Source organism: Natronomonas salina (assembly GCF_013391105.1).
Taxonomy (GTDB): Archaea; Halobacteriota; Halobacteria; order Halobacteriales; family Haloarculaceae; genus Natronomonas; species Natronomonas salina.
The window spans coordinates 1,923,901-1,978,336 of sequence record NZ_CP058335.1 but is presented as its reverse complement, the minus strand read 5'-3'; the positions used below and the strand labels follow the sequence as shown (position 1 = coordinate 1,978,336).

The 54,436-nt window shown below is 70.0% G+C and carries 58 protein-coding genes (1 of these 58 cut by a window edge); 29 read left to right on the top strand and 29 right to left on the bottom strand.

The window, feature by feature from the left end:
* The 6 genes from HWV07_RS10420 to HWV07_RS10395 form a co-directional block, all read left to right on the top strand.
* Positions 1–564: the end of a hypothetical protein gene (locus HWV07_RS10420; protein ID WP_178334238.1), read on the top strand. The gene continues 1,374 nt to the left of window position 1, outside the view; only the last 564 of its 1,938 coding nucleotides appear in the window; the start codon falls outside the window, past its left edge; it ends in the stop codon at positions 562–564.
* A 218-nt stretch (positions 565–782) separates the two neighbouring features.
* Positions 783–1,346, top strand: a complete 564-nt coding sequence (locus tag HWV07_RS10415; RefSeq protein ID WP_178334237.1) for a DUF7344 domain-containing protein — start codon at positions 783–785, stop codon at positions 1,344–1,346.
* A gap of 95 nt (positions 1,347–1,441) precedes the next feature.
* Positions 1,442–2,641: a DUF7343 domain-containing protein gene (locus HWV07_RS10410; RefSeq protein WP_178334236.1), complete on the top strand. Its 1,200-nt coding sequence runs from the start codon at positions 1,442–1,444 to the stop codon at positions 2,639–2,641.
* Positions 2,642–3,104: 463 nt separating this feature from the next.
* Positions 3,105–4,922 carry a glutamine--fructose-6-phosphate transaminase (isomerizing) gene (gene glmS / locus HWV07_RS10405; protein WP_178334235.1) on the top strand — a complete coding sequence of 606 codons (1,818 nt, stop codon included), beginning with the start codon at positions 3,105–3,107 and terminating at the stop codon, positions 4,920–4,922.
* 4 nt (positions 4,923–4,926) lie between these two features.
* Positions 4,927–6,624, top strand: a complete 1,698-nt coding sequence (locus tag HWV07_RS10400; protein WP_178334234.1) for an asparagine synthase-related protein — start codon at positions 4,927–4,929, stop codon at positions 6,622–6,624.
* Positions 6,625–6,791: 167 nt separating this feature from the next.
* A complete protein-coding gene (locus HWV07_RS10395; RefSeq protein WP_178334233.1) occupies positions 6,792–7,073 on the top strand; it encodes a DUF433 domain-containing protein in 282 nt (93 codons plus the stop codon).
* A 222-nt stretch (positions 7,074–7,295) separates the two neighbouring features.
* On the opposite strand, the gene HWV07_RS10390 is transcribed toward HWV07_RS10395, so the two are convergent.
* Positions 7,296–8,417 (bottom strand): sugar-transfer associated ATP-grasp domain-containing protein, encoded by a 1,122-nt coding sequence (locus HWV07_RS10390; protein WP_178334232.1) that lies wholly within the window; start codon positions 8,415–8,417, stop codon positions 7,296–7,298.
* A 139-nt stretch (positions 8,418–8,556) separates the two neighbouring features.
* Positions 8,557–10,626, bottom strand: coding sequence for a lipopolysaccharide biosynthesis protein (locus HWV07_RS10385; RefSeq protein ID WP_211694102.1), 2,070 nt, complete (start codon positions 10,624–10,626; stop codon positions 8,557–8,559).
* Positions 10,627–10,845: 219 nt separating this feature from the next.
* On the opposite strand from HWV07_RS10385, the gene HWV07_RS10380 reads away from it, so the two are divergent.
* The gene (locus tag HWV07_RS10380; protein ID WP_178334231.1) at positions 10,846–11,778 is read left to right on the top strand and encodes a polysaccharide deacetylase family protein; all 933 of its coding nucleotides are present in this window, start codon (positions 10,846–10,848) and stop codon (positions 11,776–11,778) included.
* The gene (locus HWV07_RS10375) at positions 11,775–12,881 is read left to right on the top strand and encodes a GNAT family N-acetyltransferase (protein ID WP_178334230.1); all 1,107 of its coding nucleotides are present in this window, start codon (positions 11,775–11,777) and stop codon (positions 12,879–12,881) included. The genes HWV07_RS10380 and HWV07_RS10375 overlap by 4 nt, the downstream gene beginning before the upstream one ends.
* 121 nt (positions 12,882–13,002) lie before the next feature.
* On the opposite strand, the gene HWV07_RS10370 is transcribed toward HWV07_RS10375, so the two are convergent.
* The gene (locus tag HWV07_RS10370) at positions 13,003–13,356 is read right to left on the bottom strand and encodes a hypothetical protein (protein ID WP_178334229.1); all 354 of its coding nucleotides are present in this window, start codon (positions 13,354–13,356) and stop codon (positions 13,003–13,005) included.
* Positions 13,357–13,829: 473 nt separating this feature from the next.
* Between HWV07_RS10370 and HWV07_RS10365 the strand changes: the two genes are divergently transcribed.
* Positions 13,830–14,381, top strand: a complete 552-nt coding sequence (locus tag HWV07_RS10365; RefSeq protein WP_178334228.1) for a hypothetical protein — start codon at positions 13,830–13,832, stop codon at positions 14,379–14,381.
* Positions 14,382–14,785: 404 nt separating this feature from the next.
* Positions 14,786–15,331: an SCP2 sterol-binding domain-containing protein gene (locus tag HWV07_RS10360; protein ID WP_178334227.1), complete on the top strand. Its 546-nt coding sequence runs from the start codon at positions 14,786–14,788 to the stop codon at positions 15,329–15,331.
* A gap of 112 nt (positions 15,332–15,443) precedes the next feature.
* Here HWV07_RS10360 and HWV07_RS10355 read toward each other — a convergent pair whose 3' ends face one another.
* The 3 genes from HWV07_RS10355 to HWV07_RS10345 all read right to left on the bottom strand — a co-directional run bounded on the left by HWV07_RS10355 (position 15,444) and on the right by HWV07_RS10345 (position 18,173).
* Positions 15,444–17,099 carry an AMP-binding protein gene (locus HWV07_RS10355; protein ID WP_178334226.1) on the bottom strand — a complete coding sequence of 552 codons (1,656 nt, stop codon included), beginning with the start codon at positions 17,097–17,099 and terminating at the stop codon, positions 15,444–15,446.
* A 55-nt stretch (positions 17,100–17,154) separates the two neighbouring features.
* On the bottom strand, positions 17,155–17,388 hold the full coding sequence (locus HWV07_RS10350) for a hypothetical protein (protein WP_178334225.1): 234 nt from the start codon (positions 17,386–17,388) through the stop codon (positions 17,155–17,157).
* A gap of 134 nt (positions 17,389–17,522) precedes the next feature.
* The gene (locus tag HWV07_RS10345) at positions 17,523–18,173 is read right to left on the bottom strand and encodes a helix-turn-helix domain-containing protein (RefSeq protein ID WP_178334224.1); all 651 of its coding nucleotides are present in this window, start codon (positions 18,171–18,173) and stop codon (positions 17,523–17,525) included.
* Positions 18,174–18,453: 280 nt separating this feature from the next.
* Here HWV07_RS10345 and HWV07_RS10340 point away from each other — a divergent pair, with 280 nt between their 5' ends.
* Both HWV07_RS10340 and HWV07_RS10335 read left to right on the top strand, forming a co-directional pair.
* Complete coding sequence (locus HWV07_RS10340) at positions 18,454–19,023, top strand: SCP2 sterol-binding domain-containing protein (protein WP_178334223.1); 570 nt, start codon at positions 18,454–18,456, stop codon at positions 19,021–19,023.
* Position 19,024: 1 nt separating this feature from the next.
* The gene (locus tag HWV07_RS10335) at positions 19,025–20,245 is read left to right on the top strand and encodes an acyl-CoA dehydrogenase family protein (protein ID WP_246279743.1); all 1,221 of its coding nucleotides are present in this window, start codon (positions 19,025–19,027) and stop codon (positions 20,243–20,245) included.
* 116 nt (positions 20,246–20,361) lie between these two features.
* Here the strand turns inward: HWV07_RS10335 and HWV07_RS10330 are convergent, their stop codons facing one another.
* From HWV07_RS10330 to HWV07_RS10310, 5 genes are all read right to left on the bottom strand, one after another.
* A complete protein-coding gene (locus tag HWV07_RS10330) occupies positions 20,362–21,438 on the bottom strand; it encodes a PGF-CTERM sorting domain-containing protein (protein ID WP_178334222.1) in 1,077 nt (358 codons plus the stop codon).
* A 124-nt stretch (positions 21,439–21,562) separates the two neighbouring features.
* Positions 21,563–22,330, bottom strand: a complete 768-nt coding sequence (locus HWV07_RS10325; protein ID WP_178334221.1) for an enoyl-CoA hydratase/isomerase family protein — start codon at positions 22,328–22,330, stop codon at positions 21,563–21,565.
* Positions 22,331–22,371: 41 nt separating this feature from the next.
* Positions 22,372–24,531 carry a peptidase associated/transthyretin-like domain-containing protein gene (locus HWV07_RS10320; protein WP_178334220.1) on the bottom strand — a complete coding sequence of 720 codons (2,160 nt, stop codon included), beginning with the start codon at positions 24,529–24,531 and terminating at the stop codon, positions 22,372–22,374.
* 42 nt (positions 24,532–24,573) lie between these two features.
* Positions 24,574–24,984 carry a hypothetical protein gene (locus HWV07_RS10315; RefSeq protein WP_178334219.1) on the bottom strand — a complete coding sequence of 137 codons (411 nt, stop codon included), beginning with the start codon at positions 24,982–24,984 and terminating at the stop codon, positions 24,574–24,576.
* The gene (locus tag HWV07_RS10310) at positions 24,985–25,701 is read right to left on the bottom strand and encodes a helix-hairpin-helix domain-containing protein (protein WP_178334218.1); all 717 of its coding nucleotides are present in this window, start codon (positions 25,699–25,701) and stop codon (positions 24,985–24,987) included.
* A gap of 80 nt (positions 25,702–25,781) precedes the next feature.
* Here HWV07_RS10310 and HWV07_RS10305 point away from each other — a divergent pair, with 80 nt between their 5' ends.
* Positions 25,782–26,060, top strand: a complete 279-nt coding sequence (locus tag HWV07_RS10305; RefSeq protein WP_178334217.1) for a hypothetical protein — start codon at positions 25,782–25,784, stop codon at positions 26,058–26,060.
* Between the two features lie 4 nt (positions 26,061–26,064).
* Here HWV07_RS10305 and HWV07_RS10300 read toward each other — a convergent pair whose 3' ends face one another.
* A complete protein-coding gene (locus HWV07_RS10300; protein WP_178334216.1) occupies positions 26,065–26,496 on the bottom strand; it encodes a universal stress protein in 432 nt (143 codons plus the stop codon).
* 107 nt (positions 26,497–26,603) lie between these two features.
* On the opposite strand from HWV07_RS10300, the gene msrA reads away from it, so the two are divergent.
* Positions 26,604–27,158 carry a peptide-methionine (S)-S-oxide reductase MsrA gene (msrA, locus tag HWV07_RS10295; RefSeq protein WP_178334215.1) on the top strand — a complete coding sequence of 185 codons (555 nt, stop codon included), beginning with the start codon at positions 26,604–26,606 and terminating at the stop codon, positions 27,156–27,158.
* A 373-nt stretch (positions 27,159–27,531) separates the two neighbouring features.
* Here msrA and HWV07_RS10290 read toward each other — a convergent pair whose 3' ends face one another.
* Both HWV07_RS10290 and HWV07_RS10285 read right to left on the bottom strand, forming a co-directional pair.
* A complete protein-coding gene (locus HWV07_RS10290; RefSeq protein WP_178334214.1) occupies positions 27,532–29,007 on the bottom strand; it encodes an APC family permease in 1,476 nt (491 codons plus the stop codon).
* A 146-nt stretch (positions 29,008–29,153) separates the two neighbouring features.
* Complete coding sequence (locus HWV07_RS10285; protein ID WP_178334213.1) at positions 29,154–29,333, bottom strand: hypothetical protein; 180 nt, start codon at positions 29,331–29,333, stop codon at positions 29,154–29,156.
* A gap of 117 nt (positions 29,334–29,450) precedes the next feature.
* Here HWV07_RS10285 and HWV07_RS19765 point away from each other — a divergent pair, with 117 nt between their 5' ends.
* On the top strand, positions 29,451–29,948 hold the full coding sequence (locus HWV07_RS19765; RefSeq protein ID WP_246279742.1) for a hypothetical protein: 498 nt from the start codon (positions 29,451–29,453) through the stop codon (positions 29,946–29,948).
* 64 nt (positions 29,949–30,012) lie between these two features.
* Entirely contained in the window at positions 30,013–30,825 is an 813-nt protein-coding gene (ubaA, locus tag HWV07_RS10275) for an SAMP-activating enzyme E1 (protein WP_178334212.1), read from the top strand.
* Here the strand turns inward: ubaA and HWV07_RS10270 are convergent, their stop codons facing one another.
* Together HWV07_RS10270 and HWV07_RS10265 are read right to left on the bottom strand one after the other, a co-directional pair.
* Positions 30,826–31,023, bottom strand: coding sequence for a hypothetical protein (locus tag HWV07_RS10270; protein WP_178334211.1), 198 nt, complete (start codon positions 31,021–31,023; stop codon positions 30,826–30,828).
* Positions 31,024–31,134: 111 nt separating this feature from the next.
* The gene (locus HWV07_RS10265) at positions 31,135–31,878 is read right to left on the bottom strand and encodes a GNAT family N-acetyltransferase (protein ID WP_178334210.1); all 744 of its coding nucleotides are present in this window, start codon (positions 31,876–31,878) and stop codon (positions 31,135–31,137) included.
* Positions 31,879–32,074: 196 nt separating this feature from the next.
* Between HWV07_RS10265 and HWV07_RS10260 the strand changes: the two genes are divergently transcribed.
* On the top strand, positions 32,075–33,082 hold the full coding sequence (locus tag HWV07_RS10260) for a Cdc6/Cdc18 family protein (RefSeq protein WP_178334209.1): 1,008 nt from the start codon (positions 32,075–32,077) through the stop codon (positions 33,080–33,082).
* Positions 33,083–33,109: 27 nt separating this feature from the next.
* Here the strand turns inward: HWV07_RS10260 and HWV07_RS10255 are convergent, their stop codons facing one another.
* From HWV07_RS10255 to HWV07_RS10245, 3 genes are all read right to left on the bottom strand, one after another.
* On the bottom strand, positions 33,110–33,406 hold the full coding sequence (locus HWV07_RS10255) for a DUF7344 domain-containing protein (protein WP_178334208.1): 297 nt from the start codon (positions 33,404–33,406) through the stop codon (positions 33,110–33,112).
* A 164-nt stretch (positions 33,407–33,570) separates the two neighbouring features.
* Positions 33,571–34,083 (bottom strand): Lrp/AsnC family transcriptional regulator, encoded by a 513-nt coding sequence (locus tag HWV07_RS10250; RefSeq protein WP_178334207.1) that lies wholly within the window; start codon positions 34,081–34,083, stop codon positions 33,571–33,573.
* 38 nt (positions 34,084–34,121) lie between these two features.
* Complete coding sequence (locus tag HWV07_RS10245; protein WP_178334206.1) at positions 34,122–34,262, bottom strand: hypothetical protein; 141 nt, start codon at positions 34,260–34,262, stop codon at positions 34,122–34,124.
* Positions 34,263–34,630: 368 nt separating this feature from the next.
* Here HWV07_RS10245 and HWV07_RS10240 point away from each other — a divergent pair, with 368 nt between their 5' ends.
* The 3 genes from HWV07_RS10240 to HWV07_RS10230 are packed head-to-tail and all read left to right on the top strand — an operon-like array spanning position 34,631 to position 37,769.
* Positions 34,631–35,323, top strand: a complete 693-nt coding sequence (locus HWV07_RS10240) for a P-loop NTPase family protein (protein WP_178334205.1) — start codon at positions 34,631–34,633, stop codon at positions 35,321–35,323.
* Positions 35,310–35,636 (top strand): DUF8156 family protein, encoded by a 327-nt coding sequence (locus tag HWV07_RS10235; protein ID WP_178334204.1) that lies wholly within the window; start codon positions 35,310–35,312, stop codon positions 35,634–35,636. Before HWV07_RS10240 ends, HWV07_RS10235 begins: the two co-directional genes overlap by 14 nt.
* 3 nt (positions 35,637–35,639) lie before the next feature.
* The gene (locus HWV07_RS10230; protein WP_178334203.1) at positions 35,640–37,769 is read left to right on the top strand and encodes a type B DNA-directed DNA polymerase; all 2,130 of its coding nucleotides are present in this window, start codon (positions 35,640–35,642) and stop codon (positions 37,767–37,769) included.
* Between the two features lie 3 nt (positions 37,770–37,772).
* On the opposite strand, the gene HWV07_RS10225 is transcribed toward HWV07_RS10230, so the two are convergent.
* Positions 37,773–38,183: a desampylase gene (locus HWV07_RS10225; RefSeq protein ID WP_178334202.1), complete on the bottom strand. Its 411-nt coding sequence runs from the start codon at positions 38,181–38,183 to the stop codon at positions 37,773–37,775.
* Complete coding sequence (locus HWV07_RS10220) at positions 38,180–39,091, bottom strand: ABC transporter substrate-binding protein (RefSeq protein WP_178334201.1); 912 nt, start codon at positions 39,089–39,091, stop codon at positions 38,180–38,182. Before HWV07_RS10220 ends, HWV07_RS10225 begins: the two co-directional genes overlap by 4 nt.
* 108 nt (positions 39,092–39,199) lie before the next feature.
* Between HWV07_RS10220 and HWV07_RS10215 the strand changes: the two genes are divergently transcribed.
* The gene (locus HWV07_RS10215; protein WP_178336043.1) at positions 39,200–39,916 is read left to right on the top strand and encodes a PHP domain-containing protein; all 717 of its coding nucleotides are present in this window, start codon (positions 39,200–39,202) and stop codon (positions 39,914–39,916) included.
* A gap of 81 nt (positions 39,917–39,997) precedes the next feature.
* On the opposite strand, the gene HWV07_RS10210 is transcribed toward HWV07_RS10215, so the two are convergent.
* Entirely contained in the window at positions 39,998–41,389 is a 1,392-nt protein-coding gene (locus HWV07_RS10210) for a signal recognition particle protein Srp54 (RefSeq protein WP_178334200.1), read from the bottom strand.
* Between the two features lie 153 nt (positions 41,390–41,542).
* Between HWV07_RS10210 and HWV07_RS10205 the strand changes: the two genes are divergently transcribed.
* Together HWV07_RS10205 and HWV07_RS10200 are read left to right on the top strand one after the other, a co-directional pair.
* Complete coding sequence (locus tag HWV07_RS10205) at positions 41,543–43,291, top strand: Na+/H+ antiporter NhaC family protein (protein ID WP_178334199.1); 1,749 nt, start codon at positions 41,543–41,545, stop codon at positions 43,289–43,291.
* 36 nt (positions 43,292–43,327) lie between these two features.
* Positions 43,328–43,915, top strand: a complete 588-nt coding sequence (locus HWV07_RS10200) for a LysE family translocator (RefSeq protein WP_178334198.1) — start codon at positions 43,328–43,330, stop codon at positions 43,913–43,915.
* A 197-nt stretch (positions 43,916–44,112) separates the two neighbouring features.
* Here HWV07_RS10200 and HWV07_RS10195 read toward each other — a convergent pair whose 3' ends face one another.
* Entirely contained in the window at positions 44,113–44,946 is an 834-nt protein-coding gene (locus HWV07_RS10195) for a DUF8155 domain-containing protein (protein ID WP_178334197.1), read from the bottom strand.
* Between the two features lie 51 nt (positions 44,947–44,997).
* Between HWV07_RS10195 and HWV07_RS10190 the strand changes: the two genes are divergently transcribed.
* Entirely contained in the window at positions 44,998–45,702 is a 705-nt protein-coding gene (locus tag HWV07_RS10190) for a lipoate--protein ligase family protein (protein WP_178334196.1), read from the top strand.
* A 32-nt stretch (positions 45,703–45,734) separates the two neighbouring features.
* Positions 45,735–47,054, top strand: a complete 1,320-nt coding sequence (locus tag HWV07_RS10185; RefSeq protein WP_178334195.1) for a dihydroorotase — start codon at positions 45,735–45,737, stop codon at positions 47,052–47,054.
* Positions 47,055–47,057: 3 nt separating this feature from the next.
* Here HWV07_RS10185 and HWV07_RS10180 read toward each other — a convergent pair whose 3' ends face one another.
* Complete coding sequence (locus HWV07_RS10180) at positions 47,058–47,909, bottom strand: DUF5806 family protein (RefSeq protein WP_246279740.1); 852 nt, start codon at positions 47,907–47,909, stop codon at positions 47,058–47,060.
* Positions 47,910–48,060: 151 nt separating this feature from the next.
* Between HWV07_RS10180 and HWV07_RS10175 the strand changes: the two genes are divergently transcribed.
* Positions 48,061–48,429, top strand: coding sequence for a universal stress protein (locus HWV07_RS10175; protein WP_178334194.1), 369 nt, complete (start codon positions 48,061–48,063; stop codon positions 48,427–48,429).
* Positions 48,426–48,971 carry a GNAT family N-acetyltransferase gene (locus HWV07_RS10170; protein WP_178334193.1) on the top strand — a complete coding sequence of 182 codons (546 nt, stop codon included), beginning with the start codon at positions 48,426–48,428 and terminating at the stop codon, positions 48,969–48,971. Before HWV07_RS10175 ends, HWV07_RS10170 begins: the two co-directional genes overlap by 4 nt.
* A 3-nt stretch (positions 48,972–48,974) precedes the next feature.
* On the opposite strand, the gene HWV07_RS10165 is transcribed toward HWV07_RS10170, so the two are convergent.
* Positions 48,975–49,415, bottom strand: a complete 441-nt coding sequence (locus HWV07_RS10165) for a universal stress protein (RefSeq protein WP_178334192.1) — start codon at positions 49,413–49,415, stop codon at positions 48,975–48,977.
* Positions 49,416–49,499: 84 nt separating this feature from the next.
* Here HWV07_RS10165 and HWV07_RS10160 point away from each other — a divergent pair, with 84 nt between their 5' ends.
* Positions 49,500–49,940 carry a universal stress protein gene (locus HWV07_RS10160; RefSeq protein ID WP_178334191.1) on the top strand — a complete coding sequence of 147 codons (441 nt, stop codon included), beginning with the start codon at positions 49,500–49,502 and terminating at the stop codon, positions 49,938–49,940.
* A gap of 94 nt (positions 49,941–50,034) precedes the next feature.
* On the top strand, positions 50,035–51,111 hold the full coding sequence (locus HWV07_RS10155; RefSeq protein WP_178334190.1) for a DHH family phosphoesterase: 1,077 nt from the start codon (positions 50,035–50,037) through the stop codon (positions 51,109–51,111).
* A gap of 276 nt (positions 51,112–51,387) precedes the next feature.
* On the opposite strand, the gene HWV07_RS10150 is transcribed toward HWV07_RS10155, so the two are convergent.
* From HWV07_RS10150 to HWV07_RS10135, 4 genes are all read right to left on the bottom strand, one after another.
* Positions 51,388–51,873 carry a DUF5807 family protein gene (locus tag HWV07_RS10150; RefSeq protein WP_246279739.1) on the bottom strand — a complete coding sequence of 162 codons (486 nt, stop codon included), beginning with the start codon at positions 51,871–51,873 and terminating at the stop codon, positions 51,388–51,390.
* Positions 51,870–52,283, bottom strand: a complete 414-nt coding sequence (locus HWV07_RS10145) for a DUF7112 family protein (protein WP_178334189.1) — start codon at positions 52,281–52,283, stop codon at positions 51,870–51,872. The genes HWV07_RS10150 and HWV07_RS10145 overlap by 4 nt, the downstream gene beginning before the upstream one ends.
* Positions 52,284–52,310: 27 nt before the next feature.
* Positions 52,311–52,706 carry a 30S ribosomal protein S6e gene (locus HWV07_RS10140; RefSeq protein WP_178334188.1) on the bottom strand — a complete coding sequence of 132 codons (396 nt, stop codon included), beginning with the start codon at positions 52,704–52,706 and terminating at the stop codon, positions 52,311–52,313.
* 363 nt (positions 52,707–53,069) lie between these two features.
* Positions 53,070–54,413 carry a TIGR00341 family protein gene (locus tag HWV07_RS10135; protein WP_178334187.1) on the bottom strand — a complete coding sequence of 448 codons (1,344 nt, stop codon included), beginning with the start codon at positions 54,411–54,413 and terminating at the stop codon, positions 53,070–53,072.
* Between the last annotated feature and the right edge of the window lie 23 nt (positions 54,414–54,436).

Sequence of the window (54,436 nt, the reverse complement as noted above, 5' to 3'; positions counted from 1 at the left end):
TTCGTCCTGGGGCTCCCGCTGTTCGGCATCCGGAACTTCGTCCCGGGCCGCTGGTTCGCGTTCCTCTACGTGCCGCTGGTGCTGCTCGGCCTCGTCGGGATCCGCTACCTGTCGCTGCGGTTGCCGGGGGCGGTGACCGCGCCTGGGCTGGCGATCCTGCTGCTGGTCCTCCCCGGGATGATGCTGGTAGCCACGCCGGCGGTCGCCGACAGTCCCGCGATCGAGGAGGTACAGACACGCTACGGGTACACCGAGTCGGAGCTGGCCGGCGTCGACGCGGCGGACAGGTACGTCCACGGCGACCGGACGATATTCACCGACCACCCCTACCAGACGGTGCTCGAGCGGAGCGGCGCCCAGTCGGCTGACCCGGCGACAGTCCCCGCCAACGGCACCGCTAGCCACGACCTAGTGATGTACCGCGCCCAGCAGTCGGAGGGGGCCGTATACTTCCAGGACGAGTCAGGGAACGGCTACCGTCGTTCACTCTCCGAGAACGGTCTGTGCGGTCCGTCAATGCATCGCACGTACGATAACGGACAGACCAGGCTCTGTACTCGGTGATTTAGGGACACCTTCCAGAAGCGACTTGAAGCGCGATTCAGTTCACGACCGTTTCAGAAATCGGCGGATCGCGCGTAGGAGGGACCGACGAGACTGTTCACGAGGCGTCTATAGATGCTCTGGAACGATGAGAAACGCTCGATTATACTGGAACGCCACGAAAGTATTGGTAACTAGTTCTACCATTTATTATCAGTCCCAGCCGAGGGACGGTCGCAATGAGTGCAACGACGACAACAATCGACGACGAGGACGTCTCTGCTCAGGCGGACGCCGAGAACGACGTGGACGAGCAGTCGACCCTTGAGAAGGACGAGCTCTTCCACCTGCTCAAGAGCGAGCGTCGCCGTCGCGCACTGCGGTACCTTCTGGATGCCGAATCGGAACCCGTGCGGATGCGAACGCTGGCGGAAGCGGTCGCGGCCGAGGAGTACGACAAGAGCGTCGACCAGCTCCACACGGACGAGCGCCAGCGCGTCTACATCACGCTGTACCAGTCGCACCTTCCGCAACTCGACCGCGCGGGCGTAATCGACTACAACCAGAGCCGCGGACAGATCACCACGACACCGCTCATCGACGAGTTCGAGGACTACCTCGAGACGACCACGCGCACGGAGTCCTCGAGTTCGACGAACGACTCGCTCGTTCCGGCGCTCTCGGGCTTCGGTGGGGGCGGCATGGTCGCGATCCTCCTGCAGGCGGCCGGCGTCGCCTCGACCTTCGTCGTCGGCGTCCTCGCCGTCGCCATGCTCTCCGCGCTCGCGATCAGCACTCGATGAACGCGGCCGCCGAGCCGACCCGCTTCGACTAGCCCCGTTCCGATTAGTTTAAGGTCTGACACCAGTACTACCCGTATACACCGGAGTAGCGAACGATGAAACGAATACTGGGAACGCTGCTGGTCCTCGCTTTCCTCGCGGGCCTGACCGTCGCGCCAGTGGCCACTGCACTCCACGCCGACGCGTCCCAGGCGGGCCAGCAGCCAGCTTCGCTCCAGACCGAAGCGATGACCCAGTCGGACTCCACCGGGGAGATCACGTACTTCTCGATGGACGGGCGGGGGTACATCTACGGGCAGGAGGAACTCGTCGAGGACCACCCGGGCGTCCCCTTCGTCTGGGAGAGCGAGTCCCTCGAGACGAAGGTGACGCTCGAACCGCGACCGTCGACGAACACCAAGAAGGTCTGCGGTCGCATCCTCGACGAGCAGCACGAGGAGGTCGAGAGCATCGGCTGCACGAGCTGGAACTCCTCCTCCAGGAAGCGGCGGGCGACGCTCGAACTCTCCGCGTGGCCCGCCGGCTCCAGCGGCACCCACTACCTCCAGTACGCCTACCTCGAGGAGGTCCCGAACGGGACGGACGACTCGCAGGGGGGGAACGGACAGCAGTACGAACAGGTCGAGCACGACCGCTTCCAGACGGAGGTCTACGTCGTCAACAAGCAGGGCGACCTCGACGGCGACGGGCTCTCGAACGCCCGCGAGGTCGAGGCCGGCACCGACTTCACCCAGCAGGACACCGATGGCGACGGCGTCTCCGACCGCGCCGAGGTCTACCAGTACGGCAGCGACCCGCTGAAGTCCGACACGACGGGCGACGGCATCGACGACGGGACCATCGCCGGTTTCGGCCTGCCGCCGACCGTCCCCTACATCGTCCACGTCGTCGTCTTCGGGGGGCTCGTCGCGGTGGTCGCGGTGGCGGTCGGCAGCCTGAAGCTCTGGCGGCTGCTCCAGGAGTCCGACCGGCAGCCGCCGGCCGCCGCGCCGCCGCAGACCGCCAGCGCCCCCGGGCCGTCCGGGCCGCCCGGTCCGCCCGCCATGGACGGCGCGCCCAGATCGAAGGAGGACGAGGTGTTCAACGTCATCCACGAGCACGGCGGCCAGATGCGGCAGGCGGACCTCGTCGACGAGACCGAGTGGTCGAAGGCCACGGTCAGCCGCCTGCTGTCGACGCTCGAAGACGAGGGCCGCGTCGAGAAGATCCGCGTCGGCCGTGGCAACGTCGTGCGGCTCACCGACGCGGCCACCGAGGACTCCAACCTGGCGGGAACGGCCCAAGAGAGCGGGTGACCGGCCTCGCATCGACGGCCGGTAGCCCATACCGCGCCCCCAGGGCGTCGTCGTCTCGAGTGACGCTCCTACTCCGCCGTCGATTTCTGCTTCCGTCTGCCACGTTTCTCCCGGCAGCGAGCCGGTTCTATGCCCGCATTACTTCGACCAATTACCCGATTAACAGGCTGCTATGGACTGCCACCCGTGGCGACGCGTTCGCTGGAGACCGGTCGCTGAGCCGCCGACCGGACGTTTCCCCACCGGAAGCCGACCCGTAAAGGTCCGCCTGTGCCGGGGCCAGGGGCAGCCCACCGGGCCTCCTGTCGCTAAGTCGACTCATAATAAAACCCGTAGACGGTCTCCGATGGGATATGGTCGAGCGAACACAGTACCGTCCGAGCCGGAACGGCCACCCCGCCGACGTCCGCGGAGCGATCGCCGCACGCCACCACGGCGCGCCGAACGCGGGAGGTGGCCACTGATGTGCGGAATCATCGGCCGCATCGGCGAGGGTCGGGCCGTCGACGAACTCGTCACCGGCCTCGAGAACCTCGATTACCGGGGGTACGACTCCTCCGGGATCGCCGTCCGGAACGGCTCGGCGCCGGTCGTCGTCAAGCAGGAGGGCAAGATCACGGCCCTCCAGGAGCGCCTCGCCGAGCGGTCGCCGGAGGGCAACGCCGGCATCGGTCACACCCGCTGGAGCACCCACGGGCCGCCGACCGACGCCAACGCCCACCCGCACACCGACTGCGACGGCGACGTCGCGGTCGTCCACAACGGCATCATCGAGAACTACGACGAACTCCGCAGCGAGCTGCAGGCCCGCGGTCACGAGTTCACGAGCGAGACCGACTCCGAGGTCGTCCCGCACCTCATCGGCGAGGCCCTCCGGGAGGGCCACGACCCCGAGTCGGCGTTCCGCCGGGCCGTCGCGCAGCTCGAGGGCAGCTACGCCATCGCGGCCGTCGTCGACGACGACGAGGCCATCTTCGCGACCCGCCGCGGCTCGCCGCTGGTCGTCGGCTACGGCACCGACGGCTACTACGTCGCCAGCGACGTCCCCGCGTTCCTCGACTTCACCGACCGGGTGTCGTACCTCGAGGACGGCGACGTCGCCGAACTCCGCCACGGCGGCGTCACCGTCACCGACCCCGAGGGCGCCGAGGTCCACCGCGAGCGCGAACGCGTCGACTGGAACCCCGAGGACGCCCGGAAGGGCGAGTACGACCACTACATGCAGAAGGAGATCAACGAGCAGCCGACGGCCCTCGAGCAGACGATCAAGGGCCGCATCGACGTCGAGGCCGGGACCGTCGACCTCGAGGACTTCCCGCCGGGGGCCTTCGACGACGTCGACTCGGTCCAGATCGTCGCCTGCGGGACCTCCTACCACGCCGGGATGTACTTCGAGCTCCTCCTGAAGGAGGCCGGCGTGCCCGCGAGCACGCACCTGGCCAGCGAGTACGTCGCCGCGACGCCACCGATCGACGAGTCGACGCTGACGATCGCCGTCACCCAGAGCGGCGAGACGGCCGACACGCTCCGGTCGATCCGCCACGCAGCCGACTGCGGCGCGCGGACCCTCGCTGTGACGAACGTCGTCGGGTCGACGGCCGCCCGGGAGTGCGACGACGCGCTGTTCATCCGGGCCGGCCCCGAGATCGGCGTCGCCGCGACGAAGACGTTCTCCTCGCAGGTCGTCACGCTGGCGCTGCTGGCCGAGCGCATCGTCGAGGACCACCCGGACGGCGAGGCCCGCGAGGACCCCGCCGCGTTCCTCGAGGCGCTCCGGCGCCTCCCCGAGGACATCGAACGGACCCTCGAGGACAGCGACGCCCACGCGCTGTGCGACTACTGTCTCGACAGCGAGGGCGTCTTCTTCATCGGCCGCTCGCTGGGCTACCCGGTATCGCTGGAGGGCGCGCTGAAGCTCAAGGAGATCACCTACGAGCACGCCGAGGGGTACGCGGCCGGCGAGCTCAAGCACGGCCCGCTGGCGCTGGTCACCGAGCAGACGCCGGTGGTGACCGTGCTGACCGGCCGGAACGACGAGAAGACGATCAAGAACGCCAGCGAGGCCCGGACCCGCGGCGCGCCGGTGATCGTCGTCGCCAGCGAGGACAGCGCCTACGCCGACCGGGGCGACGTCACGCTGACGTTCCCCGGGACGCACCCGGACGTCGCCGGCCTGCTGGCGAACGTCCAGCTCCAGCTGCTGTCGTATCACACGGCCGACCGCCTCGGCCGAGCCATCGACAAGCCACGCAACCTGGCCAAGAGCGTCACCGTGGAGTAGGACGATGCCAACCGAACTATTCGGCGTCTTCGGCGGGCGAGACCGGTTCGAGCGGTTGCGCTCGTCGGAGCCCTTCGACGCGGTCGTCGAGGGCGACGCCGTGACCGTGGGTATCAACGATCGGTCGTTCGGCCGCCCTCAGCGGAGCGCCACCTACCAGGACGAGGACGGCTTCTGCGCCGTCTTCGGCGAGCTGTACCCGCCCGAGTGGGCCGAGTCCGACCCGGCGCGGTGGGTCTACCACCACTACCAGACGACCGGCGAGCGTGCGCTCGCCGACCTCAACGGGTCCTACGTCATCGTCCTCGAGTACGACGGCGAGGCGACGGTCGTCACCGACCAGCTGCGCTCCCGGGAGTGCTTCTACACCGCCGAGTCGTCGCCGGTGTTCGGCACCGACGCGGTCAACGTCGCCCGGACCGTCCGCAACCGGACGCTCGACCACGACAACCTGCTGGAGTACCTCTACCTGAGCGTCGTCCTCGGTTCGGGGACGCTGTACGAGGAGCTACAGCGGGTGCCCTTCGACGGCGTCCTCCGGGAGGACGGCGTCGACACCCTCGACCGGTTCGTCTACCAGCCGGAGGACTTCGACTACGCGGCCGCGCTGGCCGACCGGATGGAGCGGGCGATCGACCGCCGCACCGACGACCGCGGCTCGACGGGCCTGCTGCTGAGCGCCGGCTACGACTCCCGGTCGCTGCTGGCGGCGGCCGACGTCGACGTCTGCTACACCGTCGGCGAGAAGGACTCCGGTGAGGTCCGGGCGGCCCGCGAGCTCTCCGAGCAGTACGACACGCCGCACGTCGCGCTCCCGCCGGACGAGCGGTACCTGAACACCGACCCGGGGATGTGCCACTACACCCACGGGATCAAGGAGTCGCTGCACATCCACCACGCGGGCTACGAGTCCGAGATGCGGACCCGGAAGATGCTCCACGGCTGGATGTTCGACTCCCTGCTGCGGGAGCACTTCGTCCCCCAGCAGACCGTCGACGTGATGGGTCGGGTCCTCCCCCTGAACCGCCTCGCCTCCGACTTCAACCCCGTGGAGTTCGCCACCCGGAAGATGGGCTACCTGCCCGAGGCCGCCTCGGTCCACGACCGGTTCCGCGCGATGGGCGTCGTCGACTACGGCCCGGAGTCGTTCGTCGACGCCACCATCCAGCGGGAGTTCGAGGACTGCAAGCGGAAGGGCCAGTCGGTCCACGACACCGCCAACCGCTTCGGCGTGAAGAACATCCCGTCGGCGCCGTTCCGCCACCACCTGATCGACACCTTCGAGGAGTCGTTCGTCGCCGCCGACCTCGATCTGGTCTCCTGGCACCTCCGGACGCCGCCGGAGCACCGCAACACCGGGACGTTCCTCGAGGCCCTCGACCGGATGGACAGCAACGTCCGGGACGTCCGGCCGCCGGACCGCCCGCACGACCGGTTCATCTTCAACCAGGCCGAGAAGTTCCTCCGCAAGAAGCTGCCCGGCCTGGAGCCCTTCGGGACGCCCTGGCCGAACCGCCGGGAGATCTACGACGACAACCGCCTCGACGACGTGCTGTTCGAGGACCAGCCGTGGCTCCACGGCCACTCCCCGCGGTTCAAGCTCCGGTTCCACGACGTGCTCTGCTGGCTCGACGCCGTCGAGCAGAACACCGTGACGCCGGACGCGCTGTTCGACCGCCGCGTCGCGCCGCTGGGCGCGTGAGGTGGTCCGTTATCCTCGCTCGACGATTTCATTTCCACTGCCGACAGACGAAGAATCCGATACTCGGCGGTACGTAATCTTCTCGAGTAACCCGAATATGCCGGCTCTGACCCCTCCGATTGGAATCGGCCCGGATGTTCAAGTACGGTGACGGCATATCTCGAGGTATGAGCCAGGTGACGAGGCGGATCGTCCAGAACCTACACGACGAGCCACATCTCGAGGGTCGCCGAATCACCGTTCGTTTTCTCAGAGAACAGGTCGAGGAGCGGGGGCTCGAACTCAGGACGGTCGCCGACCGGCACGACCTCGACGTCGCCGACGTCTACCGGGCACTCACGTACTACCACGATAATCCCGAGGAGATGCGTACTGTGGAGCGAGAGCGTCGATCCGCCGTCGAGGAGCACGAGCACCTGACGATCGCTCCAGACGACGTGCGCGGCTAACGGGGTATCGCATTCAGGCCGACGAGAACGTCGAGCGCGCGACTGTCAATTACCTCCGCAAGCTCGACCACGACGTCGAGTGGATCGGCGACGTCGACGAACTCGGCTTCGGAACCGACGACGAGTCGATCGCTGCGGGACGTGACCCTCGAGTACGTCAGCCGGAACTGGCTGTGAACGGAGCGAAATTCGAACAGTTCTGTACGAGAGGGACGACCGCGTTCACCGATCGAGGACGTCGTGCTGCTCGTAGAAGGCCCGGACCCGGTCGTCGGCCAGCAGCGGGCGGTGGACCTGCAGCGACTTCGCCCCGGGGTAGCTGTTCCCCTCGATGATCTGGAAGCCGCCGGAGTCGTCGGTCGGGACGACGTCCCAGCCGACGTAGGGGACGTGGGCGTTCTCCGCCGCGATTTCGAGGACGCCGTCGCGGATGGCCTCCCAGCCGGGCAGTTCGACGCCCTCGATCTGCTCGCCGGTGTCGGGGTGCTCCGATCGGAAGACGAGGTCCTCCTCCGGGAGCTGCGCCGCGGCGCCGAGCGTCCCGGTCTCCACGTCGATCTCGGCGCTGAGCCCGCCCTTCGAGAAGTTGTCCATCGGCGCCGACCGGTCGGTCCCGGTCCGGAGGATGGCGATGGGGACGAACGGTTCGCCGTCGTCGTACATCGTGATGATGCGCAGCGTGTTCGTCGTCTCCGGGTAGATCGACGCGCCGAAGTCGAACTGCTCGACGTGCTCGCAGACGAGGTAGTCGTCGAGGCCCGAGACGAGGTCGTCGAACTCGGCGGCGGTCTTCGCTTCGCCGTTGACGCGGTAGTCGCCGTCGCGGTACGAGCAGAGGTAGACGTTCTGGCCGCCGCCGCCCTTGATCCACTTCAGGACGAGCCGCCCCTCTCGCTCGAGTCGGCGGGTGACCTCGGCGGTCGCGTCGCCCTGGTCCTCCGTGGTGACGGCCCCGCCGGCGGGCATCGGGTGCCGGTCCCCGGCGTTCGTGTCGGCGTCGCCGCCGACCGAGAGGAACCGGCCGTCCCGGACCATCCCGTACACGGCGGGGCGGTGCTCGTCGAACGGCGCGAGCATCCAGTGGAAGACGAGCTTGTTGGAGAGGGCGACGGTCCACTCGCCGTTGATCCGCGGCGTCCGCACGAACCGCTCGAAGTCCGTGAGGTACTGGCGGTGGCGGCCGCCCTCGAGGTCGTAGAGGTAGTCCGAGCGGCTGAGGAACCCCCGACGCCACAGCCACAGGCGCCGGCGGAGCGGCAGGTCGTACGTCTCCCGGGTGTCTAGTTCCGACCGGACGAGCCGTTGGAGCTTCGTCCCGGTGAGGTAGATGCTTCGGAGGGTCATCGCCTGGGACGACGGCCCCGCGAGCCTTCCTTATCGGTCACCTAACCCCGGGGAACAATCGAACCTCCTCGGCGTTCACGTCGACGCTCCCTGCGGAATTCGGGCGGTTCGGCCCCTCCTTCGCCTCGAGCCGTCCACCTTACCGGACGACGTCGACCAGCCGGACGGCGTGGTCGACGAGCCACGAGACCGGACCGAACATCGACGCCGTCGTGTTGGTCCCGCCACTGTCCGTCGGCGTCGGGCTGGTGGACTCCGTCGGCGTGGGTGTGGCCGTCCCCGACGGGGTCGGCGTGGGTGTCGAAGACGGGGTCGACGTCTGGCTCGGCGTCGCCGTTTGGGTCGGCTCCGGCGTCGGCGTGTCGGTCGTCGGCGGGAAGTCGATCCCGCCGCCGTCGTCGGTCGGCGTCGGCGTCGCTGTCGGCGACGGTGTGGGCGTCTCGGTCGGGGTCGGGGTCGGACTGTCCGTCTCGCCGGGCGTCGCCGTCGGCGTCTCGCCCCCGTCGGGGGTCGGCGTGGGCGTCCCAGCCTGGGACGGCGTCGGCGTGTCCGTCGCGCCGGGCGCGGTATCCCCGTTGGAGCCGTCGCCGTCGTCGAACATCCCTCCGAGGGAACCGAGGCCGACCGGCGCCGCCAGGACCAGCGCCGCGACGAGCAGCACGACTCCGAGGACCATCAGGACGTTCTCGAGCTGTTCCGTCGACGGTGAACCGAACGGTTTCGTTGACATGGTTGGGAGCGGGAACGGCAGCGAATCGGCGAGCGAGGCGAGTTCGTCCGTGTCGACCGCGCGGGTGCCGACCGCGAGCGCGGCGAACAGGAGGAACCCGGCCGGCGGGACCGCCAGGAGGGCGACCCAGGGGTTCTCGATGAGCCCGGCGAGGCCGACGATGGCCGCCGCCGAGATCGCGACCGTCGCGCCGACGCGGACCGGCCGGATGTCCTCGAGCGGGTCGAACCCGACGACGCGGGCCGCGGCGACGTGGACGACGAGCATCGACGCGTACCCGACGCTCGTGGCGACGGCGGCGCCGGACATCCCGTACCGCGGGATGAGCAGGAGGTTGAGGATCACGTTGACCAGGGCGGCGCCGCCGGTCGCGGCGACGAGCGCGCGCATGTCGCCCTTCCCCTGGCCGATGGCGAAGATGGGGCGGGCGACGGCGAAGCCGAGGGCGCCCGGGAGCAACAGCAACAGCGGCTCGACGGCCGGCGTGAACTCCTCGCCGTAGTACAGGGGTACGAAGACGTCCGCGAGCGCGGCGATGCCGATCGCCAGCAGCGCCGTCAGGAGGAACGTAAAGCGGGTCGTCCGCGAGGCCAGTTCGCTGATCTTCTCGGTGCGCCCCTTCGACCACAGCTCCGAGGTGGAGTGGACGAACACCGTCTGGAGGGCGACCGGCGCGAACCAGAGGAACTCCGCGAGCGCGAGCGCGCCCTTGTAGTAGCCGGTCTGTGAGCTGCCGGCCATCGGCCGCAGCATCAGCAGGTCGACGTGGTACAGCGACGTCAGGAGCAGGATGAAGACGATGGTGTAGCCGTTGAACGTCAGCATCTCCCGCGTCGGGAACTCCTCGGGGACCCGGTCGAAGACGCAGGTCAGCGACACGTGGCGGTTGACGACCGCCAGTCCGACGACCGCGACGAGGGAACTGGAGATGATCTGGCCGACGAGGACACCGGCGACGCCGTAGCCGAGGACGACCAGCCCGACGCCGAAGAGGGCGAAGCCGAGGTTCCGGACCACCCGGAGGACCTCGGCGTAGTGCTCCTTGCCGAAGCCCATCAGGGTCCGGCGGACGAGTTCGCGGAACTGCGCGGCGAAGACCATCGCGGCCAGCAGGTAGAAGTAGACCTCGAGGGACTCGTCGACGAACCGGCCGACGAGGCCGCTGACCGCCAGCAGCGTGATGACGGCGCTGCCGGCGACCGCCAGCAGCGCGGCGTGTCGGACGTAGAACCCGACGACGTGGGACTCCCAGTTCGGGATCGAGCGCTCCTCGACGACGAACTTCCGGACGCCGTCGCCGACGCCCGAACTGACCAGGATCATCAGGATGGCGAACACCGACATGAGGAAGGCGTAGTCGCCGTAGCGACTGCTACCGAGGTACCGCACCAGGATGGGCGTCGTCACGAGGGTGACGACGAACATCGCGACCTTGCCGCCGAAGACGGACAGGACGCCCGTCGCGAGACTCCGTTTCATGTGCTGTCGTGTCGGTGGCACCGCGGCCGGTAGCCGACCCCGACTACGTCGTTAGGTCTTCTTATTATCCGTGCGTTAAGCGGTTGGCGGTCCCAAGGCCGACGAGGAAACCACCCCACAGCGGGGTCGGAGCCGGTTATCGGGTTGTTACGGAGGCGACAGGAATTGAACGGTCGCGGTCGCTATTATCTAGCCCCGCGGAGGTCTTCACGGAATCCAATGGCCACTGTCGTCATCTCGGTCGACGCCGAACTCGCCTGGGGGTCCCACGACTTCGAGTCCGTCCCCACGGATCGCGTGGAGAGTGCCCGCGACGGCTGGCGGACGCTCCTGGATCGCTTCGACCGGTACGATATCCCAGCGACCTGGGCGATCGTCGGCCACCTGTTCCTCGCCGACTGCGAGGGCGAACACCCCGAACACCCCTCGCTGGACGGCTGGTTCGATGCCGACCCCGGCGGCCCGGCGTCGACCAGCAGCCGGTGGTTCGCCGACGGCCTCGTCGACGCGCTCCTCGACTCCCCGGTCGAGCACGACATCGGCGGCCACAGCTTCTCCCACCGGCAGTTGAACCCGGACCTGGACCGGGAGATCGCCCGCGCGGAGATCGCGGCGACCGCCGAGGCCGCCGCCGAACGCGGCCTGGACCTGGAGTCGTTCGTCCACCCAGGGAACGTGATCGGCCACTGCGACCTGCTCGGCGAGTACGGGTTCACCTGCTACCGGGGTCACGGCCCCGACCTCCCGTACGACGGGACGCCGGTCGAGCCCGCACGGAAGCTGCTCTCCGGGGCCGTCGGCGGACGGCCGCGACTCGTCGAACCGTCGATCGACGAGCACGGTCTCGTCGACGTGCCCGCGTCGCTGTACCTCTTCGACGTCGACGGCACGCCGAGACGGGCGTTGCACCGCGCCGGGTTCGACCCCGTCCTCGACCGCGCCAAGCGGGGCATCGAGGCCGCGGCCGAGCAGGACGGCGTCTACCACCTCTGGCTCCACCCGAACAACCTCGTCGAGGACAGCGCCGTCGACCGCGTCGAGCGCATCCTCGAGCACGTCGACGACGTCCGGGCCCGGTCGGACCTGACCGTCGAGACGATGGCGGCGGTCGCCGAGCGAGTGCGTGCGGACGCGTCGACGCCCACCGTATGACGGACTACGAGATACGGCCGTTCCGGTCGGACGACCGGGCGGCGTACCTCGACCTCTACGAGACGGTCCTCGACGCCGACCGCGACCCGGCGTGGTTCGAGTGGAAGTACGGCGCCGACAACCCCTACGTCGACGAGCCGGCCATCGTCGTCGCCTACCGGGACGGGGAGCTGGTCGGCGCCCGGTCGTTCTTCGCGCTGCGGATGGCCACCGGCGAGACGGCCCGCCTGGCGCTGCAGCCGTCGGACGCGATGGTCCACCCGGACCACCGCCGGCAGGGGCTCTTCTCGCGGATGACCCGCGACGCGCTGTCGAGGTACGCCGACCGGGCGCCGGCGTTCTGCTTCAACTTCCCCAACCATATGTCCCTGCCCGCCAACCTGAAGCTGGGCTGGGAGGTCGTCGGCGACCTCACGACCCACTACCGCGTCCACGACCCCGCCGCGCTGACGGACGCGGTCCCGGCGCCGCTGGCGTCCGCGCTGCAGGCCGCAGCGGATACGTTCTACCGCTTCCGGACCCCGGACGCCGCCGGAGCCGACCTCGCCGTCAGCCGGCAGGAGAGCGCTCCGGAGACGCTCGCGGCGCTTTATCGAACCGAACATGCCGGCGGGCACGCGACTGAACGTGCCGGCGGGCACGCGGACGGCATCCACGCGCTCCGCGACGAGACGTTCTACGAGTGGCGCCTCGCGGCCCCCGATTGGACCTACGAGACGTACGTCGCCGACCGGAGCGGCGAGCCGACCGCGGCGCTCGTCGTCGCGCGGGCCCACAGGGGCAGCGTAACGACGGTACGGATCCTGGACGCGCTGGCGGTCGGCGCCTCGAGCGACCGGAACGAGGCGTACGCCGCCCTGCTCGCGTCGGTCCTCGCGGACCACGCCGACGCTCCCCTCGTCGCGGTCCGGGGCGGGCTCCCCGATTCCGTCCTCCGCCGGTTCGGGTTCCTCCCGGACACGTCGCCGCCGCTGTCGCCGGTCTCCTCGACGACCACGATGGTCGCCCGGCCGATCGGCGACGCCGACTGGACCCTCGACGGCTACGACCTCCGGGACCCGGGGAGCTGGCGGCTCACCTTCGCCGAACTGGATTCGGCCTGAGCACCGGGTAGCTGGTTGGTGTGGTTAGCCGACGGAGAGACGACGGGCTGTTCTCGTCGATCCGCGTCGAAAAGAGGAACTCTCGTCGAGTGTGCGGCACTCGACGACGGTCAGTCAGACGTTAGAAGTCGGACTCGTTGTCCGTGCTGTTCGTGTCGTTACCCATGCCGTCGTCCGTGGTGTTGGTATCGTTCCCGAGACCGGAGTCGGTGTCGTTCTCGGTGCCGTTCTCGGTGTCGTTCCCGAGACCGGAGTCGGTGTCGTTCTCGGTGCCGTTCTCGGTGTCGTTCCCGAACCCACCTTCTTCGGTCTCGGTCTCGTTGTCGCCGCCGCCCAGACCGCCGTCTTCGGTCTCGGTACCCTCGCCGTTGCCATTGCCGTTGCCGGAGTCGCCGCAACCCGCGAGACCGACCGCACCCGCAACGCCGACTGCAGTGATGAACTTCCGTCGCCGCGTGTCGATTGTGTCTTTCATGGGTTGTACCCACCCTACGTACGGTGTCGAGGGTTATTCGTTATATCTCGCGTAGACTCCCGTGAACTGTTCCCGCCTCCGGAAACCGGGCGAAACTGGGCTGTAAATCGGATGAAAACAACCTCATAACTGGTCAAATTAGATAAAAATATCGTATATAACCTACGTTCGGTAGAAAAAGAGGGTTACTCGGAGTGCTGGAACATCCCGTTCGTTCGCCGCCGTAGTGCCCGGATACTCCCGGTAATTTACCACGAGAATGGCCACGATATACCGCTTTGGTTGTCACGACCGGCGTGGTAAGCGGCGGCTCTCGCCGCCTCGCTCGCGAACGCCCGCTCGCGTGCTAGACCGTGACTCGGCGGGGACGTAGCCCCGGCCAGCCGGCGAGAGCGCGCGGTAACCTCACGTTTATACGGGGCGTGGCCGCCGAGTGGAAGGAATAAAAACCGTCCTGGCGGTACGGTGCGCGTATGAACCTGCTCGACCTCTTCGGCGGCGCCGGGGAGACCGACGAGGTCCGCGCGGTCGCCACCGCGCTCGCCGGGATGGAGCGGGACCTCCACGACGCGGTGCAAGACCACTACGAGGCGCTGGGCGTCGATCCGCCGACCGACCGCCAGCCGGTCGAGGAACGGGTTGAGGAGCTCTGCCTGCTCGTCGAGCACCACTTCCAGGACGACCTCTGGGGGTTCTACGCCGCCGAGCAGGCGCCGGAGGCCCTGGAGAACGCCGAGGCGGCCCGCGCCCACGCCGGCAAGAGCGACGCCGCGTGGGCGGAGACTATCGAAGAGTGGGCCGAGAAAGCGGGTTCGGACGACGACGTCGAGGCCGGCGGGGCCGAACGCGAGCGCGCCGACCGCTACGCCCGCGATCGGTTCGGCGTCGACCTGGAGACCTTCGAGCGGCACGTGGTCGGATGGTCCCGTGAGCGCACGCTGAAGAACGCGCTCCGCGCGCCCATCGACGCCGACGTCCGCCGGATCCGGCTGGCCACCGAGGTCATCGAGGAACTGGAGGAGTGACGGCTGCGCGGCTGTACGGTGAGCGTCGGCAGGAAACGCCGTCGGCTCCGTGCCACGGCGGCGCGGCGTTCGGTTATGTCAGAGGCGAACAGCCGGCCATTGTGGGAGACGACCGCCGCGGTGGAACCGACCATCTGGTCGGAGGCACGTGTCGGTGTTTAGTGTACTGCCCAATATATTTGGTTCTCCCTGTCGCTCGAGGACGGAATGGGACGATAGAACGGCTCTAGCGGCTATCTTCGGATTGCGAGTGGTGGGCACAACTAACGGTCCGTCGGGTCGGTCTCTGTCGACGTACTTTCCGGATGACTAGACGTGTCGCCCAGCTGGGTATATAATTAAAAACCACCTCGGATTACCGGAGACAGGGTCAATCGGGCCGCGGCGAATATTCGCACGTTACGATGTCACAATCCGACACCGACGTCGACGCGGCGGGCGAGACCGTCTACTTCCCGAGCCAGAAGTGGTTCGCTATCTACGAGCAGCGCATCAACGAGAACGAGGAGTACGCCGAGCAGGCCTCCGACTGGGGGACCGACTTCAACGGCGACTTCATCTTCGAGATGCGCGACATGCCCATCGACCAGATGGACACCGAGGCGATGCCCGAGGAGCTCCGGGAGGACCTCGAACGGTACGTCAACGAGGAGAACGGCTCCTACGTCGGCTACGGGTACCTCGGCCTCGAGGGCGGCAAGTGCACCGGCGCCGAGCTCGTCGAGGACAAGGACGAGGTAGACGTCGGCTTCGTCCTCTCGGCCGACAGCGACACCTGGAAGCAGCTCATGCGCGGCGACATCGGCGTCGTCGACGGCATGATGTCCGGCCAGTTCGAGATCGACGGCGACATGCAGAAGGTCATGCAGTACTCCCAGTCCGCGGTCCTGCTGACCGATACGGCCGCTGACATCGACGCCAAGTTCGCCGACGAAGAGTTCGAGCAGTAACGCTCTCCGCCCCTTCTCCGTCTTCGACGATCGCCAGGTAGTGAGTCCTGCGTCACCGATAACGCCAGAACCAGACTACGGTTCGCGAACGGACGGCGGACCCGGTATCTGCCTACTCGGCGCGGGCCTTCAGTTCCTGCCGGTCGGTCTTCCCGATGTCGGTCAGCGGCACCTCGTCGACGAACTCGACCTCGTCGGGGACGGCCTGTCGGGGCACCCGGCCGTCGAGGTACTCGCGGACGTCGTCTGCGGAGACGTCGGCGCCGTCCTCGGTCTCGACGTAGATCTTCACGCGCTCGCTGCCCGGGCGGTCGGGGTCCGGGATGCCGACGGTCGCGGGCCGGCGCACTCCGTCCATCCCGAACAGCTCCTCGTCGACCTCCTCGGCGTAGACCTTCAGCCCCGAGACGTTGATCATGTTCTTCACGCGGTCGACGACGTAGAAGCGGCCCTTGGGGTCGATCTTGGCGACGTCGCCGGTGGCGACGAAGCCGTCCTCGTCGAAGGGGTCGTCGGCGTTCAGGTAGCCCTTCATCCGCTGGGGGCCGTTCAGGAGCATCTCGCCCTCGCGCTCCTCCTCGATGGCCTCCTCGAGGGGGATCTCCTCGCCGCTGTCGACGTCGAGGAGCTTCACGTCGGTGTCGGGGACGGGGACGCCGATGGAGGGCTGGTCGAAGCCGAGGTCGTCGGCCGGCCGGCCGGTCAGCGCCTCCTGGATGCCGGAGATGTCGAAGTGGGTGATCGGCGACATCTCCGAGAGGCCGTACCCCTGGGAGATGCCGGAGGACTGCTCGTCGAAGCGGTCCTTGGTCTCGCCGGCCAGCGGCGCGGAGCCGGAGAGGCCGATGACGTCGTGTTCGAGTTCCTCCTCGACGATCTGCATGAACTGCGTCGGGACGCCGAACATGATGAGCGGCTCGTGCTCGGCGATGTGCGAGCGGATCCGGTCGGTGTCGCGGGCGTCGGGGACGAGCAGGACGTCGAGGCCGAGCGCGACGAGCATGTTGGCCACGGAGTAGCCGTAGGAGTGGTACATCGGCAGCGCCATCACGCCGGCCTCGGAGCCCCGCATCAGGTCGGGGAGCCGCCCCTGGGCGGCGATCGGCTGGAGGGCGTTGGCGACGAGGTTGCGGTGGGTCAGCAGACACCCCTTCGGCTTCCCGGTCGTGCCGCCGGTGAAGAGGATGGTGTGGGTGTCGTCGGGCGCGAGGTCGACGTCGTCGGGCTCGCCGCCCTCGGCCAGCAGGTCGGGGAGCCACTCGGCGCCGTCGACGGGGTCGTGCTCGGGCGGGTCGCCGGCGTAGTCGTCCAGCGTGGTGAGGACGAGGTGGTCGATGCCGACCTCGTCGCGGAGCGTCTCGAGGAGGTCGCGGTGCTCGTCGTGGCCGACGAGGACGTTGGGTTCGCTCTGCTCGAGCCGGTAGACGAGGTCCTCGTCGGAGTCGAGGAAGTCGTTGGGGATGTGGACGCCGCCGGCCCGCGAGATGGCGTTGCTGGCGACGACGAACTGCGCGGACGTCGGCAGCACCGTGGCGACGCGGCCGCCCTTCTCGACGCCGCGGGCCTGCAGCGCGGCCGCGAGCGCCTCGACGTCCTCGAGGAGCTCCGGGTAGGTGATCTTCCGGTCGGCCTGGACGACCCCCTGCTCGGGGTACTGCTCGGCGGCGTCGTAGAGGAACTGGTGGACGGGGTGGTCGGGGTACGGTTCGAGCGTCTCCTCGATGCCGTAATCCTCGTACTCGCGGTGCCACGGGCGGGACTGGCTCATACACTGTGGATGCGTCCCGCTCCCGGAAACCCTACGTACTCGTATGGGAGGGCGTTTATTCGGCGCCCGACGGGCGCCGCCCGTCGTCGCCGACGGCGTCGGGTTCGCCCCGTCGAGCCGTTCTCTCCGGCGCGTTCCCGGGACCGGCCCCCTCCAGGTGAGCCACCGCGGCCAGCAGCTTGTCGACGACCCACGCGCCGACCAGCACGCCGAGCACCAGCAGGTGGGGGTCGGCCAGCGAGACGAGCAGGGCGTCCGTCGCGACCGCCGCGAAGCTTGGGGCTCCCATCACGATCGAGGATCGGAGCGCCGGCGGGAAAACGGCTGCTAGGAGGACGAGGTGACGGACAATAGCGCTCTATAGTCGTGAGCCGGTCCCGATGCGTCGGTCGATTGGTCGGGTCGACGTCGGTCCGGCCGACGCTACGGCGCGATGGCGGCCATCACCTTCGCCTCGATCTTCCGGAGGTGCTCGCCGACGGTGCCGTCCGAGCGGTCGAGGAAGTCCGCGATGTCCTGGTGGGTCGCCTGCCGCGGGACCTCGTAGTAGCCGACCTCGAGGGCCGCCTGCAGCGTCTCCTGCTGGCGGTCGGTGAGCATCGCGAAGAGCCGCTCCTCCTCGGGGACGTAGTCGCTGATCTGCTCGAGGTTGAGGCCGATGCCGTCGGGGACCTGCGGGATGACCTCCCGGATGACGTCCTCCTCGCCGACGATGTGGGCGCGGAGGCCGCCGTCGGCGGTGTACTCCAGCGGCATGTCGAGGATGAGCTCGTACTCGCGGAAGAGCCCCAGGAGGTCGACGATGGTCTGGTTCGGCACGAAGTGCGAGTAGATGGTGATGTGGTTCTCCCCCTCCGAGAGCTGGTAGTCGAGGATCTCCTCGGACTCCTCGGCGATCTCGCGGGCGCGGTCGGCGTCCCCGGAGAGCTGGAAGAGCGTGATGGCGGTCCCGTCGTCGAGCAGGCTGATGTTGTGGAGCAGCTCCCGGCTGAGGTTCGGCTCCTCGGCCAGGATCTCGTCGACGGGGTGGAGGCCGCCCTCGCGCGGGGTGATGACCGTCCGGACGTAGCGCATGGTAGAAGGTACAGGGGGTTCCCGGATATAAACACTTGGCAACGGTGAGACCGGCGGGAAGCGACCGGGCGAGACCGGCGTGACCGACGCGGCCGTTACCGCGTGGCTTCGCTCCGGTAGCGGGACTGTACTCTCGGCGGCGACCGTTCCAGCGTCCGAAACGCCCGTCTGACGGCGCCTCAGCGGTCTGTCATAAATATCCACCCATGGGAGGGGCAACCGACAGGGACGAATCCGAGAAAGTACCGGGTAGACGGGGTCCGACCCCGACTACGTACCTATGACAGACGACATCGAATCCAGGATCGAGGAATCGCTCGACAAGGACCAGGACGAACTCGCCGAGGACATGCCGGAGCTGCTCGACGAGGTCGACGGCCAGGTCCGCGAACTGGTCGAGGCCAACCCCGAGCTGTTCGGCCGTCTCGTCGGCCGCATGGAGGAACTCGACATCGCGGAGTTCGTCGAGGAGAACCCCCAGACGGCCGACCAGTTCCAGGACCTGCTGTGGACGGGGATGGAGGTCCTCGTCGAGCAGTCCCCGGAGGTCCAGGAGGAGATCGCCCAGGACATCACCGTCAACTTCGAGGCCGACGACGCGCCGATGACGGGCCACCTCGAGGTCGACGGCTCCGCCCAGACCATCACCGGCGGCGCCGGCCACCTCGACGACCCGACCCTGGAGATCACCGGTCCCGCCAACAACCTCGTGGGCCTGATGACGGGCTCCGTCGACCCCGTCCAGGGCTTCATGAGCCAGCAGTACGAGATGGACGGCCCGGTCGCGCAGGGCACCCAGCTGGCGCCGGTCATGAGCAACCTCTCCGACAACATCCCCTCCGAGTCGTAAGATGGACTACGAGCACGGCGGGATGTACGACGAGGACGGCGGGGAGTTCCGCCGGGAGCTGCGAGCGCTCCTGCAGGAGGAGATCGAGCCCGTCGTCGACGAGGCCGACCGCGAGCCGCTGACCCGCGAGGAGTTCATCGAGTACACCGGCGTCCTGCGGGAGCTGGACATCGGCTTCGAGCCGGGCGTCGCCGAGCAGTACTTCGGAAACCTCGAGCGGTTCGCCATCGTCTCCGAGGAGGTCTCGAAGATCTGGCCGAGCCTCAACGTCGCCCTGCAGATGTCCTTCCCGTCGGTGTTCGTCCAGCACGCCGCCGACGAGACCCAGGACGCGATGCTCTCGAAGCTCGAGACCGGCGAGTGCATCGGCTGTCTCGCCGTCACCGAGCCCGAGGGCGGCTCCGACACCGCCCGGCCCAACACGGTCGCCTACAAGGACGGCGACGAGTACGTCCTGAACGGCAAGAAGGCGTGGGTCGGCAACGCTCCCATCGCCGACGTGGCGCTCGTCATCGCCCACGACGACGAGGCCGACACCCAGGACATGTTCCTGGTCGACCAGGAGAACTCGCCGTTCGAGACCGAGACGATGGAGAAGATGGGCTGGACCGGCGTCCGCAACGGCCGGATGTACTTCGACGACGTCCGCATCCCCGAGGACAACCGCCTGTCGAACATCGTCGGCAACGCGCTGAAGGACGGCAAGGACATCCAGGAGATCGTCCCGTTCCCGGAGTCCGTCGCCAACCTGTTCTTCCAGCAGAAGGCGCTCAACGCGACGTTCTCGTTCATGCGGACCGGGATGTCGTTCATGGCCGTCGGCATCATGCAGGCCGCCTTCGACGAGGCGCTCGACTACGTCCACGAGCGGGAGACCTTCGGCAAGCCCATCGGCGAGAACCAGCTCGTCCAGGAGAAGCTCTACGAGATCCTCCGGGATCTGGAGACCTCCCGGCAGCTCTCCCGGCACGCCCTGGAGATGCTCAAGCGCGGCGACGACCGCGCCCGCCTCATCTCCTCGCTGGCGAAGGGCTACACCTCCGAGCGCTCGGTCGACGCCACCTACAACGCCCTGCAGCTACACGGCGGCGAGGGCCTGAAGAAGGAGAACCGCCTCGAGCGCTACTACCGCGACGCCAGCGTCATGACCATCCCCGACGGCACCACCGAGATCCAGAAGCTCGTCGTCGGCAAGGAACTGACCGGCTACTCGGCGTACTAGACGCCGGCTCTCCCTTCTTCGCGACGACCGTCGGCGAGTGATATCGACCGGGAATTCCACACCAGCCGTGGGTCCGGAACGGAACGCGAGAAGACTCGGTCGCGAATTCGTTCCACCTAGGGTCGCCGGACGAGCAGCGCAGCGGCCAGCAGCGCCAGCACGCCGGCGAGGCCGGTGAAGCCGGGTCCGTCGCCCGGGGTCGGCGTGCTCTCGTCATCGTCGACGTTGTCGCCAGAGGCGGGTTCCGATTCGGGTACGGAGGTCCCCGTGGGGGTCTCCGTATCGGCGCCGCCGTCAGTACCGGCGGGTTCGAGGGTCTGCGTGGTCGTCGACCCGTCCGTCGCCGCCGGGGTGTCGGTCTCGCCCGGATCGGACGACGGGGTCGCCGTCGCGGGGGCCGGCGTCGGCGTGGACGTCGGCGCGGGGTCGGACCCGGTGTCGTCGCCGGGCGCCGGGCCGAGTCGCTCCTCGGCCTCGGCGCGGCTGTCGCACTCGCAGACGTAGAGGTAGTTGGAGTTGGCGGTGCCGCCGGCGTGCCTGGCGTCGTCCGACGGGCGTTCGTCGGGACCGTTGTCGGCCTCGGTGCCGTTGAGGAATCCCTGGAGCTGGTACCAGCCCGGTTCGTCGGTGAGCGTCAGGCAGGGACCGCCGGCGGAGCCGACGCCCTGCTGGGCGACGATGGCGTCCTCGGGGGCCATGTAGGGCGGGTCGCCGCCGAGGTCGCCGTGGGTGTAGAACTCGATGGTCAGCCCGTCGTCGCGGAAGTTGTCGTCCTTCCGGCGGCTGACGAGGTCCTGGTCGGTCCGGGTCCCCGAGTTGTCGCCGCCGCGGTCGATGCCGAATGCGGCCGTGTTGTCGACGCTGCAGGTGGAGTAGTCGATCCAGTCGGCGTCCAGGATGACGTAGTGGATGAACGCCCCCTCCTCGGCGTCGATCTCGCGGAAGGCGTCCTCGCCGGCGAAGAAGTACCTGATGCTGCCGTTCTCGGCGTTCTGGTCGCCGGGGTAGTGGTCGGTCGGGTTCGGGAACGTCACCGTGTAGTTCGACTCCTCGGTGTAGTCCTCGGCCGAGTCCTTGGTGTGCTGGTCGGCGGCGACCGGCGCGACCCCCAGGACGGCCACGCCGGCGATCAGCGATACGACCGTGGCGAGCGACAGCGCCGCCGCCCCCCAGTCTCGTCTATCGGAGTCCATCGAGGGGACCCACTCGGGAAGTGTGGACAACTTTAACGCAGTAGATTGACGGTTATTTATAACCAACCACTAACCAACTGAAAATTCGGGGGCGACGAGAGTCCACCGAACGTCGTTGGAGCCGCTACCGCCCCTCGAACTCCGGCTCCCGGTCGGCCATGAACGCCGAGACTCCCTCGGCGAAGTCCTGGCTGTCGATCAGGTCCTCCTGGGCGAGGGCCTCCTCGCGGAGCGTCTCCTCCATCGCGCGCTGGTGGCTCCGGTAGACGAGCCGCTTGGCGGCCGCGACGGCCAGCGTCGGCCGGCCGGCCAGCGTCTCGGCCCGCTCGTCGACGTGGTCGTCGAACTCCTCGGCGGGGACGACCTCGTTGGCGACGCCGAGGTCGACGGCCTTCTCGGCGGAGATGCGGTCGCCGGTGATCAGCAACTCCAGGGCCTTCCGGACGCCGACCAGCCGCGGCAGGACGTACGTCGCGCCGGTGTCGGGCGCGAGTCCGATGTTGGTGAACCCCCACTCGAAGAACGCGCCCTCCTCGACGTAGACGAAGTCGCAGGCGGTCGCCAGCGACGCGCCGGCGCCGACCGCCGCGCCCCGGACCCGCGCGATCGTTGGCTTCTCCATGCGCATCAGCCCCTGGGCGATGGCGTTGAGGCCGATCTCCAGTTCGGCGGCTGGGCTGCCGATGCCCATGTCGCCGGCCAGGTCCAGCCCGGAGCAGAAGGCGTCGCCCTCGCCGGTGACCACGACGCAGCGGACGTCGTCGTCGTAGGCGACCTCGTGGACGTAGTCGGCCATCTGCTCGGACGTCGGCGCGTCGACCGCGTTCTTCCGGTCGGGGTTGGAGATGGTGATGGTGGCGATGCTGCCGTCGCGCGTCAGCTCGACGCTCATACCTGCCAGGCGGCGGCCACGGCCTTCAGTGGTCCGGTGGGTCAGTTCGGCTTCCCGGTCTCGAGGGCCTGCTCGGCCCGGCGCTCGGCCTGTTCGAGCCGGCGGGCGGTGACGGACTCGACGTCGTCGTCGTGGTCTTCCGCCTCGAGGTCGGCCCGGGCCGAGCGGATGCGCTCGCGGACCGTCCGGAGCGCGTTGTCGGCGCCGCCGGCGTCGCCGCTCTCCGCTCGCTCGGCCGCCCGCTCGGCGGCCGTGGCGATCGACGCCAGCGCCTGCAGCAGCCCGCGGAGCGCCGGGTCGGCGACGTCGGTGACGATGCCGCCGTCGAGGGCGTCCTCGTCGCTCCCGCCGCCACCGTCACCTCCGCCGCCGGTCTCGCCCCCGGCGAATCCGGGGGCCTGCTGGCCCGTCTCGGTGACGATGGTAGCGACGAAGGATGCCAGCGACGCCTTCCCGGTCCGGGCGACGACCTCGTGGCGCGATTCGTCGCCGGGGTTGAACCGGTGGGCGCCGGGTTCGTCGTCGGGGTCTCGGACCTCGACGGTGTAGGCGCCGCCGCGGTGGAGGTAGACGCCCAGGCGGTCGTCCGCGTCGTCCGAGCCGGCGGACTCCTTTTCCGAGCCGGCGGGCTCACTTTTCGAGCCGGCGGGCTCGCGGTCCACGATCCGGCCGCCGAAGTCGTCCTCGACGGCCAGCTGGGCGAGGCTGTCGCCGGACTCGCCGTCGACGGCGAGCTTGACCGCGTCCCGGTTGTCGACGAGCGCGAGGTCGCCGTCGGCGCCCGCCGCCGTCGTCTCGCCGTCGGTCGCCGCTACGCGCTCGCTGTACGGCGCCATCCCGGGGGCGTTGACCGTCAGGCGGTGCTCGCCCTCCTCGAGTCCCTGTGCGACGACGACGCCCCCGAAGGAGGGAACCGCCACGGGGTCGCTCTCGACCAGGGCGACGCCACCCGTGCTGGTGTCCGTCGTCTTCACGCCGTTGTCGTCGGGGGCGTCTTCGTCGGGCTCGACGCGGCGCAGGCGGCCGACGACCTGGGTGAGGGGGCCGCCGGGGTCGACGGCGTCGTAGCGGTCGGCCAGCTCCGAGCGGTGGGCGGGGTCGGTGACGTCCGCGGCGGGGTCCTCGAAGCGCTCCTGCTTCCAGGGGGTCTCCGTCGCCGTGATGTGGCCGGCGACGGCGTCCTCGGCGAACCTCGGGACGTCGAACTCGAAGCTCAGCTGCGGGCCGACGAAGGCGTCGACGTGGGTCAGTTCGGAGACCGGTTCCAGTTCGTAGCTGTAGTCGGCGTCGCCGTGGACCCCGAACTGCAGGCCCGTCCCGCGCTCGGGGAGCCCGGCGGGCGGTTCGGCCAGGCCGTCGTAGCTCCGGACGGTCAGCGCCGGGTCGACGAGGTGGTCGCGGGTGACGTTCGGGAGGTCCGGGTGCTCGTAGATCGGCCGGCCGTCCAGCTCCGGGATTACGAACGGGAGGGCGAACCCCTCGTCGCGCGGCAGGCCGTAGGCCATCGGCAGGTCCCCGAGCGCCTCGAGGGCGCCGTTGGTGATGTCGGCGACGTCGTCCTCCAGGGGGAAGCGCTGGAAGCTGTCGCGCAGTTCGTTGACCGCCAGCGCCGAGGAGTGCGAGCCCAGCTCCGGGAGGATCGCCGGCCGGCGGTCCGGGTCGGGGTCGAGGAACTCGTTGTTCGGGACGCTGCGGCTGTGCGCGGAGGCGACGTACAGCTGCGGTTCCTCGGTCTCGAGGTCGACGAACACCTGCAGCAGCTCCCAGTCGTGCCAGTGGAAGTTCGTGGTGAACTGGTCGAACGCCGAGTACAGCCAGTACTGGACGACGGCCAGCGGCGAGTCCTCGTAGCGCTGCACGTGGTAGAAGACGACGCGTCGCGGCGGCTCGCCCCCCTCGTCGAAGTCGCGGCTGTAGCCGTCGTAGGCGGCCTTCCCGTCGACGACGACCTCGCCGTCACGGTCCGTCTCGTAGGGCCGGGGGTCCGTGACGTACCACTCCTCGTACTCGTCGTAGTAGACGTCGGGGGCGAAGGCCTCGGCGAGTTCGCGGGCGCGGTCGTCCTCGACCGACGTGGTCGGGGCGTCCTCGCCGGCCAGCAGGCGGTCGCCGGCGACGGCGCCGACGCCGAGGACGCCCGCCCCGCCGGCGAGCTTCAGGGCGTCGCGGCGCGACAGCGACCCCGGGGACGGTGGCTCCATCACCCCCTCGTTTCCGGCGGGACGGTATGAGCGTGGCGGCCGTCAGCCGGCCTCGGCGCGGAGCAGCGCGACGACCTCCTCGCGGGAGTCGACGACCTGCGTCCCACCGCTCGTCTCGACCCGGAAGCCGCCGTCGACCGACTGCCAGCGGTCGGCGTACCGCTCGAGAAGCTCACCGTCGTCGCGGAGCTGCCGGAGGCGGCCGACCGAGGCGTCGTCGCCAGCGGCGACGCGCCGGCTGGCCTCCGGTTTCGCGACCGACTCGCCTTCACCTCCCGCGCTGGTTTTCGGGCCTGCGCGGACGATATCTGTAGACCGACACAGCGGACACGGGCCGTCGGGGTCGTCGACGGCCGTCCCGCAGACGGCGCACTCGTGGTCGGACGGCGCGTCGGCGCCGCCGGATCCGAACCGTCGGCGCCACCACGCGCGCAGTCGGGCGAGCACGCCCATCTATCGCCAGTGCTTGAACAGCAGGCGCTTGACGTCGTCCTTCGTGCGGACGGCCTCGGTCGACCCGTCGGGCAGGTCGACCTCGTAGGGCTCGTCGCCGCTGGACTCCCGCCACCGGTCGTCGTGGGCGTCCAGCAGGCTCATCGCCTGCTGGAGGGTGTCCTCGGGACTGTCGTTCGCCCGGTCGTCGGCACCCGGGCCGGTGCCGCTCGCACCGTCGCTCCCGGCGCCGGCGTCAGTCTCCACGTCCGCCCCCTCGTCGGCGTCAGCCTCGGCCGCCGGGGCGTCCATCGCCGCGGCGGCGGCGACGATGTCGACCGCCTGCTTCTCGCCGACGCCCTCGGCGGCGGTCAGCGCCTCCGGGTCGGCGGCCTCGATCGCCGCCGGCGAGTCGAAGCCGGCCTCGAGCAGCGCCGACGCGGTCACCTCGCCGACGCCTTCGATGGCCGTCAGGTCGGCGGTGTCGATCCCGTCCGCGGACTCCGATTCCGACTCCGACGTTCCAGTCCCGGACTCGGCGGCGCCATCTGTCTCCTCCTCCGCTCCCGCCGTCTCCGCTTCCGCCGCTTCCTCTGGGGGCGTGTAGGTGTCGAGCAGGTACTCGAGGGCGTCGTCGGGATCGACCCGACCGTAGGGGCCGACGTAGGCGGCCTCGAGGTCCGAACAGACCGACTCGAGCCGCCGGAGCTGTTCGTCGGTGACCGGGAGTTCTGGCATGCCCGTTGAGGGCGCCGCCACCGCCAATAAGCTATCGCCGGATTCGAGTCGCTTATCGGCCCGGAGCCCCGCCTCGAGGTATGAACGACGGCACCGCGGCCGACGCGGACGCCGACCGCGCCGCCGACCCGGACGCCGACGGCGACGCCGAGGGGCCGCCCGACGGGCTGGTCACCGTCCGCGGCGCCATCTACGGCGTCGGCCTGCTGTGGCTGGCGGCGATGGCGGGCTTCGGCGCCGTCCAGGCGACCGCCTACGGCGCGACGACCGCCCCCGCGTACCTCCTGCTGGCGGCCGTCGCCGCGGCGCTGTCGGTCACCGCCGGTTACGCCTCGCTGCGGGCTTTCGGCCTGAAGTAGCCACTCACTCCTCCTCGTCCATCCGGACGGTCAGCACCGGCACCTCGGACGTGCGGACGACCCGCTCGGTGACGCTGCCGAGCAGGTAGCGGTCCAGCCCGCTGCGGCCGTGGGTGCCCATCACGACGACGTCGGCGTCGGCCTCGTCGGCGTACTCGAGGATGGTGGCGTGGGGGACGCCCTCCCGGAGCGTGGCGACGACCTCGACGCCCGCCTCGTCGGCGCGGGCGCGGATCGTCTCGATGGCCTCCTCGCCGATCTCGCGGAGCTGCCCCTCGACCTGGTCGTCCATCATCTCCGGGGCGTAGGGGATGTCCTCGACGACGAACAGCACGTGGAGGGCCGCGCCGGTCTCCCGGGCGAGCCCGACGGCCTGCTCGACCGCGCGGTCGCTGGCGTCGCTGCCGTCCGTCGGCAGCAGGATCCGGTCGTACATGGTCGCTCACTCGCGTGGCGGTCACTAAGACGTTCTGCCGGTTCCCGGACGCTGGGACCGCGACGCGCGTCAGATACATACGAATCGCGGCCCTATCTCACGTAGCTATGACCGAGACAGCGACGTTCGGCGGCGGGTGCTTCTGGTGTGTCGAGGCGGCGTTCGAGGAACTCGACGGCGTCGAGTCGGTGACCTCCGGCTACGCCGGCGGCCACGTCGAGGACCCCAGCTACGAGGCGGTCTGTCGGGAGGAGACCGGCCACGCCGAGGTCGTCCGGGTCGCCTACGACCCCAAGGCAATCGGCTACGACGAGTTGCTGGAGGTGTTCTTCGCCGTCCACGACCCGACGCAGCTGAACCGGCAGGGGCCGGACGTCGGCACTCAGTACCGCTCGATCGTCCTCTTCGAGGACGACGACCAGCGCCAACAGGCTGCCGCGTACATCGAGGCCCTCGACGAGGAGTACGACGACGACGTCGTCACCGAACTCGAGGAACTCGATGCGTTCTACGAGGCGGAGGAGTACCACCAGAACTACTTCGAGAAGAACCCCAACGACGCCTACTGCAGCATGCACGCCGCGCCCAAGGTCGAGAAGGTCCGCGAGAAGTTCGAGGAGAAGGTCGAGGGCCGGCGAGGCGCCGAAGCGTCCGACGACTAGCGACGCCGCAACCACCGGCTACAAAGCCCGCCTTGCCAGCCACCGGATGGATGTCTCTCCTGGCTGGTCACTCTCGGCAGAGCAGTACATGGAGCCACCGCGGCAGCGGGCTGCATTCGTGCAGTCCAGCATCCGCGAGCGACCGTCGGGAGCGAGCGGTTCTCCGAGCGCGAACGGAGTGAGCGCTCGGTAGCGCGCGCAGACTGGAGGCGCCAAAGGTGCCGAAGGGAGCACGCGCGCCTATTTACACCCGTGTTTTTGCCGCGTGGGTTGCGGGCCACTGGCCCGCAACCGTACGACGTGGCGGCTTCGCCGCCACGCGACCGGTGTTCGCCGTCGGCGGCGAACCCGCGGAGCGTGCAAAAAGTGGGAGTTAGTCGTCGCTGCCGCCGCCGACCTGCTCGTGTTTGTGCAGCAGCGCCATCCGTGACTTCAGGTCGATCCCCTTCTTCTCGTAGGCGCGGATGCGGTAGAAGTAGAGCGCGGCGCTGAGGACCATCCACAGGAGGACGACGCCGAACGCCGAGGGGGCGCTGCTGACGACCAGCAGCGTGAACAGCGTGGAGACGACGACGTTGCCGACGGCGACGACCCGGAGGACCGGCATCGGGAGCTTGTAGATGGAGTGTTCGTAGCGCTGCGGGAACACCTTCGGGAGGTTCCACAGCGCGACGCCGCCGACGGCGAAGGCGATGAAGATGCCGGAGACGACCACGACGACGAGCCAGTCGAGGAAGTCCGGGCCGGTGATGGCGTCGAAGTAGGGGGCCAGCGGCGCGGCCACGATCGGCGGGACGGCGAACAGCAGGATCGCTCGGTGGGGGGTGTTGTACCGGTCGTGGACCTTCGCGAAGACGTCCGGGACGACCTCGTCGCGGGCGGCGCGCATCACGGTCCGTGAGTAGGAGGTGAAGAGCGTGTTGACGGTGGTCGCGGCCGCCAGCAGGGCCGCGAAGCCGACGAACAGCAGGATCGGGGCCGGGAGGATCCCCTCGCCGACGGCGGCGAGGCCGCCCTCGACGGGCTCCTCGTTGACGCCGATCTCGCCGGAGACGGTCAGGTTCTCCAGCGGGATGGCGCCGACGAGCGCGAAGACGATGGCGATCGACAGCACCGTCACGATGGCCATCCCGATGCCGAGCACGCGGGGGATGTTCTCGACGGGGTTCTCGAGTTCCTCGCCGATCTCGATTATCATCCCGAAGCCCTGGAAGGGGATGTACAGCGTGACGACCGCGAGGATGAACGGCCGGAAGGTGCCCTCGAAGGGCTCGCCCTCGCCGGAGGGGAAGACGGGCGTGTAGTTCGCGGGGTCGACGTGCGGGACGCTCGAGAGGACGAACGCGAGCATCCCGGCGATGAGCACGAGCACGAGCCCGATCTGGACCTTCGTGACGATCTGGACGCCGACGTAGTTGAGGACGAGGAACAGCCCGAGGAGGAACCAGACGGCGAGGAACGGCGGGACGGCGCCCATCCCTAGGCTGTCGAGGATGCCGTTGAGGTACTCCGAGAAGCCCAGCGCCGCGAACAGCAGGTACGACCAGACGGCGAGGACGGGGACGGTGACGCCGATCATCCCCCAGAACGGGCCGACGAGCCGGGAGCCGTAGACGTAGATGCCGCCGGCGACGGGGATGGCGCCGCCGAGCTGGAGCAACAGCAGGACGCCGAGGATCATCGGCACGATGGACGCCAGGATGGCGACGGTGATGCTCGGTCCGGCCGCGGCCGCCATCTGCGTCGGGACGATGAAGATGCTCATCCCGAGGGCGGTCCCGACGAGCAACGCGACGGCGCCCCAGAGTCCGACCTGTTCGTCGATCAGCTTGTAGTCGTCGGCAGACATCGTGAGCTGTGTGGCCGGTTCACTCGAACCGCCTTGAAGGTACCCCCGCCTACGCCCGTCGCTTTACGTCGGTCACCGTCTCGGCCGAGAACGTTTCCGGGCGGTTCGCCTCGCCGTCGCTCGCGTTACGATGGCAACGATGCGGGCTACGAGGTGGTGAAGCCGGACGACTCGTCGTACTCCTCGAGGACCCACTCGAGCTCCTCGATGGCCCGGAGGATGGCCACCTCGGCGGTGTCCTCGAACTCCGAGGACGGCGGGTCGTAGTCGTCGTACTGGGACTCCAGTTCCGCGATGCGCTCGCGGATGTCGTCTTCGGTTCGCATACCTCGACCGACCGCCGGAGGCCTCTTTGACCTTGCGGCGCGCGGGACCGGCGTCCCCGCGGCGTCGGCGGCCGGAAGTGACAATCCTGATGTGGGCCGGCGGAGAAGCCCTCGACAATGACGTCCACCAACGACTCGGCCGGGATCGGCCGCCGCGACCTGCTGCGGGTCGGTGCCGGCGCGGCGACCGCGGCCGCGGCGTCCGCGTCGTCGGCGACCGCACGGACGGCCGACGCCGACGGCTCCCGGGACGCCGTCGCGCTACAGAACGACGGCAACGAAACGGGCGGTAACGAGACCGGCGGCAACCAGACCGGCGGCAACCAAACGGGCGGTAACCAGACTGGCGGTAACCAGACCAGCGGCAATGAGACTGGCGGCAATCAGACCGGCGGTAACGAGACCGGCGGCAATCAGACCGGCGGCGAGCCCGGAACGTCCGAGCACGGCGGGGGCGGCGAAGGGGGCGAGCACGGCGGTTCCGCCGAGCTCGGCGATATCACCAGTAGCCCGCTGGCGCTGGTCGGCCTCGCCGGCGTGCTGGCCTTCCTGTCGCCGATCGCCCTCGTCGCGCTGCTGCTCCGGAACGCCGGGCGCGAGCAGGATCAGTACTGACCGCGCGGACGGCCGGCCGCACACCACCCTCGGGGATTTATAGCCGGGGCCGCTACGCGGGGGTATGACCGACCTCTCGCTGGACGCCGAACAGCTGGACCGCTACTCCCGGCACATCATCATGGACGACGTCGGCCCCGAGGGCCAGAAGCGGCTCCTCGACGCGGACGTCCTCTGCATCGGCGCCGGGGGGCTCGGTTCGCCGGTCATCCAGTACCTCGCGGCGGCGGGCGTCGGCACGCTCGGCATCGCCGACGACGACGTCGTCGAGCGCTCGAACCTCCAGCGGCAGGTGATCCACGGCGACCCCGACGTCGGCCGCCCGAAGGTCGACTCCGCGCGGGACTTCGTCGAGCGGCAGAACCCCGACGTCGAGGTCCGGACCCACGAGACGCGCGTCACCGCGGACAACGTCGAGGACCTCCTCGCGGAGTACGACCTCGTCGTCGACGGGTCGGACAACTTCGCGACGCGGTACCTAGTCAACGACGCCTGCACGCTCGCGGGCGTGCCGTTCGCCCACGGCGCAATCCTGCGGTTCGAGGGGCAGGTCACCACCTTCGAAGCCAACGAGGGCGGGCCCTGCTACCGGTGTCTCTTCCCGGAGGCGCCCGAGCCGGGGACGGTCCCCGACTGCGCGACCGCCGGCGTCCTCGGGGTGCTGCCGGGCACCGTCGGCTGCATCCAGGCGACGGAGGCCGTCAAGCTCGTCCTCGACTACGGCGAGACGCTCGACGGCCGGATGATCTTCTACGACGCCGCCGACATGACGTTCCAGGAGATCCGGGTCGAGCCTCGTCCCGACTGCCCGGTCTGCGGCGACGGCGGCATCGAGTCCGTCCACGACGTCGCCTACGAGTCCACCTGCGCGATCTAGCTACCCGTCGCGCTCTCCGAGCGCGCACTCCCCACACCGGATCGACGACTCGGTCGGTTCGGTGGTGACGGAAGCGCCGCACTCGGGGCAGGAGCGCTCCTGGACGGGACCGGCCGCCAGGTGTTCGACGACCCGGCGGACCCCGGCGCGGAGTCGGCCGGCGAGGACGTGTAGCTCCGTGGGAGGTTCGTCGCTCATCGTCGTGGCCGGAGTTCACCGCGAGTTGACCTAAAGGTGCGTGTGGAACTGCCCCGGTCGCTCGCCGGGTGCCGGCGGCGGCCGGGCCATCGGTCGTCCGGCTCCACCCGGTCAGAGGTAGGCGGCGTCCCACCGGTCGGCGAGGTGCTTGTTCCCGCAGTCCTGGCACTCGAGGCGTCCCAGCGAGTCCGACCCGACGTCCGTGCTCCCGCAGTTCCCGCAGAAGTAGCCGACGTGCTCGTCGTCGTCGGGCGGGTAGACGCCGAAGAACGGCCCGTCCACTCCTGGGGACCGGTCGGACTCGTCGACGTGGTGGGACTCGCCGGCGACGTCCACCGTCTCTGGTACTTCGACTGAGGGCTCGCCGGCGACGGTCTCCAGTACCCCGTCCTCGGCGTAGACCTCCTCGAAGAGGTCCTCGGAGCCGACCTCGAGCTTCGCCCGCCCGCTCCGCCGGAGGCCGAACCGCTCGGGGAAGCCCTTCCCCTCCTCGTTCTCCGAGAGGACGCGGGCGACGACCGGCAGGTCGCGGTCGGCCGCTGCCGCCTGCGCACGCTCGAAGAGTCGCGTCCCGGCGCCGAGGCCGCGGTGTTCCGGGTCGACGTGCAGCCACTGGATCGCCGCCTCCGGGCCGAGTTCCACGTCGGCGAAGCCGACGACGGTTCCCCCGTCCTCGACGACGAACAGCAGGGCCTCGGGGTCGTCGGCGCGCTGGGCGAGTCGCTCCGCGGCGAACAGTGTCCCGACGAGGCTCTCGATCCGGTCGGGGCTCAGCGAGTAGGAGGCCCGCAGGGACGTCTCGGCTATCTCCCTCACCCGTGCCGCGTCGCCGCTCGTCGCAGGTCGAACGTCCATGCCACACCTTCCGCGAGCAGTCAGGTAAGTCTCCTTTGCGGAAACGTCTGCGATGGTGGCGCTTGTTCGCCGATTACACGCGTCGCGCGTCCCGGCGGTCCGTTGGAGTCGTCGCCGTCGGCTGCCGCGCCGTCCCCGGTAGAATCGGAAACGACCCACTTCCGCTTATTACCCTCCGGTCACAACAGCCCGGGCGATGATACGGGATGCGCGGGTGTTGCAGGCGGACTTCGTCCCCCGGGAGGTCGTCCACCGCGATCCCGAGGCGAACCAGCTGTCGAACGCCCTCGAGCCCATCGCGCGCGACGAGCCGGCGGAGACGACCTTCCTCTTCGGGCCGTCGGGCACCGGGAAGACCTGCCTGGCGAAGTTCATCGTCGAGCGGCTGCGCCGGGAGGTCATCGACGTCGAACACCAGTACGTCAACTGCTGGCAGAACTACACCCGGTTCCGGGCGCTCTACCGGGTGCTGGAGGGCATCGGGCGGACGGTCGACGTCCACCGGCGGTCGACGCCGAAGGACGAGCTGCTCGAGCGGCTCCGGGCCTACGACGGCCCGCCGTACGTCGTCGTCCTCGACGAGGTCGACCAGCTGGAGGACACGGACGTGCTGTACGACCTCTACGCGCTGCCGAACGTGACGATGGTGCTCATCGCCAACCGCGAGGAGGAGCTGTTCGCCCGCACCGACGAGCGGCTGACCAGCCGGCTGGCCAACAGCACGCGCGTCCGCTTCGACAAGTACGGCCTCGACGAGCTGGTCGCCATCCTCCAGGCCCGCGTCGACCGGGGGCTCGACCCCGACGCCGTCGACCGGCCGCAGCTGGAGCGGATCGCCGACGCCGCCGCCGGCGACGCCCGGGTGGCCATCGGCGTCCTCCGGAACGCGGCCCGCCGGGCCGAGCGCGAGGGGCTGGACCGCATCCCGACGTCGGTCGTCGAGGAGACCATCCCGGACGCGCGCGCGGAGGTCCGCCAGAAGAACGTCGAGACGCTCACGCCCCACCAGCGGACGCTCTACGAGATCGTCGCCGAGCGCGGCGAGATCTCGCCGGGGGAGCTCTACGAGGAGTACTGCAGCCGCGTCGAGGAGCCCCGGACGAAGCGGACGATGCGGAACCACCTCTCGAAGATGTGCCACTACAACCTCGTCGTCGCCGAGGGGGAGAACCGCGGGCGGACCTACCGGGCCGTCACGGGCTAGAAGAGTGCCGGTCGCGGCTCGGGCCGTTCAGGAGCCGAGCGAGACGATCCGCCGGTCGGCGTCGAACTCGACCAGCCCCGCCTCGACCAGCTTCGGCACGTGGGTATGGTAGAGAATCACGTACTGTCGCTGGATCGCGTCGTAGTCCGGTGCGCCCGCGACGGGCCCCGCCTCCCGGTCGACGAGGTCGGCGGCGAGGTCGGCCAGCGCCAGCGGCGCGCCCGCCTCCCGCAGCACCGCGAGGGTCCCCCGGCGTCGTGCGTTCGACAGGCCGTCGGCCACCGCCGGGTCGGACGCCGCGAACTGCGAGTCCAGTTGGGTCATCGACATATCCAGGCGGCGGCCACGTATAGCGGTTTCGGGGGAACCGACCCGGGGGTTGCGAAATCCGCAGTACAGGAACTTCGACTCTCACAACGCCCCGGGGTCGTCCGGCCCGTTCCACCCCCGAAGCGTGGGCGAGAATCGGAAAACCGGAATCCGAGCGGTCAGATACCGTGGGTGGCCGCGTCCTCGTCGCCGACGTCCCGGGTGCCGAAGTGGTTGAACGGCCGGAAGTAGTGGTGGCGGATCAGCTCCTCGCTCTCGACGTCCAGCCCCATCTCGTCGAGGGCAAGCGCGACGCGGGTCACGTCGTCGTGGCGGGGGGCGACGGCCTTGACCTCGACGTTCCCGCGGCCGGTCATCACCTCGTGGACCTCGACGACCCCCTCGACCCGGAGGGCTTCGCGGGTCAGCCGCTCCCGTTCGACGATCGGCGCCGTGCACACGATTCGAATCTGCAGTGGGTAGCCCGCCCGCTCGTAGTCGATCACGGGGACGTACCCCTCGACGACGTCCCTCGCCTCGAGGTTCTGGATGCGGTTCCGGACGGTCCCGTCGGAGACGCCGACGCGGTCGGCGATGTCGACGGCCGTCAGGTTGCGGGCGTCCCGCTGGAGCAACTGGAGGATGGCGCGGTCGACGTCGTCGAGGGGGATGGACGTCGACCTCGAGTGCATACCTGCACCGAGGGCGCCGCCCGTATTGTCGACTGGGCCTAATTTGTACCGTGGTCGCCCGGCCAGGCGAACTCGGCGGCGCCGCAGTCGGGACAGGACTCCCAGCCGGCCGGGTCGGCGTCGCCGCCGCTGGCGAGCGTCACGAACCCGCACTCGACGCACTCGACGAACTCGTTCATGGGTCAGGCAGGTCCATCCCCGCTCGCGCCGCGACCTCGTGGACCAGCGGCCCCGACGCCCGCCCCGACAGAACCCCCGACACGTTGGTTCAATAAGTGCGACGCGGTCACATAACCGTACCGTTACTTTCCGTCCGTTTATGGAAGAATAGAACATATCGAGTCGGAATTCCAGAGGTCCTCCCGCCGATATCGGTGAGAATCTCAATGTCGGTTAGTTCGCGTTCGTTGGCTTCGGTTGTGGGATGGCCGAGCCGCCGACCGACGCGCCGGCCCCGTCCCGGCCGGACGAGGCCGGGCACCGGGGCACCAGAAGTTCCGGAAACCGCCCGCCACGGCTTATCGGGCTCGCCCCGCTCGGTCGACGTATGCGACGACGCTCCGACGCGACGACGCCGGTCCTGCCGACGCTCGAGGACCGCTGGTACCTGCTGGAGACGGACGGGCGGCCGACGGGGCCGCTGCAGTCGCTCGTGCTCGACCACCTGCTGCTGAACGACGGCCCCGTCTACTGGGTCGACGCGGCCGGCCACGCCCGGTCGGACGCCCTCGCCCGGCTCGCGCCCAGCGAGCGGCTGCTCGAGCGGGTCCGCGTCGCCCGGGGGTTCACCGCCCACCAGCACGCCGCGCTCGTCGAGCGCGTCGCCGACCTCGTCGACGACGGGACGGCGCTGCTCGTCCTGCCGGCCGTCGACGCGATGTACCGCGGCGATGACCTGCAGGGCGCCGGCGCCGACGCGATGCTCCGGACGACCGTCGACCGCGTCGCCGCGATCCGCCGCGAGCACGACCTCCCGGTCGTGACCACCTGCCGGGAGCGCGACGACCTGACCGTGCCGGTCGCCGAGCACGTCGAGACGACGCTGCGCTGCGAGGCCACCCGGTTCGGCCCCCGGTTCGTCGGCGAGGACTTCGAGACGCTCGTCTACGACGCCGGCGGCGGCTACGTCCAGACGACGCTGGCGTTCTGGCGGCGGGTCCTCGAGGCCCGCGCCGGCGCCCGGGCCGGGACCGCCGCGCCGACCGCGCCCCCGGAGGTGGTCGCCCGTGGGTCGGACTAACCCGACGTACCGCGACGCGGTCCGGGCGCTGCGCGAGCGCTGGAGCGACTTCGAGCGGGCGCTGCGCCGCCGCGACACGCCCGCCTTCGAGCGGCTGTTCGAGCACGCCCGCGAGCACGCCGACGCCGGCGGCTACCTCAACCACGAGGAGCCGCTGTTTCCGATACTCGTCTCCGTCGACCTCGAACAGGAGAAGCGACTCAACGACCTGGAGGAACGGCTCGCCGCGGTGGAATCGGAACGTGCCAGCGGGCACGCGGACGCCGACGGAGCGGCGAACGTCGAAGCAGACGACGGGCGAACGGAGGAGTAGCCCATGCCCTACAAGTTCGACTACCTGGACGGCGACGTGCTGGCCTGGGAACTGACCGACGACGGCGCGACGTACGAGCGCACGGCGGACTACACCCCGACCATCTACGTCTCCGCGGAGACGCGGGAGCTGCTGGCGGAGGCGCGCCGGCACCTCCGGGGGTTCCCGACCGTGGAGCGGACGGCCCTCGAGCGCAAGCGCGTCGGCTTCCGGCACGACCCCGAGGCGGTCCTCCGGGTCGACGTCGCGGGCATCGACGCGGTCCGGGACGTCGCCGGCACCGTCGCCGCCTGGAAGACGCCCGGTACCTACCGGCTGTACGACGTCGACCTCACCCGCGAGTTCCGCTTCTGGCTCGAGGCGGTCGAGGACAGGGCGGCCGAGGACGACGCCGTTCCGGTCCCGGACCGGGACCTGCGGACGGTCGAGATCGACGCCCCGACCGAGCAGATCGGCCGGGGGGACCTGCGGCGGGTGACCGTCGACGGCGTGACCGTCGAGGGCGAGACGGCCATCGTCGAGACCGTCGGCGAGCGGGTCGCGTCGGTCGACCCTGACGTCCTCCTCCTGGCCTCCAGTCGGCTGGTCTCGCTGCTGTACGACCTGGCCGAGCGGGCCGGCCGCGAGTCGTTCGACCTCGGGCGGCTGCCCGGATACGAGCAGCTGGCCGCCGCCTCGACCTACGAGAGCTACGGGCAGGTCGGCCACTCCCCCGCTCGCTACAACGTCCCGGGGCGGGCGATAATCGACCGCTCGAACACGTTCATGTGGAACCAGACGAACCTCGAGGGCTGCCTGTACCTCATCGAGCAGTCGGGGCTCCCGCTGCAGGAGCTGGCGTGGTCGAGCATCGGCCGCATCCTGACGGCCATCCAGATACGCGAGGCCCGCCGCCGGGGCGTGCTGGTGCCGTGGCACTCCTGGCGCCACGAGTTCTTCAAGCCGATGCCGACCCTCCGGCAGGCCGACCGCGGCGGCTTCACCTTCGCGCCGGACGTCGGCCTCCACGAGGACGTCCACGAACTGGACTTCTCGAGCCTCTACCCCAACGTCATCGCCACCCGGAACGTCAGCCCCGAGCGCATCTGCTGTGACTGCCACGCCGACCAGGAGGACGTCCCCGGCCTGGGGTACAACATCTGCGAGGAGGAGGGGTACCTCCCGGGGCTGCTGCAGACGCTCATCGACGACCGCGACGAGTTCAAGGAGCGCCTCGAAGCGATAAACGACGACGCCGACGAGGACCGGCGGACCCTCGAGGGGAAGGTCGACGCCATCAAGTGGATCCTCGTCTCCTGCTTCGGCTACCAGGGGTTCTCGAACGCGAAGTTCGGCCGCATCGAGTGCCACGAGGCCATCAACGCCTTCGCCCGCGAGATTCTGCTGGACGCCAAGGAGACCCTGGAGGCCGGCGGCTGGCGGGTGGTCCACGGCATCGTCGACAGCCTCTGGGTGGCGCCGATCGAGGACGCCGAGCAGGCGGACCTCGAGGCCCTCGCCGAGGGGATCTCCGACGACGCCGAGATCGAACTGGAGTACGAGGCCGCCTACGACTGGATCGCCTTCGTCCCCCGGCGGAACGACGCCGCGGGCGCGCTGACGAAGTACTTCGGCCGCCGGCGCGACGACGGCGAGTTCAAGTACCGGGGCATCGAGTGCCGCCAGCGCAGCACCCCCGCCTACGTCGAAACCGTCCAGCGGGAGCTGATCGAGGCCCTCGACCGGACCCGCGACCCCGAGCGGGTCTGCGACGCCCTCGCCGGCCGCCTCGCCGACCTCCGGCGCGGCGCCGTCGACCCCGCCGACCTGGCGGAGACGGTCCGGGTCTCGAAGGCCCTCGCCGACTACGACCGCGAGACCCGGACGGTCGCCGCGCTGACGCGGGCCGACGCCCTGAACATCGACCGCCACCCGGGCCAGGGGGTCTCCTACGTCGTCGTCGACGACGACGCCGGCCCGATGGAACGGGTGCGGCTCGCCCACGAGTCGCCCGACGGCTACGACGTCGACTACTACGCAGAACAGCTCCGCCGGGCCACCGAGAGCGTCCTCTCGCCGCTGGGCTGGCGGGAGGACGATATCCGCCGGTACCTCGCCGACCGCAGGGACGCGAGCCTCGCGCAGTTCGCGTAGGGGTCAGCGGACCTCGACGCGCTCGCGCTCGAAGGTCTCGCCGGTCCAGCGCCAGCTTCCCAGGTCGGGCTCTACCTCCAGACTGACGATGACGTAGGAGTAGCGCGGCCAGGCGGCCAGCTCGGCGTCCGTCTCGCTCGGCGCGAGCGGACCGCGTGGGTGGGAGTGGTAGAAGCCGACGACGTCGAAGCCGTCGTCCTCGACGCGCTCCAGCAGTTCGAGTTCCTCGGCGGGCGCGATCTCGTAGCGCGTCTCGGGGGTCGCCGCGGCGTTCTCGGCGGGGTAGCGCCGCTCGGCGACGGACTCCTCCTCGCCCCGTTCGCCCCCGAGGACGCCCACCACCTCCTCGGGCGCGCCCGCGCGGGCGTGCTCGACCATCCCGTCGCGGAGGTCGCCCGGCAGGACGAGCGTCATGCCGGCGACGTCGCCAGCGAGCGGGCCGCCCACTCCTCGGGGCGGTCGAACTCGTCGGGGTGGATCAGCCCGGCCAGCGCCTCCAGGGTGTCGACGACCCGGGGGCCGGGGCGGTTCACGAGGTGGTGGCCGTCCATCGCGTACGCGCGGTTCATCCGGACGGCGCGGAGCTGCGTCCAGCCGTCGCGGTCCGTCAGATCCCCCAGGTTCTCGAAGGTCTGCTCGAGCTCGAAACCGCAGGGGGCGGCGACGAGGATGTCGGGGTCGTACTCCTGGATCTCGGCCCACTCCCGCGGCGTCGAGGCGTCGCCGGGGTCGGCGAGGCCGTACTCGCCGCCCGCCAGGTCGACCAGTTCGGGCACCCAGTGGCCGGCGACCATCGCGGGGTCGAGCCAGTCGAGGACGGCCACCTCGGGGCGGAACGGCGCTTCGGCGGCGCGGTCGGCGACGCGGTCGATGCGGGCCTGCAGGTCCGCGACGAGGTCCTCGGCCCGGTCCTCGCGGTCCAGCGCCGCGCCGATGCGGCGGATGTCCTCTAGGATGTCGTCGACGCTGTGGGGGTCGGTCGTCAGGAGCTCGCAGTCCAGGCCGAGGTCGGCGATGGCCTCTTCGACGACGACGGTGTCGACGGCGCAGACCTCGCAGATGCCCTGCGAGACGACGAGGTCGGGGTCGGCTTCGGCGAGGGCCTCGCGGTCGATCTCGTAGACGCCGCCCGAGGACTCGGCGTCGGTGACCTGGGCGTCGATGTCGGCGCTGTCGGCGTCGGCGTCGACCCGCGAGTCGACGACGCTCGGCAGGTCGGCGGCCTCGGGCGGGTGGTCGCACTCGTGGGAGGTCGCCACCGGCTCGACCCCCAGTGCGTAGACGATCTCGGTCGCGGAGGGCAAAAGCGAGACGACGCGCATGGCGGCGGTTGGGACGCCAGCGTAAAGGAACCTCGCCCCCTCTCGACTGCCGTGCGGGTCGACTACCACACCCACTCGACGTACTCCGACGGGCGCTTCCTGTGGTCGATGTGCGGGGCCGCCGAGGACGCCGGCCTGGAGGGCATCGGCTTCGCCGACCACTGCAACGTCTCGTCCCGCGAGGACCAGCGGCGGGCGAAGCACGCCCTCGGCTTCAACCTCGATATCACCTACGAGCGCCGCCGCGACGCTATCGAGACCATGCGGGACCGCTTCGACCTCGACGTCTACGACGCCGTCGAGATGGACTTCGACTCCCGGGACGTTGAGGCGATCGCCGACTTCCTCGCCGAGGCGGATTTCGACTACGCCGTCGGCAGCGTCCACCACCTCGAGGGGACGAACGTCCACGTCGAACCCTACTTCGCGAAGAAGGACACGGCCGAACGCGAGGCGCTCGTCGACGAGTTCTACGAGGAGGCCGTCGCCCTGCTCGACTCGGAGCTGTTCGAGATCGCCGCCCACGTCGACCTCGTCGAGCGCAACCCGGCCCTCCGGGGGTTCGCCACCGAGGACCACTACCGCGCCGTCGCCGAGGCCGCCGAGCGGTCCCGGACCGTCCTGGAGCTGAACGCCGGCCGCGTCCTCGGCGAGTACGGGGAGTTCCACCCCGGCCCGGCGTTCCTCGACGTCCTGGCCGAGTACGACGTCGAGTTCGTGCTCGGCTCGGACGGGCACACGCCCGGGGAGGTCAGAGACCGGAAACCGGAACTGGAGGCGTTCGTCGCCGAGCGCGGACTGGAGACGGTCGAACTGGACCTGTAGATCGGCGTCGAAGGCTCTCGAGGCAGTGAGTCAGGAGAACAGCTCCGTTCGGAGAATGGTGTTCGGCTGCGGTGGTCGCGTCTAGTCGCCGAACGGGCCGAGCCCGCCCATGCCGCCACCGCCGCCTCCGCCGCCGCCCTGCATCTGCTTCATCATCCGCTGCATGTCGCCGTCGCCCATGCCCTGGAACTGCTTCATCATCCGGGACATCATCTTGTGCTGCTCCAGCAGTTCGCGGATGGTCTCCTCCTCCTTGCCGGAGCCGCGGGCGATGCGCTCGATCTGGCTCTGGCCGATCGAGCGGGGGTTCTCGAGTTCCTCCTCGGTCATCGAGTCCATGATGACCTCGAAGTCGACGAGCCGCTCCTGGGTCATGTCCATGGCGTCGTCGGGTAGCTGGTCCTTGATGCCGCCGCCGAGGCCGGGGATCATGTCGAGGACCTGGTCGAGCGGCCCCATCTTGTTCATCGCGTTCATCTGGTTGCGCATGTCCTTCAGGGTGAACTCCCCCTGCATGAGGTCCTCGGGGTCCCAGTCCTCCTCCTCCTGGGTCTCGGCCATCGCGCGCTCGACGCGCTCGGAGAGCTGCTTGAGGTCGCCCATGCCGAGCAGCCGGGAGATGAACCCCGAGGGCTCGAAGCGCTCGATGTCCTGGACCTCCTCGCCGGTGCCGAGGAAGGCGATGGAGGAGTCGGTCTGATCGACGGCCGCGAGGGCGCCCCCACCCTTCGCGGTCCCGTCGAGCTTCGTGATGACGACGCCGTCGATGCCGACCGCGTCGTGGAACCGGTCGGCCTGGTCCTTCGCGCCCTGGCCGATGGCGGCGTCGAGGACGAGCAGGTTGCGGTCCGGCTCGACGACGGACTCGATGTCCTCGAGTTCGTCGATGAGGTCCTCCTCGAGGGCGTGGCGGCCGGCGGTGTCGACGATGTGGACGTCGGCGTCGGGGGTCTCCTCGAAGCCGCGGCGGGCGATCTCGACGGGGTTCTCCTCGTCGGGGTCGCCGTAGAAGTCCACCTCTGCGCGCTGGCACATCTCCTTGGCCTGGTCGTAGGCGCCGGGCCGGAAGGTGTCGGTCTGGATGACGGCGGGCCGGAGGCCCTTCTTCGAGAACCACCACGCCATCTTCGCCGCGGAGGTGGTCTTCCCGGAGCCCTGGAGGCCGGCGAGCATGATGGTCTGGTCCTCCAGCGGGAGGTCGGTCGACTCGCCGACGAGGTCGACCATCTCCTCGTAGACGATCTTGAGGACGTGGTCCTTCGCGGTCGTTCCTGACGGGGGTTCCTCCCGGAGGGCGCGCTGCCGGATGGAGTCCGAGAGGTCCATCACGAGGTCGACGTCGACGTCGGCGGAGAGCAAGGAGCGCTGGATCTCCTTGACGATCTCCTCGACGTCCTCTTCGCTGAGGGTCGTCTTCCCCTGGAGCTTGTCGAGCGTCCCGCGGAGGGAACTGCCCAGGTCGTCGAGTACCATTTGTGACGGGTAGACGGTCCAGCGGGTAAAGGCTTTGTTCGTCGCGACGCGCGAGGGGCCGAGTCGGGAACGGTCGGCGCCGGCGCGCTGAAACGGCGCGTCGACTTCACGCCGGTTCTCAAGTTTTAATTGCCAGTGAGCCGCAATAGCGGTATGTCAGCGGTCGGAGCCTGGTCACTCGTCCCGCCGTTGCTCGCCATCGCTCTCGCGATCGTCACCCGGCAGGCCGTCCTGTCGCTGTTCCTCGGCGTCTGGTCGGGTGGCGTCATCTCGCGGTTCGCCGACAGCGTCGACCTCGCCCGCGAGGCCGCCGGTTCGCTCGGCCTCGGAGGCGGCGCCGCCGACGCCGTCGGCGCGGTCGTCGGCGCCCTCGTCGCGCTGCTGTGGGGGCTCGTCACCGCCTTCGACTGGCTGGTGCAGGCGATCCTCGTCGACGACGGGTTCCACGTGGAGATACTGCTGTTCACGCTGTTGCTGGGGTCGGCGGTCGCGTTCGTCTGGCGGCTCGGCGGCGCCTACGCCGTCCGCGACTGGGCGCTCCAGCGGCTCGACACCCAGCGGCAGGTCGGGATCGTCGCCTGGGTGCTCGGACTGCTCCTCTTCTTCGACGACTACGCCAACACCGCCATCGTCGGCAGCTCCGTCAAGGAGGTCTCCGACAACCTCCGGGTCTCCCGCGAGAAGCTCTCCTACATCGTCGACTCGACGGCCGCCCCGGTCGCCACCCTCGGCATCTCCTCGTGGGTGGCCTTCCAGCTGTCGCTGATCGGGGAGGGGTACGCCGAGGCCGGCGTCCCCGAGGGCGAACGCCCCGCCGCCTTCGAGGTGTTCCTCCAGTCCATCCCGTACAACATGTACGCCATCCTGGCCATCGTCATGGTCGCGGTCATCGTCCTCTCCGGCCGGGACTTCGGCGAGATGCTCGACGCCGAACACCGCGCGTGGACGAGCGGGCTGGTCAACCGCGAGGACGCCCGGCCGATGCAGGACGTCGCCGGCGAACTCGGCGAGCCGCACGCCGACGACCCCCGGCTGGCGTCGTTCTTCGTCCCCATCGCCGTCCTGGTCGCGGTCACGCTCCTCGGGGCGCTGTGGACCGGCTACGCGCCGGGCCGGAGCCTCTTCGAGATGGTCGTCGAGGCCAGCTACGCTTCCGCGCTCATCTACGGGTCGTTCGCGATGGTCGTCTCCGGCTTCGTCCTCGCGGCCCGCTACGGCATCATGGACCTCGGGGAGTCCGTCGACACGACCATCGACGGCTTCGGCATCATGCTGACCGCGGTCTCGATACTCGTGCTCGCGTGGTCGATCGGCGTGACCATCTCCGAACTGGAGACCGGCACCTACGTCGCCGAACTCGCCGTCGACGCCGTCGACCCGGCGCTGCTCCCGGCCGTCGTCATGCTCGTGGCCGCGTTCATCGCCTTCTCGACGGGCACCTCCTGGGGGACGATGGGCATCGTCACGCCGATCGCGCTGCCGGTCGCCTGGAGCCTCACCGGCGACCACACGATGATGGCTGCGATGGTCGGCGTCGTCTTCTCCGGGGCCATCTTCGGCGACCACGCCTCGCCGATCTCCGACACCACGGTGCTGTCGGCGACGTTCACCGGCGCCGACCTCGTCGACCACGTCCGGACGCAACTGTACTATGCCGCCACCGTCGCCGCCGTGGCGGTGCTCCTCCTGCTGACCTGGGGATTCGGCTACACCGCATCCGGAGGGCTGCCGGACGTCCTGGCCGACAACCTGGCGCTGCTGCTCCTGCCCGTCGGGGTCGTCCTGCTCGTCGCGCTCGTCTACGGGCTCTCCGAGCTCGACGCCCGGCGGAAGGGCGTCGAACCGGTGACCGTGCACGCCCAGCAGGACCGCCCCGCCGCCGGGCCGGACTCGGACGACTAGCGACACGACTTTCTCCCCCGCAGCCCGCCTCGGAGTGTGTTCGACGCCGCCACGCTGGCCGTCTACCTCGCGGCGGCCGTCGCGCTCGTTCTCAGTCCCGGCCCCGACACGGCGTACGTGCTCGCCCGGGGCGCCGGTGAGGGCCGGCGGGCCGGCGTCCTCTCGGCGCTCGGCGTCGCCAGCGGCATCCTGGTCCACACCGCGATGGCGGCCCTCGGACTCGCGGCGCTCTTCGAGGCCGTCCCGCGTTCGCGGACCGCGGTCACGGCGCTGGGCGCGTGCTACCTCGCGTACCTCGGCGTCAGGTCGCTCCGCGCCGCCGACGCCGAGTCCCACGCGACCGGGGGGAACCCGTACGTCCAGGGGCTGACCGTCAACGTCCTCAACCCCCAGGTCGCGCTGTTCTTCCTCGCATTCCTCCCGGGCTTCGCCTCCGAGGCAGCGCCCGCGCTCGGCATGTTCGTCCTCGGCGCGCTGTACGCCGTCATCACGGCCGTCTACCTCGGCGCCGTCGGCCTGCTCTCGGGGACGCTGGGCGGCCGGGGGGCCTGGCTCCGGCGCGCCTCCGGCGTGGTGCTGCTCGGACTCGCCGGCTGGCTGCTCGTGCGGACGCTCCCGGTGTAAGGTTCATATACGAGAACGCGGCCACCCCGGACAGTGACCTGATTAACACCCGTGGCGAACTCGGCGGGAGCCCGGCGCACCTCCGCGGGAGAGATGGCCGACCGAGAGAGGGGTCGACGGTACCTTGCGGCTCGTTCCGCTCGCCACTTGCCTCCCCGTAACCCTCGCTCCGGTCGGGGCACGCTTCGCGCCGGCTGTCAGCCCAACCGGACCGGGTCGTCCGTCGGCTCGATCGTCACCTCGACGCGATCCCCCACGTCGAGGTCGTGGCCCTCGTGGAAGACCACCTTGGCCCCGAACGGCACCCGGGAGGCGAACAGCGACAGCCCAGTCGCCCGGCGTCCGTTCGCGCGGATCGCGACGTCTTCCCAGGTTACGTCCCGGCCGTCGACGCCCCCGACGGCGGTCCCGAGCAGCGACACCTCCCCGTCGGCCGGCGCCAGCACCCCACCCCCGGCGTAGTGGGCCAGCCCGCCGTCGAGCGGAACTCCCTCGTCGCTCGCCAGCGCCGCGAACCCGCTGCCGGCGTGGCCGGGCGAATCCAGCCGGACGTGCGTCGGGCCGGTCTCGACCACCTCGCCGGCGCCGTCCCACCGCACGCCGGCGACGTCGACGTCGGGTGTCAGGGTGAGCGACCCTGAGGCCCGCCGGAGGTTCTGCTCCCGCTTCCGGAACCCGAGGTGGAGGTGCTCGTCGACCCACCGGCCGAAGAAGCCGGACCTGACCAGCGTGCCGAGCCGGTCGCCGACCGCGACCGACTCGCCGGCCGTCACCGACGGGTCGACGTGGAGGATCCGGGCGACGACGTCGCCGCAGTCGACCAGCAGCAGGTGGTCCTCGTCGACGGCGTAGGGCTTCGGCGGACAGCTGACGGTTCGCGTCTCCAGCACCTCGCCGGCGACGGGCGACCGCGCCTCGTCGTCGCCCGGGTAGAGGTCGATCGCACAGCCCCGGTCGTGCGCCGGGTACGGCGAGTTGTACAGGGAGAACCGCTCGTAGCGGCGGACCACCGCCCCGGGCAGGGTGACCATGCCTCGGGTTCGCCCCGCGGCGTTTTAGCCCCGTCGGCGCGTAGCCGGGGCATGCGAATCGTCCGGGGGTCGCTGTCCGACGCCGAGGCGGACGGGGCGGTAACCCGGCGGCTCGCCGACCGCGTCGAGGCGTCCGGCGAGCCGGCGCTGCGCGTCTGGACGCCGCCGCGCCAGGTCGCGTTCGGTCGGCGCGACGCGACCGCCGACGGCTACGAGGCGGCGAGGGCGGCCGCACTCGACTCTGGCTACGAGCCGGTCGAGCGGAGCGTCGGCGGCCGCGCCGTCGCCTACACCGGCGAGACGGTCGCCTTCGCATCCGTGGTCCCGACGGACGACGACCGCGCCGGCATCCAGAGTCGCTACGAGGACGCCACGGACATCCTGCAGCGCGCGTTCCGCGACCTCGGCGCGACCGTCCGGCCCGGGGAACCGGACGACGCGTTCTGTCCCGGCGACCACTCGCTGCAGAACGGCGGGAAGATAGCCGGGCTCGCCCAGCGCGTCCGCCGGGAGACCGCGCTCGTCGGGGGCTGCGTCGTCGCCGTCGAGCGCGACGAGACCGACCTCGCCGCGGTCCTCGACCCGGTGTACGACGCCCTCGGCGTCCGATTCGACCCCGACTCGGTCGGGAGCGTCGAGGGCGCCGGCGGCCCCGGCGACGTCGACCGGGTCGTCGCCGCCATCGAGGACGCGTTCGTCGGCGACCGCGACGCCGACGTCGTCGCGGCCCCCGACCTCGTCGACGGCGCTCCGTGACGCTTACCACGCACCCCCTCGGATACCTGACAATGCTCGTTCGGAACGCGACGCTGGCCGACGGCCGCGTCCGGGACGTCCGCATCGACGGCGAGACCATCGCCGAGGTCGGCGAGGGACTCGAGACCGACGGTGACGTCCTGGAAGCGGACGGAAAGCGCCTGCTCCCGGGGATGATCGACGCCCACGTCCACTTCCGCGAACCCGGCTTCTCGCACAAGGAGACGTGGACGACCGGCTCGCGCAGCGCGGCCGCGGGCGGCGTCACGACGGTGTTCGACCAGCCGAATACCGACCCGCCGACCGTCGACGCCCCGAGCTTCGACGAGAAGGCGGAGCTCGCGGCGGCGTCGGCCGTCGACTACGGCATCAACGGCGGCGTCACCGAGGACTGGAATCCGGATGAACTGCTGTCGAAGCCCCTCGCCGCGCTGGGCGAGGTGTTCCTCGCCGACTCGACCGGCGACATGGGCATCGAGGCCGACCTCTTCGAGGAAGCCGTCGAGCGGGCGACCGACGCCGGCGTCACGGTCACGGTCCACGCCGAGGACGCCGACCTGTTCGACGAGAGCGTGCTGCCACGCAGCACGGAGGACGCGAGCGAGGAGGACACCGACTCGCGAGCCGCGAGGGAGCGCGACGACGCCGACGCCTGGAGCGCCTACCGGACGGCCGAGGCGGAGGCGGCGGCCGTCGAGCGCGCCTGCTCGGTCGCCGAGGAGGTCGGCGCCGAGATCCACGTCGCGCACACCTCGACGCCGGAGGGCGTCGACCGCGCGACCGAGGCGGGGATGACCTGCGAGGTGACGCCCCACCACCTCTTCCTCTCCCGCGAGGACCTCGACGACCTCGGCACGCTCGGCCGGATGAACCCGCCGCTGCGGAGCGAGGAGCGCCGCGAGGCGCTGTTCGAGCGCCTCGTCGACGGCACCGTCGACGTGGTCGCGACCGACCACGCTCCCCACACCCGCGACGAGAAGGACGCGGGCATCTGGGAGGCGCCGAGCGGCGTCCCCGGCGTCGAGACCGCGCTCCCGCTCCTGCTCGAGGAGGCCCGACGGGGGGCGATCGGCTACGAGCGCGTCCGGGACGTCACGGCCGCGAACGTCGCCGAGATATTCGATCTGCCGCGGAAGGGCCGGATCGAGGAAGGCAGGGACGCCGACCTCGTGTTGGTCGACCCCGAGGAGCGCGTCCAGATCCGCGGCGAGAAGCTCCACTCGAAGTGCGGCTGGACGCCGTTCGAGGGCCGCCAGGCCGTCTTCCCCGAACTGACCATGGTCCGAGGGACGGTCGTCTACCACGACGGCGCGTTCGCGGAGGCGGAAGGAGAGAACGTCAGGGAAGCGTAGCGATCAGTCGTCGGCCGGTTCGTCGGCGGCGCGCCCCGCGGCGTGGTCGCCGGCGTGGAGTTCGTGGCCGCAGTTGGGACACTCGTCGTGGCGGAGCGCCGCCGAGGACTCCCGGACCTCGCGCATGACCGTCGAGATGCGCTCTTCGGCCTCCAGCTCCTCGTCGACGGTGAGTTCGACGCCCTCGACCTCGAGCAGGAACTTCGCGACCTCCGTGATCTCGTACATCAGGTCGTCGAGCTCCTCGGCGGTGTAGAAGTCGCACATCGCACCGTAGAGGAACGTCGCGCCGGCCTTCCGGACCTTGTCGTCGAACGACGAGCGGGCCTGGTTGACCGCCTGCGGGCTGTAGGTGTCGGTCATGAAGGGGACGAGTTCGGGGAGGTTTTCGCCGATCTTCGTCATCTCGACGCCGGTCTCGGTGCGGAAGTCCGCACAGAGCCGTGCCATCGCCCACTCGCGGGCGGTGATGTAGGTGCGGTCCCGGAGGAACTCGTTGGCTCGCTCGTAGGTCGACCCGTCGATCTTCGAGAACCGCTCGTACTCGCGGACGTCCTTCGGGACGTCGCTCGCTTCGGTCTCGCGGGCCTCCTCGGTCGGGGGTCGCTGTGCGGCCGGCTCCTCGCGGGCGTCCGGCTGGTCGTCTCGGGGTGGCTGGTCCGACTCGCTCTCGTTTTCGTCGGAGACCCGCCTGAAAGCTGGCGTCAGTTCCGCCGCCTCGTCTCCGGTGTCGTCGGAGACCCGCCTGAAAGCTGGCGTCAGTTCCGCCGCCTCGTCTCCGGTGTCGTCGGAGACCCGCCTGAACGCCGGCGTCGGTTCCGCATCGTCGTCCGTCGCCCGCGCGTCGTCTGTCATACAGGGGGAACGGTGCCGCCGCCGAAAAAGCGTGTCGCCGATGTCTGACGGGCGGCAGACGCCCCGGCGGGCCGAGCCGCCGCGGGTCGTCCGCCCGGTCGGTCCCCGAATGATGCGGGAGGCTTTTGCGTTCCGCGACCAAGCCTCCTCCATGAAGGTGCTGCTGGGTATCGGCGGAAGCGAGGACTCCTTCCGCGCCCTCGAGAAGGCGGTGGCGCGGGCCAAGGAGGCCGGTGACGACCTGACGATCGCGATCGTCGAGAACCCGGACTCGACGCCGGCGCCGCCGGAGGTGCAGGAGCGGGTGGAGGAGGTGCTGGCCGACGCCGACGTGGAGGCGGAGGTCCGGACCCTCAGCGGCCACCCGGGCAGCCAGTTGCTGGAGCTCGCGGAGCGCGAGTCGTTCGACCGCATCGTCCTCGGGGGCGGCCAGACGAGCCCCCTCGGGAAGGTACAGCTCGGCTCCATCTCGGAGTTCGTCCTGCTGAACGCCCGAACGACGGTGACACTGATCCGATGAGCCGCGAGTACCCCGACGAGGTCGCCGGCCCGTACGAGGCGCCCCCGCGGACGTTCACCGACCGCGAGGAACGCGAGATAGCGATCCGGCGGTACGACGACGATTACGAGCGGCTGGTCGAGATGTACCTGTCGTTCGACCCGGAGGACCGCGCCCAGGGGATCCCCCCGACCGAGGAGAAGGGCATCCGCAAGTGGCTCGACGCGCTCCTCGAGGACGACTGCGTCAACGTCGTCGCCTGGCACGACGACGACCCGGTCGGCCACGCGCTGCTCGTCCCGGACCGCCACGACGCCTCGGAGCTGGCGATCTTCGTCCTCCGGGAGTACCAGGAGGCCGGCATCGGGACCCAGCTCATCAAGGGGCTGCTCGGCGCGGGCCGGGAGGCCGGCCTCGACCGGGTCTGGCTGACCGTCGAGCGCTGGAACCACCCCGCCACCGCCCTCTACCGGAAGGTCGGCTTCGAGCCCAGCGACGACGGCGGTTTCGAACTGGAGATGGCCGCGCGGCTGGTCGGCGACGACGAGGACGGCGACGACTGACCCCTAGACGGACAGGACGGGCTGGGAAGCGTGGGCCAGCACGTACTCGGCCGCTTTCTCGATGACCGCCTCGGGGTCGCCGGTAATCGGCTCCCGCGGGACGACGACGAAGTCGGCGTCCAGCATCTCGCTCACGTCGAGGATGACGCTGCCGGGGTGCTGGGCGAGCCGGTCGAGCGAGAACCCGGCCGCCGAGGAGTGGTCGACGGGCACGTCGTGCTCGGCGGCGACGGCCCGGACGCCGGCCATCACCTGCTCGCCGCGTTCGGCGATGGCGGCGGCCTCGACCTTCCCCTCGTGTATCGCGACGGCGGCGCGCTCCCCCAGGAGGTACAGCGCGTGGACGACCGCCTCGTAGCGCTCGGCGACGGCGACGGCGTACTCGACGGCGTCCATGGCCGTCTCGCTGCCGTCGACCGGCGCCAGTACCGTCTCGATCTGCATACTCCCCCACTGGGGGCCGGCCGGCAAAAATCTACCCGCGCCGACCCCGTGTAGATTTATGTCACCGGCGGGCCGATGGCCGGTATGTTCGAGACCGTGGTGGTGGCGACCGACGGCTCGGAGAGCGTCTCGCGGGCGGTCGACTGCGCGCTCGACCTCGCGGCGCGCTTCGACGCCGCCGTCCACGCGCTGTACGTCGTCGACGAGGGTCGCGTCGGGTCGCTGCCGGCGGCCGTCCGCGCCGACGTCCGGCGCGCGCTCGGCGAGCAGGGCGAGGAGGCCCTGGAGAGCGTCGTCCAGGCCAACGACGCGCGCGCCGACCCCGTCGACCTGGAGACGGCCGTCGAGGTCGGCCGGCCCGCCTCGGAGATCGTCGGCTACGTCCGCGAGGTCGACGCCGACGCCGTCGCGATGGGGACACGGGGCCGCAGCGGCGAGCACTCGTTCCTGCTGGGCAGCGTCGCCGAGCAGGTCGTCCGGAGCTGTCCGGAGCCGGTGCTGACGGTGCGACAGCTAGAAGTCTGACCGGTCGGTCGCGGCCTCCGGCCGCCCTCCCGCGGCCCGACCGGCTGGCCGCGCAAGCGGGGGGATTATTGGCCCGGGCGGCCGTCGCGCCGGTATGGACGACCATCTCATCGACGACGAGACGATCCCCCTCGCCCGGCGCTCGGTCCTCCCCGGCGAGGGCTTCTTCACGCCCGACTCCTTCGACGAGGTGCAGGCCGAACGCGAGGCGAAGGAGACCCTCGAGGGCGCCGAGCGGGTCGTCGTCGCCGACCCCGACGCCGACGGCCTCGGCTGCGTCGCGCTCGTCCGGGTCGCCCACGGCGACGCCGCGCTGCTCGGTGCCGGCCCCCACGAGATCGACGAGGCCCTCGAGTACGTCGCCGAGTTCGGCGAACCCGACCTCGACCTCTACGTCTGCGACCTCTGCCCGGACGACGAGGGCGACGTCGCCGCGCTGCCGACGGTCGCCGAGCGCGCCGGCGCGATCCGGTGGTTCGACCACCACCAGTGGGACGACGACCTCCGCGGGTACGTCGCGGAGTACGCCGACCTGGTCGTCGGCGCCTCCGACGAGGTCTGCACGACCGACGTGGCGCTCGACGCCATCGACTACGACTTCCCGGAGCGCTACGCCGAACTGGCGCTGGTCACCCGCGACCACGACCTCTGGCTCCGGGAGGACCCCCGCAGCGACGACCTCGCGGACTACGCCTACTGGGCCGACCCCGAGGAGTACGTCGGGACGGTCGTCGAGCACGGCGCCGACCTGCCGGCCGACGTCGAGGAGTACCTGGCCGAGCGGCGCGTCGAGAAGGAGGCGCTCATCGAGAAGGCGGTCGACCGGGCCGAACTGACGGAGGTCGGCGAGTGGACCGTCGGCGTCACCTACGGCCGCTGCTCGCAGAACGAGGTCGCCGAGGCGATGCGCGAGGAGGGCGCCGACGCCTCGGTCATCGTCAAGCCCGCGGGGTCGGCGTCGATCCGCGGCACGGACGCCTTCGAGCGCTGCCACGAGGTCGCCGGCCAGGTCAACGGCGGCGGCCACCCGAAGGCGGCCGGCTGCAAGCCCGACATCTACGACGACATGCTCGACTACGCCCACCACTGGACGACCCGCGGGGCCGTCACGAAGCAGGTCATCCTCGAGGCGTTCCGCAACCTCGACCCCGCGGACGAGGCCGACGCGTAGAAACCGGGGCGGGCCGCGAGCGGTCGGACCACCGTTTCGGACCGTTCCACTCGTTCATGCCCTGTCGACGGCTTCTAGGAAGGGAATACTGTTCACTAGGTAAACACGATTACACGCTTAGCAACGTAGTAACCATGGTCTCTAGTCCTGTTGGTAACTACATGGCAAGCAGACCACGACTGAACGAGGACGACTACGAGCAGATCGAGAAGTTCCTGAACACCGCGCCGTTCGAGCGCTCGCCCGAGGACCTGCTGCCCGACGAGTGACCCGCCGTCAGGACTCGGCGACCCACTTTTCCGAGTAGGTCGTCCCGCAGGCGCAGGCGGCGTACCCGTGGATGACGTCGCCCTCGGCGTAGATGCCGCCGACCCCCTCGTTTTCTTCCTCCGCGAACGCGAAGACGAACTTCGCGTAGTGGTCGCTGTCGGGTTTCTCGTCGCGCTCCGGACACTCGCCGCCGGTGCAGTCGTCGTGGACGACGCCGTCGGTCTGCATCGCCATCCCGGCGAAGTCCATCGCGTCGAGGCCGGTGGCGCTCTCGAAGGCGGCCTTGCCGTCCTCGCCGGGCAGCACCAGGACGACGCCGTCGTCGACGCGCGTGCCGATGTCCAGCAGGTCGTCCATCGAGCCGACGCCCTCCTCGTGGAGGTACACGAGGATGTCGTCGGGGCGCTCGCCGCGCAGGAACGCCTCGTACAGCGCGCCCGCGGCGTCGTCAGCGTGCCCGCCGGCACGGTCGCCGTCGCTCCCGTCGCTCATCCGTCGAGGTCCTCCGCGATGGAGGCGAGGCTGTCGTCGGGTTCGTCCATCACGTCGTAGACGGCGGTGTCGCCGGGCGCCCGGAGTCCGTACTGCTCGCCCTCGACGACGACGTCGACGAGCGCCGACCGGCCGGCCTCCAGGCCGACCGACTCGACCCACTCGGCGAGGTGGTTCTCGCCCTCGCCGGTGCGGGCCAGTCGGGCGTTGTCGTAGAGGCCGCGGAGTTCGACGTCGCCGCCGAGGCCGACCTCGACGGGCGCGTGGTAGGTCGTCTCGTCGGCGTCGACGCGGACGACGCCCTCCGGGAGGACGCCCTCGGGGACGACCAGTTTCGGGCGGTCCAGGGCGCCGGCCCGCTCGATCGACGCGCGGACGGTCTCGCAGCCGTCGGCAGAGACGCTAGGCATGGGTGTGAATCGGGTGGGGAGAAGGGGTTACTCGTCGTCCTCGTCGCCGCCGAGGAGCTCGTCGACGGACTGGTCGCCGCGGGTGGCGATCTTGGCGTTGATCTGGCGGGTCTCCTCGGAGACCTCGGCGCCGCGGACGGTGATGCGCTTGCGCTCGCCGTCGACGGTCGGCTCGAAGCCGACGCCGCCCTCCGAGAGGATGGCGCGGGTCTCCGTCCCGGAGACGTCGCCGCGCATCGGTCGGCCGGAGTTGTCGGAGCCGCCGGTGATCTCCAGTTCGTAGCCCGGGAGGCCGACGGCGTCGCCGTCGACCGTCTCGCCGATGGATCGGCCGACGAACCGGTTCGCGTCCTGTCCGTCCACGTCGAACGAGTACGTGGTGCCGTCGTCCGTGTCCCCGACGACGACCTGAAAGTCTGCCATACGGGATGGAACTGGACGCGCCGGCAAAAGGGTATTGAAACGAGGCGGCGGCGCCGAACCGCCGACTAGGGGATGAGGCGGCGGCCGAGCCGCGGCACCGCGCCCAGCGCCGACGCCGAGTACTCGACGGCCGACGTCGGCGACGGGAGGCGCGGTGGCTCGCGACGGCGCTGCTCCAGCCGGACCGCCGAACGGTCGGCCCAGGGCGCGTCGACAGCTACAGTCCGAGCACGGCGACGCCGACCAGAACGACCGACAGAAGCGCGGCCGCCACGACCAGCACGGGGAGCGGATCTCGTCGCATACGCGGGCGGACGGACGGGACGGGCCTATACCCGCCGGAAGCTCAAACGCGCCTTTGAGTCACTCGTCGCGACCCCGGCTGTCGCCGCCCCCGTCCTCGTCCGACAGACCGCTCTGTTCGACCTCGAGGTACTGCACCTGGATCTGGACGTCGAGACCGTGCTCGGCCTCCAGCCGCGTTGCGAGCTGGCTCGCCAGCGGTGGCCGCTCGGCGTCGGGGGGGACGCCGACCCGGACGACGACCTCGGTCGGCCGCTGGAAGAGGAAGTAGTCGGTGGTCGTCCGGATGTTCAGGTCGAGGAGTTCGTAGCCGGCGTAGGCCGACTCGTCGAGTTCGGCGGTCACCGAGTCCCGGATGTCCTCCTCGGTCGAGGCCGACTGGTAGGAGTCGTAGGTGACGCCGCCGAGGAACAGCGACAGCACGACGATGGCGCCGACGAGGATGGCGACGCGCTTGACCGTCGCGATGCGGGCGCGGTCCCGCCGGAAGAAGTGCTCGGGGTGGTAGCCGCCCCACCACAGCACCACCAGCGCCGCGAGGTTGATCGAGAGGACGTTCACCGCCGTGAGGACCGCCGACCCCAGCGCCAGCGCCGGCTCGCCGTAGGCGATGCCGATCCCCACGGTCGCCGCCGGCGGGATGAGCGCGACGGCGATCATGACGCCGACCAGCGCCGCCGAGATGCCGGTCATCAGGCTCAGCGCGCCGGCGACGCCGGCGCCGATGGCGACCGCCAGCGACAGGAAGTTCGGCGAGAGCCGCTCCTCGACCTCCGAGAACGACAGCGGGTCGAGTCCGGGTGGCACGAGGTTCGTCAACTGGACGAATATCGAGAACGCCGTCGCCGCCATGATGGCGATCAGGACGCCGAGCATCTGCAGGATGATCCCCCGGCGGAACAGGTCGGAGTCGCCGACGACGCTGCCGACCGCGGCCGCCATCGCCGGGCCGATCAGCGGCGCGATGACCATCGAGCCGACGACCGTCGCCGGCGAGTCCAGCAGGAGCCCCGCCGTGGCGATGATCCCCGAGAGGACCGTCATCACGACGTAGGTCGGCAGCGCCGACGCGAGCTCCTCGGCGCGGGCCTCCAGCTCCTGTCTGGCGATGCGCTCCTCGCTGTCCTCCCGCTGGGCGTACTCCTCGGTCAGGTCCTCGAACTTCGCGGAGACGACGGTCTCGGCCTTCATCACGACCGTGTACGCCTCCCGGTCCAGGCCGACCTCCCGGAGCTCCTCGAGGATCGGCTCGACGGCGTTGGTCGGCAGCGGGAAGTAGACGACGCCGGTGTACTCGCGGCCGCTCGTCTCGTCGGTGACGACGTAGTCGATCCCCTCCCCGTCGAGGACGTCAAGCACCGTCTCGCGCTTGCCCGCCGGGATGGTCACCTGGACGAGTCGCACAGCGGACCCTCGACGCCCTGGCG

Coding starts and splice junctions, on each gene's coding strand:
- HWV07_RS10290 (WP_178334214.1), bottom strand. CDS start 29,007: ATGTCTGCCGACGACTACAAGCTGATCGACGAACAGGTCGGACTCTGG.
- HWV07_RS10390 (WP_178334232.1), bottom strand. CDS start 8,417: ATGACCCTCCGAAGCATCTACCTCACCGGGACGAAGCTCCAACGGCTC.
- HWV07_RS10170 (WP_178334193.1), top strand. CDS start 48,426: ATGAGCCGCGAGTACCCCGACGAGGTCGCCGGCCCGTACGAGGCGCCC.
- HWV07_RS10145 (WP_178334189.1), bottom strand. CDS start 52,283: ATGCCTAGCGTCTCTGCCGACGGCTGCGAGACCGTCCGCGCGTCGATC.
- HWV07_RS10395 (WP_178334233.1), top strand. CDS start 6,792: ATGAGCCAGGTGACGAGGCGGATCGTCCAGAACCTACACGACGAGCCA.
- HWV07_RS10360 (WP_178334227.1), top strand. CDS start 14,786: ATGTCACAATCCGACACCGACGTCGACGCGGCGGGCGAGACCGTCTAC.
- HWV07_RS10270 (WP_178334211.1), bottom strand. CDS start 31,023: ATGAGCGACGAACCTCCCACGGAGCTACACGTCCTCGCCGGCCGACTC.
- msrA (WP_178334215.1), top strand. CDS start 26,604: ATGACCGAGACAGCGACGTTCGGCGGCGGGTGCTTCTGGTGTGTCGAG.
- HWV07_RS10385 (WP_211694102.1), bottom strand. CDS start 10,626: ATGAAACGGAGTCTCGCGACGGGCGTCCTGTCCGTCTTCGGCGGCAAG.
- glmS (WP_178334235.1), top strand. CDS start 3,105: ATGTGCGGAATCATCGGCCGCATCGGCGAGGGTCGGGCCGTCGACGAA.
- HWV07_RS10315 (WP_178334219.1), bottom strand. CDS start 24,984: ATGGGCGTGCTCGCCCGACTGCGCGCGTGGTGGCGCCGACGGTTCGGA.
- HWV07_RS10245 (WP_178334206.1), bottom strand. CDS start 34,262: ATGAACGAGTTCGTCGAGTGCGTCGAGTGCGGGTTCGTGACGCTCGCC.
- ubaA (WP_178334212.1), top strand. CDS start 30,013: ATGACCGACCTCTCGCTGGACGCCGAACAGCTGGACCGCTACTCCCGG.
- HWV07_RS10140 (WP_178334188.1), bottom strand. CDS start 52,706: ATGGCAGACTTTCAGGTCGTCGTCGGGGACACGGACGACGGCACCACG.
- HWV07_RS10175 (WP_178334194.1), top strand. CDS start 48,061: ATGAAGGTGCTGCTGGGTATCGGCGGAAGCGAGGACTCCTTCCGCGCC.
- HWV07_RS10215 (WP_178336043.1), top strand. CDS start 39,200: ATGTGCGGGGCCGCCGAGGACGCCGGCCTGGAGGGCATCGGCTTCGCC.
- HWV07_RS10355 (WP_178334226.1), bottom strand. CDS start 17,099: ATGAGCCAGTCCCGCCCGTGGCACCGCGAGTACGAGGATTACGGCATC.
- HWV07_RS10240 (WP_178334205.1), top strand. CDS start 34,631: ATGCGACGACGCTCCGACGCGACGACGCCGGTCCTGCCGACGCTCGAG.
- HWV07_RS10345 (WP_178334224.1), bottom strand. CDS start 18,173: ATGCGCTACGTCCGGACGGTCATCACCCCGCGCGAGGGCGGCCTCCAC.
- HWV07_RS10210 (WP_178334200.1), bottom strand. CDS start 41,389: ATGGTACTCGACGACCTGGGCAGTTCCCTCCGCGGGACGCTCGACAAG.
- HWV07_RS10305 (WP_178334217.1), top strand. CDS start 25,782: ATGAACGACGGCACCGCGGCCGACGCGGACGCCGACCGCGCCGCCGAC.
- HWV07_RS10260 (WP_178334209.1), top strand. CDS start 32,075: ATGATACGGGATGCGCGGGTGTTGCAGGCGGACTTCGTCCCCCGGGAG.
- HWV07_RS10325 (WP_178334221.1), bottom strand. CDS start 22,330: ATGAGCGTCGAGCTGACGCGCGACGGCAGCATCGCCACCATCACCATC.
- HWV07_RS10350 (WP_178334225.1), bottom strand. CDS start 17,388: ATGGGAGCCCCAAGCTTCGCGGCGGTCGCGACGGACGCCCTGCTCGTC.
- HWV07_RS10180 (WP_246279740.1), bottom strand. CDS start 47,909: ATGACAGACGACGCGCGGGCGACGGACGACGATGCGGAACCGACGCCG.
- HWV07_RS10330 (WP_178334222.1), bottom strand. CDS start 21,438: ATGGACTCCGATAGACGAGACTGGGGGGCGGCGGCGCTGTCGCTCGCC.
- HWV07_RS19765 (WP_246279742.1), top strand. CDS start 29,451: ATGACGTCCACCAACGACTCGGCCGGGATCGGCCGCCGCGACCTGCTG.
- HWV07_RS10400 (WP_178334234.1), top strand. CDS start 4,927: ATGCCAACCGAACTATTCGGCGTCTTCGGCGGGCGAGACCGGTTCGAG.
- HWV07_RS10255 (WP_178334208.1), bottom strand. CDS start 33,406: ATGACCCAACTGGACTCGCAGTTCGCGGCGTCCGACCCGGCGGTGGCC.
- HWV07_RS10225 (WP_178334202.1), bottom strand. CDS start 38,183: ATGACGCTCGTCCTGCCGGGCGACCTCCGCGACGGGATGGTCGAGCAC.
- HWV07_RS10335 (WP_246279743.1), top strand. CDS start 19,025: ATGGACTACGAGCACGGCGGGATGTACGACGAGGACGGCGGGGAGTTC.
- HWV07_RS10165 (WP_178334192.1), bottom strand. CDS start 49,415: ATGCAGATCGAGACGGTACTGGCGCCGGTCGACGGCAGCGAGACGGCC.
- HWV07_RS10155 (WP_178334190.1), top strand. CDS start 50,035: ATGGACGACCATCTCATCGACGACGAGACGATCCCCCTCGCCCGGCGC.
- HWV07_RS10195 (WP_178334197.1), bottom strand. CDS start 44,946: ATGGTCACCCTGCCCGGGGCGGTGGTCCGCCGCTACGAGCGGTTCTCC.
- HWV07_RS10230 (WP_178334203.1), top strand. CDS start 35,640: ATGCCCTACAAGTTCGACTACCTGGACGGCGACGTGCTGGCCTGGGAA.
- HWV07_RS10220 (WP_178334201.1), bottom strand. CDS start 39,091: ATGCGCGTCGTCTCGCTTTTGCCCTCCGCGACCGAGATCGTCTACGCA.
- HWV07_RS10160 (WP_178334191.1), top strand. CDS start 49,500: ATGTTCGAGACCGTGGTGGTGGCGACCGACGGCTCGGAGAGCGTCTCG.
- HWV07_RS10380 (WP_178334231.1), top strand. CDS start 10,846: ATGGCCACTGTCGTCATCTCGGTCGACGCCGAACTCGCCTGGGGGTCC.
- HWV07_RS10190 (WP_178334196.1), top strand. CDS start 44,998: ATGCGAATCGTCCGGGGGTCGCTGTCCGACGCCGAGGCGGACGGGGCG.
- HWV07_RS10285 (WP_178334213.1), bottom strand. CDS start 29,333: ATGCGAACCGAAGACGACATCCGCGAGCGCATCGCGGAACTGGAGTCC.
- HWV07_RS10300 (WP_178334216.1), bottom strand. CDS start 26,496: ATGTACGACCGGATCCTGCTGCCGACGGACGGCAGCGACGCCAGCGAC.
- HWV07_RS10375 (WP_178334230.1), top strand. CDS start 11,775: ATGACGGACTACGAGATACGGCCGTTCCGGTCGGACGACCGGGCGGCG.
- HWV07_RS10365 (WP_178334228.1), top strand. CDS start 13,830: ATGAACCTGCTCGACCTCTTCGGCGGCGCCGGGGAGACCGACGAGGTC.
- HWV07_RS10340 (WP_178334223.1), top strand. CDS start 18,454: ATGACAGACGACATCGAATCCAGGATCGAGGAATCGCTCGACAAGGAC.
- HWV07_RS10310 (WP_178334218.1), bottom strand. CDS start 25,701: ATGCCAGAACTCCCGGTCACCGACGAACAGCTCCGGCGGCTCGAGTCG.
- HWV07_RS10370 (WP_178334229.1), bottom strand. CDS start 13,356: ATGAAAGACACAATCGACACGCGGCGACGGAAGTTCATCACTGCAGTC.
- HWV07_RS10250 (WP_178334207.1), bottom strand. CDS start 34,083: ATGCACTCGAGGTCGACGTCCATCCCCCTCGACGACGTCGACCGCGCC.
- HWV07_RS10150 (WP_246279739.1), bottom strand. CDS start 51,873: ATGAGCGACGGGAGCGACGGCGACCGTGCCGGCGGGCACGCTGACGAC.
- HWV07_RS10415 (WP_178334237.1), top strand. CDS start 783: ATGAGTGCAACGACGACAACAATCGACGACGAGGACGTCTCTGCTCAG.
- HWV07_RS10320 (WP_178334220.1), bottom strand. CDS start 24,531: ATGGAGCCACCGTCCCCGGGGTCGCTGTCGCGCCGCGACGCCCTGAAG.
- HWV07_RS10410 (WP_178334236.1), top strand. CDS start 1,442: ATGAAACGAATACTGGGAACGCTGCTGGTCCTCGCTTTCCTCGCGGGC.
- HWV07_RS10265 (WP_178334210.1), bottom strand. CDS start 31,878: ATGGACGTTCGACCTGCGACGAGCGGCGACGCGGCACGGGTGAGGGAG.
- HWV07_RS10205 (WP_178334199.1), top strand. CDS start 41,543: ATGTCAGCGGTCGGAGCCTGGTCACTCGTCCCGCCGTTGCTCGCCATC.
- HWV07_RS10185 (WP_178334195.1), top strand. CDS start 45,735: ATGCTCGTTCGGAACGCGACGCTGGCCGACGGCCGCGTCCGGGACGTC.